The following is a 42272-nucleotide window of genomic DNA, read 5'->3' on the forward strand; positions in this document are numbered from 1 at the left end:
TGAACAGCGACCCGCTCGCCTCGTCCGTCCCGCGCATCATCACCCCCACCGTTGTCGTGCAAAGGGTGAAACATGTTCCTAACTCCGGGTCGAGGGCTGACTTCTTCAGCAGCCTGCTAAGGCTGGCTGATCGCCACCCGCGCCCACGGCCCGGCCCATGCGGCGGCGGCGGCGCTGGCCGGGGCGCGGGCGGTGCCGGCGCGGCTGGGGCTGCCAGGCTAGGGCGCACCCAGCGGGCCGGGGCGCACCTCCTCGGACAACAGCACATTCGCCTCGACCTGACCCACGCCGGGCAAGGTCATGATCCGCCGCCGCAGCACCCGTTCGAAATCCGCCAGGTCGCGCGCCACCACCCGCAGGCGGTAATCGAACAGCCCCAGCACGTGCTGCACCACCTGCACCTCGGGAATCGCCGTCACCGCCCGCTCGAAATCCTCCAGGCTGACGCGGCCCTTGGTGGCCAGCTTGATGCCCAGAAACACCGTCACCCCAAAGCCCAGCGCGGCACGGTCCACCGCCACCCGCTGGCCGCGGATGGCGCCGGTCTCCTCCAGCCGGCGGATGCGCCGCCAGGCCGCGGGCTGGCTGATCCCCAGCGCGCGGCCCATCGCCCCGGCGCCGCGGGTGGCATCCTGCGCCAGCAGCCGCAGCAGCGCGCGGTCGGTATCGTCCAGGTCGATCATACCGGCAGGGCTCCGTCATCCTTGATCGTGGCCACCAGCATCAGCGCCTCGATATCGGCGATATGCGGCAAGGTCAGGATGCGGCGGCGATAGACCTCCTGATAATGGGCCATGTCGCGCGCAATCACGTTCAGCCGCACATCGACCCGGCCCAGAAAGGTTTCGATCCCGATCACCTCGGGCACCTCGCGGGCGCCTTCGATGAATTCGTCGAAGGCGCGCGGGTTGGTCTTGTCCAGCGTGAAGCGCAGGCTCACCTCCACCTCATAGCCCAGGGCGCGCCAGTCGATCACGGCATGGGCCGGGCCGATCACCCCGGCCGCGCGCAGCCTGTCCAGCCGGCGCCAGCAGGTGGCCGCGGTCACCCCGGCGCGTTCGGCCAGGTCGGCGGTGGCCAGCCCCGGCTCGGCCAGCAACTGCCGGATCAGCCGGCGGTCGGTATCGTCGATCTGAATGGCCATTCCGTGATCTGCCTGTTTCGGGAATATCTTTCGCACGAAATCCGCAACATGGTCAAACTTTGCACGGCGTTTGCGGCGAAACCCCCTATGCTGCGCCCCAGTGTAACCGAAAGGAACGACCCATGCGCGTTTACTACGACCGCGATTGCGATGTGAACCTCATCAAGGACAAGAAGGTGGCCATCCTCGGCTACGGGTCGCAAGGCCACGCCCATGCGCTGAACCTGCGCGATTCGGGCGCCAGGAACGTGGTCGTCGCGCTGCGCCCCGGTTCGCCCAGCGCGAAAAAGGCCGAAGCCGAGGGCCTGAAGGTCATGGGCATCGCCGAAGCGGCCGCCTGGTGCGACCTCATCATGTTCACCATGCCCGACGAACTGCAGGCCGCGACCTACAAGCAGTATGTCCACGACAACCTGCGCGAAGGCAGCGCCATCGCCTTTGCCCACGGCCTGAACGTGCATTTCGGCCTGATCGAGCCCAAGAAGGGCGTCGATGTCATCATGATGGCGCCCAAGGGCCCCGGCCACACCGTGCGCGGCGAATACCTCAAGGGCGGCGGCGTGCCCTGCCTCGTGGCGGTGCACAACGACGCCACCGGCCGCGCGCTGGAAACCGCGCTGTCCTACTGCTCGGCCATCGGCGGCGGCCGCTCGGGCATCATCGAGACCAACTTCCGCGAGGAATGCGAAACCGACCTGTTCGGCGAACAGGCCGTGCTGTGCGGCGGCCTGGTCGAGCTGATCCGCATGGGCTTCGAAACCCTGGTCGAAGCCGGCTACGAGCCGGAAATGGCCTATTTCGAATGCCTGCACGAGGTGAAGCTGATCGTGGACCTGATCTACGAAGGCGGCATCGCCAACATGAACTACTCGATCTCGAACACCGCCGAGTATGGCGAATATGTCTCGGGCCCGCGCATCCTGCCCTATGACGAAACCAAGGCCCGCATGAAGGCCGTGCTGCGCGACATCCAGACCGGCAAGTTCGTGCGCGACTTCATGCAGGAAAACGCCGTCGGCCAGCCCTTCTTCAAGGCGACCCGCCGCATCAACGACGAACACCAGATCGAAAAGGTCGGCGAAAAGCTGCGCGCCATGATGCCCTGGATTTCCAAGGGCAAGATGGTGGACCGTTCGCGCAACTGATCCGCGCCGAGGTTCGGCCGGTTGCAAGGGGCGCCTTCCGGGGCGCCCCTTTTCGCTGCGCTCAGCCCAGATGGCGCGCAAACCAGGCCAGCGTGCGCTCCCACGCCAGCGCCGCGGCGGCGGCATCGTAACGCGGCGTGGTGTCGTTGTGGAACCCGTGGTTGGTGCCGGGGTAGATGTGCGCCTCGAACGGCACGCCGGCGGCCTGCAACGCGGCCTCGAAGGCCGGCCAGGTTTCGTTGATGCGGGTGTCCAGCTCGGCAAAGTGCCACAGCATCGGCGCCTTGATGCGCGCGGCCTCCTCGGGCCGGGGCTGGCGGCCATAGAACGGCACCGCGCAGGCCAGGTCGGCAAAGGCCACCGCCGCAGCCCCCGCCACGCCGCCGCCATAGCAGAACCCGGTGATGCCGACGCGGCCCGTCGTGGCCTCGTGCGCGGCCAGGAACTCCACCGCGGCGAAAAAGTCGTTCATCAGCTTTTCCGGGTCCACGCCGGCCTGCAACTCGCGGCCGCGGTCGTCGTTGCCCGGATAACCGCCGACCGAAGACAACCCGTCCGGCGCCAGCGCCACATAGCCCGCCTTGGCCACGCGCCGCGCCACGTCGCGGATATAGGGGTTCAGGCCGCGGTTCTCGTGCACCACCACCACGCCGCCGCGCCTGTCCGCGACCCCGGCGGGGCGCACCAGATAGCCGGTCACCTGCCCATGCCCTTGCGGCGAGGGGTAGGCGATGTCTTCGCCCACGATCCCGGCATCGTCGGGCGCCACCTGGTTGGCCAGCGCGTAATCGGGCGACATCGCGGCCAGCACCGCCGCCGCCGTCATGCCGGCCCCGACATGCGCCGCCGCGCGATCCAGGAATTCCCGCCGCGAGATGCGGCCGTGGGCGTAAAAGTCGTAAAGCTCCAGAAGTTCGGGCGCAAAGTCCCGGGCGGTCAGGCGGGTCATCGGGCGTCTCCTTGCTGCGTCAGGCCTCAAGGGTAGCGCGATTTGCCCCGCCCGGGCGCCGCCCGCCCCTCACAAGGCCGAGAGCGTTGGCCGCCCGGGCCTGTCAGCGTCGCGCGCTCAGTTGCGTGCGCAGGTGCTCGATCTCGGTGCGGGCGTTGCGCAGCCCGTCCATCGCGGCGCGCAACTCGGCCTCGGTCTGCGAAATGCGGTTGGCCAGCTCGGCCTCGCGCTGCTGCAAATAGGTGATCGCCTCGTCCCGGGTTTCCTCGGCCTCGTGCAGCGCCTGCGCCAGCCGTTCCAGCTCGCCGGTATCGGCGCCGGGCACGCGGGTAAAGCGGTGCATCAGCCAATAGGCAAACCAGCCAAGCGCGAAGGCGACGAACAGGATGATCGCCATGCCGAAAATCAGTTCGGTGCGGTTCATGGGGCGTCTCCTAGGGGCGGCGCTGCGGGCGCAGGCCGGGCAGGGTGGTATCCTCCTGCCAGTCGGGGGCCGGTTCGGCAGCAGGTTCGGGTGCGGCAGGGGCGGGAGCGGCGGCGTCGGGTGCGGCAGGGTCGGGAGCGGCGGCGTCGGGCGCGGCAGGGTCGGGTGCGGCGGCGGGCGACGGCGCCGGATCGGGCGTCGCTGCAGGGGCCGGCCCGCTTGCGGTTTCGGGGGCGGCGGTGCCCGGCGTCTCGGTCGCGGCGGCGGGCGGTTCGGCGGGCAAGGCGGCGGCCGGGTCGGCGGCCTCGGCCTCGGCTTCGGCCACGGCCGCATCGGCCGCAGCTTCGGCGGCTTCGGCCTCGGCCTCGGCGGCGGCCAGCGCCTGGCGCACCAGCGCGGCCGGGTCGGGGCCGCGCGCCGCCGGGGCGGGGGGCTGCGGAGTTGCCGGCGGCGCGGCCGCGGCGGAAACCTCGGGCGGCACCGTTTCGGCCACGCCCGAATCGCTGACAGGCGGCACATCGGCGGTTTCGGGCAGCGGGTTGCCGGCTTCGTCCACCGTCAGGTCGCCGGCCTCGCCCATCGGTTCGCCATCCTCGGGTTCCAGCAGCAGCGCCGGGTCGTCCTCGGGGACCGGCGCCGGGGTCAGCACGGCTTCGCCATCGTCTTCGGGCTCGGTCCCGGCCGGCTCCAGCCCCGGCAAGCTCGCCGGCTCGGGCGCGATCAGGCGGAACGCGATGCGGCGGTTGGCGACGCGGCCTTCCTCGGTGGCGTTGTCGGCGATGGGTTCGGCCGCGCCATAGCCCTTGGCCGACATCGCCGAGGTATCCACCCCGCGGGCATCCAGCGCCGTCAGCACTGCCTCGGCGCGCTGCTGGCTGAGCGCGAGGTTGGTTTCCGCCCGCCCTTGCGAATCGGTGTGCCCGCCGATTTCCAGCGGGGTTTCCACGCAATCGGCCAGCGCCTTGGCCAGCTCGTCGATGATCGCCGCCGCCTCGGGCTGGATATCGGCCTTGCCCGGGGCAAAGCCGATCTGGCGCCGTTCCAGCACCGCGCTGGCCTGGGCCAGGCATTCTTCCGGGCCGGGCAGGCCGCGCGCCGGGTCCAGCCGTTCGTCATAGGTCACGTCCACGGTGAAATCGGCGCCTTGCCCCAGCCGCTCCGACAGCTGGCGCGCGATTTCGGCCCGCGCGCCCTGGTTGCCGGTGACCCCGCGCAACTGCACGCGCTCGGGCTCCACCAGCACGCTGCCCGAGTTCAGTTCCGCCAGCGCCGACAGCCCGGCCAGCACCCGCAGGCCCCAGCCGGGCGGAAGGCCCTCGTCCAGCCGGGCGGCGACATAGACGTTGGCGGCGCCGAACCGCGCCCTTGCCAGCGCCTCGGCGGCGGCGCGCATGCGTTCGTCCGCCAGCCGGCCGCGCAACTGCACCATGCCTTCGGGCGACAGAGTGGCGGTGAACTGCGCCGGGCCTTGCACGCCTTCGGCCTGCGGGCGCGGCAGCAGCGTGGCCTTCAGCGAGAACACATCGGGCAGGCGCGCGGTCAACTCGCCCACCACGCGGTCGAAATCGGCCTGCGCCACGCTGTTGGCCGCGATCAGAGACACATCGACATCCGAGATCGTCACCGTGCCGGCGCCCAGCTCGGCCAGGGCGCGGATGGCCACCTCGGCCGCCTCGGCCCAGCGCGGCGAAGGCGAGCCCAGCCCCAGCGTGCAAGGCGGGGTGCCCGGCACCCCCGCCACCCGGGCCGCCGCCAGAATCCGGTTGCGCGCCCGGTCGCTGTCGGCCGCGCAGGCATCGAAGCGCGGGCCCTCCTCGTCGATGACGAATCGCAGCGTGAAGGGGGCAATCACCGGCCGCGGCGCCGAGATGCGCAGATCGACCGGCAACCCCGGCGGCAAGGCGCGGCCCAGATCGGCCTCGAACCGGCGCTTCTGCGCCGGGCTGTCGGAAATGGCCGTCACCGTCACCCGGTCGGCGGCGATCGAGATCTTGGAGCGCGGCAGCAGCCGCAGCGCCACGATGCCGAAGTCCGTGGCCTCGACCCAGCCGGCCGGAATGGCGAAATCGGCGGTTTCCAGCATGTTGGCCAAGGCGCCTTCGGCGGCGACCTCGCCTGCGGCGGCGACCAGCGTTTCGGTGTTCCAGTTTTCGGGCACCAGCCCGATCATCGACACCCCGTCGTCGTTACGCAGCAATTCCAGCGAGAACCGCGGCGCGGTCAGCGCCTGCGCCGGGGTCACCTCCATCGCGTCGATCACGCGGCTTGCCCCCACCACCCGCCCGGCGACGGTGGTGGCGCGAAAGCGCGCGGCCTCGGTCGGGGCGGTGCCGGTCAGCGTGACGATCAGCCCGTCGGCCTGCGCGCTGGCCCATTTCAGGTCGCTGGCCAGCAAGGCGCGGGTCACGTGCCGCGCGCTGCGCGCCTGCAAGGCGTCGCTCACGACCACCGCCATCCCCCAGGACAACAGCGCCGCCACGACAAAGGCGGCCAGGGTCAGCAGGGCAGGGGTCGGGCGCATCGGCTATTCCGCATCAGGCATCGCCTTGTCCTATGCGCCCTGCACGGGGCGATCAATCACACCAGCGCCGCACCGGCAAGAAACAGCGCAACCAGCAGCCCCGCATCGCGGTTGGTGCGAAACAGACGCATGCAGGTATCGGGGTTGTCGATATCCAGCTGCGCCAGCTGCCAGCCCAGATGCGCGCCAAAGGCCCAGATGCCCGCCAGCGCCAGCAACACCGCCGTCCAGCCGGCATCGGCTGCCAGCAGCGCCCCCAGCGCCGCCGCCATCAGCCCCAGCACCGCCAGAGCCATGAAGCCGCGCAGCCAGGCCCGCGTGGCGGTGCCGAACAGCCGCGCGGTGGATTTCACCCCGATCAGCGCGTCGTCCTCCTTGTCCTGATGGGCATAGATCGTGTCGTAGAACAGCGTCCAGGCAATGCCCGCGCCCCATAGCACCACCGCCGGCCAGGCCAGCCGCCCGTCATGCGCGGCCCAGGCCAGCAGCGCGCCCCAGTTGAACGCCAACCCCAGGAACACCTGCGGCCACCAGGTGAACCGCTTGGCAAAGGGATACACGGCCACCAGCGCCAGCGACCCCACCCCCAGCGCGATCGCCAGCGGCGGAAAGGTCAGCAGGATGCCAAAGGCGACCAGCGCCTGCACCACCATCCACACCACCGCGCCGCGCACCGTCACCTGCCCCGAGGGAATCGGCCGCGACCGCGTGCGCGCCACCTGCGCATCGAAATCGCGGTCGGTGATGTCGTTCCAGGTGCAGCCTGCGCCGCGCATCAGAAAGGCCCCGATGGCGCAACCGGCGGCCACCCACAGATCCCACCAGGTCGGCCGGTCGGCCGCCGCCGCCAGCGCCACCCCCCACCAGCACGGCAGCAGCAGCAGCCAGGTGCCGATCGGGCGGTCCGCCCGGCTCAGCCGCAGCCAGGGCCGCGCCGCCGGCGGTGCCCAGCGATCCACCCAGTTGCCGCGCACGGCATCGGCGACCATGCCGGCAGGCTCTGGCATTCGCGGCGCGTCGGACATAGGTTCGGCCTCATGACAGCACGGGTTCGCCTTCATCTAGACCAGCCGCTTGCCCCGGGGCAACCGCTGACGCTCGACCGCGACCAGGCCAACTACCTGTTCGCCGTGATGCGCCTTGGCCCGGGCGACAGCGTGCTGGTGTTCAACGGCCGCGATGGCGAATGGCGCGCCGAGGTGACCGAGGCCGGCAAGCGCGGCGGCGCGCTGCGGGCCACCGAACCGACGCGCCCGCCGCGCCTGCCGCCCGACCTGTGGCTGCTGTTCGCCCCGATCAAGAAGGCGCGCACCGACTTCATCGTGGAAAAGGCCACCGAACTGGGCGCCGCCCGCATCCTGCCGGTGCAGACCGATTTCACCAACGCCGAACGTATCCGGCAAGACCGCCTGCAGGCCCACGCGGTCGAGGCGACCGAACAATGCGGCGGCACCGTCGTGCCCGAGGTGGCCGACCTGCAAGCGCTCGCGCGCCTGCTGGCCGCCTGGCCGGCGGATCGCCACCTGTTGTGGTGCGACGAAAGCCGCGCCGGCCCGGCCGCGCCGCTGGCCAGCCTGCCGCGCGGGCCCTGGGCGGTGCTGATCGGCCCCGAAGGCGGCTTTTCCCCGGCCGAACAGGCCCGGCTGCGCGCCATGCCGCAGGTGCACCCGGTCAGCCTCGGCCCGCGCATCCTGCGCGCCGATACCGCCGCCGTCGCCGCCCTGACGCTCTGGCAGGCCGCGCTGGGAGACTGGGCATGACCGCCGCCGCCCGCACCGCGCTGCAAGGCTGGCTGACATGAGCCTGATCCGCCCCGAACTTGCCGCCCGCCTGCACCGCGCGCGCGAGGCGATCGGCGCCGCCTTGGCCATCGCCGCCGGGCTTTGGCTGGCCACCCGCGGCGGCTGGTTGCTGGGCGGCCTGGGGGCTGCGGTGATGGCGGTGGGGGCGGGCCTGCTCTGGGCCGCGCTGCAACGGCTGCGCTTTGCCCCCCGCGACCGCGGCCCCGGCGTGGTCGAGGTGATCGAAGGCCAGATCGGCTGGTTCGGCCCCGGCATCGGCGGCTTCGTCTCGCTCGCAGACCTGGCCGAGGTCGGGCTCGTCACCGTGCAGGGGCTCCGGGTCTGGCGCCTGCGCCAGTCCGACGGTCACCTGCTGCTGGTGCCCGTCAATGCCGAAGGCGCGGGCCGCATCTACGACGCGCTCACCGCGCTGCCCGGCATCGACGGCACGCGCCTGCTGGCCGCGCTCGACAACCCGGCCGACACGCCGCTGATCTGGCGGCGCGACCCCGCCCCGGTGATCCGTCTCGCCCGACCTTGACTTGTCGCCGATCTGGCGCCACCTCTGCCCACCGGAACCAACCAGATCGGAGAACGCCATGTCCATTCCCCAGTCCGGCGGCGGCCCGATCGAACACCCGTCGCAACTGGCCGAATACCTCGCCTCGGGCTGCAAGCCCGCCGACCGCTGGCGCATCGGCACCGAGCACGAGAAGTTCGGCTGGCTCACCGCCACCCGCGCGCCCGTGCCCTACGAAGGCCCCGCCTCGATCCGCGCCTTGCTCGAAGGCCTGCGCGACCGCTTCGGCTGGTCCGAGGTGCGCGAGGCCGGCGCCCTGATCGGCCTGACGCGCAACGGCGCCAACATCAGCCTCGAACCCGGCGGCCAGTTCGAGCTTTCGGGCGCCCCGCTGGAAACCATCCACCAGACCGCGGCCGAACTCGACACCCACCTGGCCGAAACCGCCGCCGTGGCCGACCCGCTGGGCATCCGCTTCATGGGCATCGGCGCTGCCCCCGAATGGCGGCACGAGGACATGGACCGCATGCCCAAGGGCCGCTACCGCCTGATGACCGACTACATGGGCCGCGTCGGCACCCACGGCACCCAGATGATGTATCGCACCTGCACCGTGCAGGTGAACCTCGACTTCGCCTCCGAGGCCGACATGGTCCGCAAGATGCGCGTCGCCCTCGCGCTGCAACCCGTGGCGACCGCGCTCTTCGCCTCCTCGCCCTTCTTCGAAGGCCGCCCCAACGGCCACCGCAGCTGGCGCAGCCGCATCTGGCGCGGGCTCGACGATGCGCGCACCGGGATGCTGCCCTTCGCCTTCGACGACGGCTTCGGCTTCGAGGCCTATGCGAACTGGGTGCTCGACGTGCCGATGTATTTCGTCTACCGCAACGGCAGCTACATCGACGCGCGCGGCCAGTCGTTCCGCGATTTCCTGGCCGGCCGCCTGCCGGCGCTGCCCGGCGAAATCCCCACCCTGTCGGACTGGGCCGACCACCTCACCACCGTCTTCCCCGAAGCGCGCCTCAAGAAATACATCGAGATGCGCGGCGCCGATGCGGGCAGCCGCGCCCACCTCAACGCGCTGCCCGCCTTCTGGACCGGGCTGATGTACGACTCCGCCGCCCTCGATGCCGCCTGGGATCTGGTCAAGGGCTGGAGCGCCGAAACCCGCGAGGGCCTGCGCATCGCCGCTTCGGAACGCGCCCTGCAAGGCGAGGCGGCCGGGGTCCGCCTGCTCGACATCGCGCGCGAGGCTCTGGCCCTGTCGCGCGCGGGCCTTGCCGCCCGCGCCCGGCAGGATGCGCAAGGCCGCGACGAGACGCATTTCCTCGACGTGCTCGACGCCCACGCCGCCAGCGGCCGCACCCAGGCCGACGACCTGCTGGACCGTTTCAAGGACGATCTGCCCGGGATCTACGCGGCAACCAGCCTCTGATCTTCACCTTGCGAAAATATCCTCGGGTGGGGTCCGGGGAGGGTGGAAAACCCTCCCCGGGGCCGGCTCCGGGCTCAACCGGCCGTCCGGTCCGCCCAACCGGCAAAGATGCGCTCCAGCACCACCACCACATAGAACAGCGCGATCCCCAGCACTGCCAGCGCCAGCAACACCGCGAACATCAGCGGATAGTCGGCGTTGATCTTGCCGCTGTCGAACAGCGCCCCCAACCCGCGGCCATGCGGCTCGACGATCTCCATCAGGTTGGTCCCGATGAAGGCCAGCGTCACCGCCACCTTCAGCGCCCCGAAGAACTCGGGCAAGGTCTTGGGCAACGCGATCTTCCGGAAGATCGTCAGCGGGCTGGCCCCCAGCGCCCGCAGGATGTCGCGGTATTCCGGTTCCAGCGTCGAAAGCCCGATCGACACCGACACCGCGATCGGAAAGAACGAGATCATGAAGGCGATCAGCACCGTGTTGAAATCGTGCTGACCCACGAAGATCAGCGCGATCACCGGCACCACCGTCGCCTTCGGGATGGCGTTGAACCCGACCAGCACCGGATACAGCGCATCGCGCAACAGCCGCGAAAACCCCATCAGCATGCCCAGCACCGTGCCGAAGGCCACCGCCAGCATCAGCCCGGCCACCGTGCGCCACAGCGTATCCCACCCCATCGTCAGGAACAGGTGCCGGAACTTCCAGAACGCCGGCCACAGGTCGCTGGGGGCTGCCATCTTGTAGGTCGGCCAGCCCTTGTACCACACCAGCCATTCCCAGAACCCCAGGATCACGGCAAAGGCGACCAGCGGCGGCGCGATCTTGCGCAGGGTCTCCATCAGTGGATCGCCTCCGGGTTGCGGCCTTGCGCAATCTCGATCTGGTCGCGCAAGGTGGCCAGCTTTTCCACCGCGTCGGGCTCGTACAGCATCGACAGCGGCCGCGGTGCCGGCATGTCGATCTTCATGCGGTATTGCACCCGGGCCGGGCGGTCGGACAGCACGATCACCTCGTCGGCCAGATACACGCTTTCGCGCAGGTCATGGGTAATCAGCAACGCGGTGAACGGCTCCTCGGCGCGCAGCCGGTGCATCAGTTGCCACAGGTCTTCGCGGGTAAAGGCATCCAGCGCGCCAAAGGGCTCGTCCATGATCAGCACCTCGGGCTTGTGCACGATCGACCGGCACAGGCTCGCGCGCTGGCGCATCCCGCCCGAAAGCTGGCTGGGCCGCTTGCCTTCGAACTTCGACAGGCCCACCAGCGCCAGCAACTCGCGCGCCCGCGCCTCGCGCTTTGCCGGCGGCATGCGCGGCGCCACGATTTCCAGCGGCAGCATCACGTTTTCCAGAATCGTGCGCCACTCCAGCAGCACCGGGTTCTGGAACGCCATCCCCACGGTCTTGCGCGGGCTTTTCACCCGTTCGCCATGCAGCCAGACCTCGCCGGTGTCGGGCTTCATCAGCCCGGCAATCAGCCGCGTCAGCGTCGATTTCCCGCAGCCCGACGGCCCGACCACCGCGCAGAACCGCCCTTCGGGAATCGACAGCGTCAGATCGTCCAGCACCGGCAAGGGGCCGGCCTTGGTCCGGTAGGCGTGGGTCACGCCCTTGATTTCCACCAGATCGCCCATGCAAGCCCTCGCCCGTCAAAGGCCCTTTCCCGAGGCGGGAAGGGGCAAAGCCGCACCGGAGCGGCTCAGTTCACCGTCAGGCTGCCATCGGTGGGCAGGTAGGCATCGGTGAAATACAGATCGGGCGTCGGCGCGTTCCTGAACTCGTAGATCTCCTTCAGCTGCTCGATGGACCGGGCGAATCGCGCCGGGTCCACCTTGCCCATGCCGTTCGCCTTGACCGCATCGGTCATCACGTTCTGGGTCAGCGCGATGTTGAACCGCTCGGTTTCCAGCGCCACATCCGATGCCGGGGTGCGGGTAATCATCTGCGCCACCGCCTTTTCCGGCTCGGCCGCGGCATCCTTCCAGCCCTTGGCCAGCGCGCGGATGAAGCCCGTCACCGCCGCGGGGTTGGCCTTGGCGAAGTCGGTATTGGCGATCACCGCGTTGCCGTAATATTCCACCCCGTTGTCGGCCATCAGGAACACGCTGATATCGTCGGCCGGCACGCCCAGGCGCACGAGGTTCAGATAGACCGAGAACGAAAACCCGGTCACCGCCGCCACCTTGCCTTCGGCCAGCATCGGCTCGCGCGTGGGAAAGCCCACGGGTTCCACCGTGATCTTGCTCATGTCCAGCCCCGTGGCCTTGGCAAAGGCCGGGAACTGCGACCAGGCGCCATCGGGCGGCGGCGCGCCCAGCACCTTGCCCTCTATGTCCTTGATTTCGTTGATCCCCAGCGACTTGCGCCCCACCATCGCCGCCGGCGGCTTGTCATAGACGATCATCACCGCCGTCACCGGCGCGCCCGGATTCTGGTCCAGGAACTTGGCGATGGAATTCATGTCGGCAAAGCCCATCTGAAAGGCGCCGGTCGCCACCTTCGGAATCGCATCGAGCGACCCCTGGCCGGCCTGAATCTCCACCTTCAGCCCTTCGGCGGCAAAATGGCCGTTGTCGATGGCGGCGAAATAGGGGGCGGCCGGGCCCTCGAACTTCCAGTCGAGCGCAAAGTTGATCGCCGTTTCGGCATGGGCGGCACCGGCCAGCACCAGGCTGGCGGCAAGGGAAAAGGCACGGGTGAACATGCGGCAAACCTCCTGTGGAACCTTGGGCACAGGCTGGCACGCCCGCGAACCCGTTGGCAAAACGCCGATGCCCGCTCTGCGGCAGGCTTGCTGCGACAGGCTAGTTTGCAGGCGGCCTCGCGGCAAATGCCCGAAAATCAAGCAGGTGTTTCAGGAAATGCTTGAGAATCGCAAAGGGCCGCCCAGGCGGGGCGGCCCTCGCAGCACCGATACCGGCGCTCAGACGAAGAATTGCGCGCCGTTGGCGCTGATGGTCGAGCCGTTGATGAAGCCCGCGTCGTCCGCCACCAGGAAGGTCACGCAGCGCGCGATTTCCGCAGGTTCGCCCAGACGGCCCGCCGGGATGCCGGCGATGATGCTTTCGCGCACCTTTTCCGGCACCGCCATCACCATTTCCGTGGCGATATAGCCCGGGCAGACCGCGTTGGCGGTGATGCCGAAGCGCGCGCCTTCCTGCGCGAGGCTTTTCACGATGCCCAGGTCGCCGGCCTTGGTGGCGGCATAGTTCACCTGGCCGAACTGGCCCTTCTGCCCGTTGATCGAGGAAATCACCACCACGCGGCCGAACTTGCGGTCGCGCATGCCGGGCCAGACGGGGTGCACGGTGTTGAACACGCCGGTCAGGTTGGTGTCGATCACCTGCTTCCACTGGTCGGGGGTCATCTTGTGGAACGGCGCGTCGCGGGTGATGCCGGCGTTGGCGATCACGATGTCGATCGGGCCCAGCTCGGCCTCGACCTGCGCGATGCCGGCTTTCGAGGCATCGTAATCCGCCACGTTCCACTTGTAGGTCTTGATCCCGGTCTCGGCAGTGAACTTCGCGGCCGCCTCGTCGTTGCCGGCATAGTTGGCGGCCACGGTATAGCCTGCGGCTTTCAGCGCGGTGGAAATGGCAGCGCCGATTCCGCGCGAACCGCCGGTGACAAGAGCGACTTTGGACATGGTTCCTCCTCCAGAGGGCTTGTATTCGAAACTTGATTATCTGTTAAGGTTCGGGCGCGCAAGAATATTGCGCGCCCGTTTTCGCTAACGCAGAAAGATTTCGCTGCGGCTCAGCGTTCCAGGCACATGGCCACGCCCATGCCGCCGCCGATGCACAGCGTGGCCAGGCCCTTTTTCGCGTCGCGGCGGGCCATCTCGAACAACAGCGTGTTCAGGATGCGCGCGCCGCTGGCGCCGATCGGGTGGCCGATGGCGATGGCGCCGCCGTTCACGTTCACCACCTCGGGGTTCCAGCCCATGTCCTTGTTCACCGCGCAGGCCTGGGCGGCAAAGGCCTCGTTCGCCTCCACCAGGTCGAGGTCGGCGGCGTTCCAGCCGGCCTTCTGCAGCGCCTTGCGGCTGGCGTGGATGGGGCCCACGCCCATGATCGCCGGGTCGAGCCCTGCGGTCGCGTAGCTGGCGATGCGCGCCAGAACCTTCAGCCCGCGCTTGGCGGCTTCTTCCTCGCTCATCAGCAGCACGGCGGCGGCGCCGTCGTTGATGCCGCTGGCGTTGCCCGCCGTCACCGAGCCGTCCTTGGTAAAGGCCGGGCGCAGCTTCGCCATGCTGTCCAGCGTGGCGCCGTGGCGGATGTATTCGTCGCTGTCCATCACCACGTCGCCCTTGCGGGTCTTCAGGGTGACGGGCACGATTTCATCCTTGAACTTGCCGGCCTTCTGGGCGGCTTCGGCCTTGTTCTGGCTGGCCAGGGCGAACGCATCCTGCTGCTCGCGGCTGATCTGCCACTGCTGGGCGACGTTTTCCGCCGTCTGGCCCATGTGATAGCCGTTGAAGGCATCCCACAGCCCGTCGCGGATCATGCTGTCGATGAAGTTCAGGTCGCCCATCTTCTGCCCGGCGCGCAGATGCGCGACATGGGGGGACAGCGACATGTTTTCCTGCCCGCCAGCGGCCACGATGGCGGCATCGCCCAGCCGGATGTGCTGGGCCGCCAGCGCCACCGCGCGCAGGCCCGAACCGCAGACCTGGTTGATGCTCCAGGCCGCGCTTTCCTTGGGCAGGCCGGCCTTGATATGCGCCTGGCGGGCCGGGTTCTGGCCCTGGCCGGCGGTCAGCACCTGGCCCAGGATGGTTTCCGAAACCTCGGCCTTGTCCACGCCGGCGCGGGCGCAGATCGCGTCCAGCACCACGGCGCCCAGGTCATGCGCGGGCGTGTTGGCGAAGGCGCCGTTGAAGCTGCCGACAGCCGTGCGTGCGGCCGATACGATCACCACGTTGGTCATGGGGGCTCCTCTCCCTTGGGCAACAGGATGCGGCGCGTTCGTGCCGCTCTGCAGCATGGGGTAAGCGCCCGAGGGGTGTCTTGCAAGCCATTTGCGCTAACGCGGGCGCGCCCTTACAGCCGGGCCGCGCGTTTTGCCACCGGGAACCAGTTGGGCTGCACCATCGGCGCCCCGAAGTGATAACCTTGCAGACAGTCCACGCCGTTCGCCGCCAGCCAGTCGGCATCGGCCTGGCATTCGACCGATTCCGCCACCACCAGCATGTCGAAATGCTTGCCGATCGAGGTCAGCGCCCGGGTCAGCACCTGGTTGTCGGGGTTCGAGGCGACGTTGCGCACGAACTGCCCGTCGATCTTGATGACCTCGAAGAAGAAGTCGCGGAAGTAGCGGAACGCCGTGTAGCCCGCGCCGAAATCGTCCAGCGCGAAGGAGATGCCTTCGCCGTGCAGCTCGTCCATGAAGGCGGTCACCACATCGGGCATCAGCATGGCCGAGCTTTCGGTGATTTCCAGAATCAGCCGTTCGCCCACCGTGCCGTCGCGCCGCAAGCCTTCGCGCAGGATCTTCATCCAGCGCGAATAGCCGATGGAGCGGGCCGACATGTTCACCGCCAACCGCAGGTCGGGCACCGCGGCCAGCGCGGCCAGGCCGTGGCGCAAGGCCGCGCAGTCGATCAGCCGGCCGGTTTCGCGGGTTTCCACCGCCCCCATGAACTCGCGCGCCGGAATCACCCGGCCGGTCGGGTCCATCACCCGGATCATGCCTTCGTGAAACGCCACCCGGCTCTGGTCCGCGGCCAGCACCACCGGCTGATAGGCCAGCATGGTGCGCCCGTCGCGCAGCGCCTGATCGACCATCGCCAGTGTGTTGCGGTCGCGCTCGGCCACCGCGGCGGTCAGCGGGTCGGGGGGGGCTTGCAGCAAGGCCCGGTCCTGTGCGTCGTCCATCGGCATGCTCCGTTCCGAATCGTCAGCCATCATGCTGCCGCAGCCATGAACGAAAGGTTAAGTTTCCCATTTTGTTCCAATTGTGCTAATTAGCCGGAGCCTTGACAAGTCATTGGAAAAGATACGAAATGTCAGAACGCTGCCCGTGGTGCGGGTCCGATCCGCTGTATGTCGCCTACCACGATACCGAATGGGGCCTGCCGCAGACCGATGGCCGGGCGCTGTGGGAAACGCTGTGCCTCGAATCGTTTCAGGCCGGGTTGTCCTGGCTGACCATCCTGCGCAAGCGCCCTGGCTTTCGCGCGGCCTTCGCCGGGTTCGATCCCGCAGCCGTTGCGCGCTGGGGCCCGGCCGAGGTGGCGCGCCTGCTGGCCGACCCGGGCATCGTGCGCCATCGCGGCAAGATCGAGGCGACCATCGCCAACGCCCGCGCCTATCTTGCGCTCGAGGAAAGCCGGGGCTTTGCGCCGTTCGTCTGGGGCTTCGTCGATGGCGCGCCGTTGCAGAACCGCCCTGCGACGCCGGCCCATGTGCCCGCGCAAACCCCCGCCTCGCAGGCCCTGAGCCGGGCGCTCGCGCAGGCGGGATTCCGGTTTTTCGGGCCGACGACGGCCTATGCCTTCATGCAGGCGGCGGGGTTGGTGAACGACCACCTGGCGGGCTGCCCGGCGGGCGCGCCCGCCGCCGCGCGGGGCGGGCCGCAGCGCCTCAGCCGATCAGGCGCTTGAACCAGCCCTTCTTCGGCGCCTCGCCCTCGGCGGCTTCGCCCCCTTCAGCTTCGGGCGCGGCTTCGGCGGGGCCTTCCACCGCCTCCTGGAAGCGCGCAAAGAAATCGTCCGCCATCTTGCGGGCGAAACCGTCGATGATCCGGCTGCCCAGCTGCGCCAGCTTGCCGCCGATCTGGGCATCGACCTCGTAGGTCAGCAGCGTGCCGGCCGCGCTCGGGGTCAGGCGGATGCGCGCCGCCCCCTTGGCAAAGCCGGCCGCCCCGCCCTTGCCCTCGCCCGAGATCGTGCAGCTTTCGCCTTCGACGATGTCCGAAAGCTTCACCAGCCCGGTGAACCGCGCCTTGACCGGCCCGACCTTCTGGACCACCGCGGCCTCGAACCCCTCGGCGGCGGTGCCGGTCAGTTCCTCGCAGCCCGGCACGCAGGCTTTCAGCACCTCCGGGTCGAACAGCGCCGCCCAGACCACCGAAGGCGGTGCGGCAATGTCGCGGGTGTCGTTCATCTGCATCGGTCGGTCCCCCTCGCTTCGGACGCCTGCAGCATAGGCACCCTTCGCGGCCGCGAAAAGGCGGCTTTCGTCTGTCAGACCTTGGTCGCAGGGGCAGGGCGTTTTCCTGCCGGCCGGGCGCTGCTATGCTGGGCGCACCCGCCCGAAGGCTCCGCCATGCAGACCGCGCCCCTTGCCCTGATCGTCGACGACCACCCGCTGTTCTGCGATGCGCTGGCGCTGACCTTGCGCACGGTGGCGGGCTTTGCCGGGGTGGAATCGGTGCACCGGCTCGATGCGGCGCTGGCGCGGCTGGATGCGGGGCTTCGGCCCGATGTGGTGGTGCTCGACCTCGACCTGCCCGACGTCGACGGCATGGACGGCATCCTGCGCCTGCGCGCCGCGCTGGATGCGCCGGTGATGGTGGTTTCCTCGATGGCCGACGACCGGCTGGTGGCGGCGGCGCTGGCGGCGGGGGCGGCGGGTTTCGTGCCCAAGCATTCGGGGCGCGAGGCGTTTCGCGCCGCCTTCCAGGCGATGGCGCGCGGCGAACGCTGGTTGCCCGAAGGCTACGTGCCCCCCGCCCCCGGCAGCGCCTCGGCCGGGCAGGAGGCGGTGGCTCGGCTGGCGCAGCTGACCCGCCAGCAGGCGCGCATCCTGGAACTGATCTGCCAGGGCATGCTGAACAAGCAGATCGCCTACGACCTGTCGATCGCCGAAACCACCGTCAAGGCCCATGTCACCGCCATCATGCGCAAGCTGGGCGTGCAAAGCCGCACCCAGGCGGTGCTGATCGCGCAGCAGGCCCGCTTTTCCAGCCTGGTGCCCGAAGGCTGACCGCACCCGCCGGCAAGGAAAAGGGCAGGCCGCCGGCCTGCCCCCCCACTCGTCACCCGACACTCGCTACAAAACCATGGGGCCGCGCCCCACCGTTACCGGAACCGCCGGATCTGCCCCGCCCGCAACCGCGTCAGATAGCTTTCCAGCTCGCGCCGGACAACGGGCATCAGCAGATACAGCCCGACGATGTTGACCACCGCCATCGCAAAGATCGCCGCATCCGAAAAGTCGATCACCGGGTCCAGGCTGGCCGCCGCGCCGATCACCACAAAGGTGCAGAACATCGCCTTGAACGTCATCTCCTGCCGCGGCCCTTCGCCGAACAGATAGGTCCAGGCCTTGAGCCCATAGTAGGACCAGCTTATCATGGTGGAAAAGGCGAACAGCACCACCGCCACCACCAGCACATGGGGAAACCACCACAGCGCCGACCCGAACGCGGCCGAGGTCAGCCCCACGCCCGACGCCCCGCTTGCCGTGGCCACCCGGCCGCCTTCGGTCAGCAGGTAAAGCCCGGTTTCCGGGTCGGTCAGCAGCTGCCCGGTGATGAGGATCACCAGCGCCGTCATGGTGCAGATCACCACCGTGTCGATGAAGGGTTCCAGCAGCGCCACGAAGCCTTCGGTGATCGGCTCCTTCGTGCGCACCGCCGAATGGGCGATGGCGGCCGACCCCACGCCCGCCTCGTTGGAAAACGCCGCCCGGCGAAAGCCCTGGATCAACGCCCCGACCATGCCGCCGACCACGCCGTTGCCGGTGAAGGCGCCTTCGAGGATCTGCCCGAAGGCCCAGCCGATCCTGTCGGCATTCAGCCCGATGATGACCAGCGCGGTGCCGACATACAGCACCGCCATGAACGGCACGATCTTTTCGGTCACCCGGGCGATCGACTTGATGCCGCCCACGATCACCGCAAAGACGAGGGCGGCAAACACCAGCCCGGTGACCCAGCCCGGATAGGCGCCCAGCACCCCGGACAGCTGCTGATGCGCCTGGTTGGCCTGGAACATGTTGCCCCCGCCCAGCGACCCCAGCACGCAGAAGACGGCGAACAGCACCGCCAGAACCCGCCCGCCCGGCAGGCCGCGTTCGGCAAAGCCCTTGGGGATGTAATACATCGGCCCGCCCGAAACCGTGCCGTCGGGGTATTCGTTGCGGTATTTCACGCCCAGCGTGCATTCGGTGAACTTCGACGCCATGCCCAGAAGCCCGGCGACGATCATCCAGAACGTCGCCCCCGCGCCGCCGATGCCGACTGCCACCGCCACGCCGGCGATGTTGCCCAGGCCCACCGTGCCCGACAGCGCCGTTGCCAGCGCCTGGAAATGGCTGACCTCGCCGGCATCCTTCGGGTCGGAATACCTGCCCGCCACCAGATGCAGCGCATGGCGCCAGACCCGGAACTGGATGAAGCCGAAATAGACCGTAAAGATGCAGGCCGCCGCCACCAGCCACACCACGATCCAGGCCACGCCGGTGCCGGGGATCGGGGCAAAGATGAAATCGACGAACCATCCGGTTGCCGCGGCAAAGGCCGCGTTCACCGCCGCGTCGATGCCTTGCGCCGCCGCAACCTGCGGCAGGCCGGCCAGCGCGCCGGCAAGGGCCGCGGTGCGGGGGAAAAGCGTGCGCATGGGGGCCTCCGGGGGTGCGGGTCAGGGAACGATGGTCACCGGCACGGGCGACACCTGCGCCAGCGTGCCGGCCACCGACCCGAACAGCCGGTTGGTCAGCCCGGCCTCGCCGGTGCGGCCGGCGACGATCTGCGCCGCGCCGCGCTCGCGCGCGATGTCCAGCAGCGTCTCCACCACCTTGCCATAGCGGATCTCGGTTTCCACCTCGGTGCCGGTTGCGCGCAGGGCCTCGGTCAGCGGGTCCAGAATGGCGGTGCGGGCGCGCGCCAGTTCCTCGCTGCGCCGCTTGTGCCGCTCGGCGATCTCCTCCTTGGTCAGAAAGCTGTAGGGCGACCAGTCCAGCACATGCGCCACCACGATCCCGGCCCCGGTCGCCCGGGCCAGCGCCACGGCGAAATCCACCGCCCGGCGCCCGGCCGGGCTGCCGTCATAGGCCACGACATAGCATCCCGTCATGCCTGCCTCCTGTTTCTGCCGCATCCTGCGGCCTTGTCCGTCCTGCCCCGAGGCTACGCCGGAACGCCCGAAAGATGCGCCGAAATCCTGGGGCCGAACGCAAGAAACTTCGAAAATCTTCCGGCAGAAACCCGGTTTTTGCGAAGAAATATTCGAAATTAACCGATTCCGATATCGAAGCTTGCCCGCGCGCCCGCAAGCGCCGCCGCCCTTGCGGCGCCGCCTGCGGTTGCTAGACTGCCCGCGGCAACGAAGGGAGGCGGGGCCGATGCTGGTGCAGATCGCCGATGCCGCGGCCGACGACCCGGCCGCCGCCGACCGGCTGGCGGCGGCGCTGCTGCCCGGCCCTTCGCTGGCGCTGGTGGTGCTGTTCGTGGCGCCGCAGGCCTCGGCCGCGGCGGTGCTGGCGGGGGTGCAGGCGCGGCTCGGGGCCGGCGTGCCGGTGGTGGGTTGCACCACCGCTGGCGAAATCGCCGGCGGCTATGCCGAAGGCCGCATCGTCGCCGTCGGCCTGCCGGCCGCGCATTTCGCCGCCGAAACCCTGCTGATCCCCGATCTGGGCGCGCTCGCCCCCGATCCGCTGATCGGCGGCCTGATCCGCGCGCGCGGCGCGCTGGCCCGCGCCCGCCCTGAATGGGACCACGAATTCGCCTTTCTCATGGTCGACGGGCTTTCGGCCAAGGAAGACGCGCTCACCGCCGCGCTGGCCGCGGGCCTCGGCCCGGTGCCGCTGTTCGGCGGGTCGGCTGCCGACGGCACCCGATTCCGCGAAACCCTGGTGCTGCACGGCGGGCGCGCCTTGCGCCATGCGGCGGTGGTGGCGCTGCTGCGCACCGATTGCCCGGTGCGCGTGTTCAAGACCGACCACCTGCACCCCACCGCCACCCGCATGGTCGTGACCGAGGCCGACCCCGCCCGCCGCATCGTGCGGCGCATCAATGCCGAACCGGCGGCGCTGGAATACGCCCGGCTCGTGGGCAAGGATCCGGCGCAGCTGTCGCCCTTTACCTTTGCCGCCCATCCGGTGGTGGTGCGCATCGGCGGGCGCCACCACGTGCGTGCCATCCGCCAGGTGGAACCGAACGGCGACCTCGTGTTCTACTCCGCCATCGACGAAGGGCTGGTGCTGACCCTCGCCGAACCGGCCGACATGGTGGCTCACCTCTCGGCCGAACTGTCGGCGCTGGCCGCCCCCGTGCCGCCGGCCGCCATCCTCGCCTGCGACTGCGTGCTGCGCCGGATGGAGGCGCAGGAAAAGCAGATCTCCGGCCGGTTGTCCGACCTGTTGCGCGCCCATAACGTCGTGGGCTTTTCCACCTATGGCGAACAGTTCAACGCCATGCACGTGAACCAGACCCTGACCGGCGTCGCCATCTACCCGCCGCCCGCCCCGGCATGACCCGCCCGCCATGACCCACGGCCTCATCAACCCCGCCGACCCGCCCGAGCGCCAGCGCGAAAAGCTGCTGACCATCCTCGATGTGCTCATGCGCCGCGTGGAACAGACCACCGACGCCAGCGGCGCCGCCTATGCCCAGTTCGAACGCGCCGCCATGCTCGAAGACCAGGTGCGCGACCGCACCCGCGACCTCGAACGCGCGCTCGACCTGTTGCACCAGTCCAACGCCCAGCTGGCCGGCGCCATGCGCGCCGCCGACGCCGCCCGCCGCACCCTCGCCGACGCCATCGAGACCGTGCAGGAAGGCTTTGCCCTTTTCGATCCTTCCGACGTGCTGGTCATGTGCAATTCCCGCTTCGGCATGCAGATGTCCGACATCCGGCCCCATCTGCGCCCGGGCCTGAGCTTTCAGGACTATGTCGGCCATGTCAGCCGCTCGCGCCACCTCAGCCTGCCGCGCGGCCAGACGCCCGAGGACTGGGCCATCGCCCGCCTGCGCCGCCACCGCGACCGCCACGTCATCTTCAACGTCCAGCTCGACGGCGACCGCTGGGTGCAGGTTTCCGAACACCGCACCCGCGATGGCGGCACGGTGATCCTGCAGACCGACGTCACCGGCATCATCCGCACCGAACGGCTGGAGCGCGGCAAGCTGCTGGACGACCAGGCCCGCATCGTGCGCGCCACGCTCGATCACATCAGCCAGGGCGTCTGCATCTTCGACCCCGAGGCCCGGCTGCTGGGCTGGAACGACCGCGCGGCACAACTGCTGGCGATTCCGCTGGCGCGCTTCCGCCTTGGGCTCGGCTTCGACGATCTGGTCGCACGCCTGCAAGCCGACCTCGGCCCGACCGGCGCCGCCGCGCTGGCCGCCTTGCGCGACTGGCTGCGCCAGCCCGCCCCCCGCGCCCCCCTGCGGTTCGCGCTGCAGCACGGCGCCGGCGGCCCGATGCTCGATGCCTTTGCCCAAGGCATGCCCGACGGCGGTTTCGTGGTGTCCTTCACCGATGTCACCGCCGAACGCCAGGCCATCGCCGCCCTTTCCCGCGCCAACGAAACGCTCGAAGCCCGCGTCGCCGCCCGCACGCTGGAACTCGAAGATGCCCTGTCCCGGGCCGAACGCGCCAATGCCGCGCGCTCGCGCTTCGTGGCGGCCGCCAGCCACGACCTGCTGCAACCCCTGTCGGCGGCGCGGCTGTTCCTGGCCTCGGCCGGAGACGAACCCTTGCCCCCCCGCGCGCGCGACGCGCTGGTCAAGGCGGGGGCGGCCCTCGACAGCGTGGAAACCATTCTCGAGGCGCTGCTCGACATTTCCCGGCTGGAAAGCGGCCGGGCGGCGGTGACGATGGCGCCGGTGGCGCTGGGCCCGCTGCTGGCGCGGCTGGCCGACGAATGCGCCCCCCTCGCCGCGGAAAAGGGCCTGCGCCTGCGCCTGCGCCCGACGGCGGCGGTGGTGCTGTCGGATGCCGCCTACCTGCGGCGCATCCTGCAGAACCTGATCGGCAACGCCGTGCGCTATACCGAAACGGGCGGCGTTCTGGTGGGGGTGCGCCGCAGCGGCGCGCATGCGGTGCGCGTCGAGATCGTCGATACCGGCCCCGGCATCCCCGAGGAGGAACAGGAAAACATCTTCCGCGAATTTCACCGCCTGAACGCCCGCGCCTCGGCCTCCGAAGGGCTCGGGCTGGGGCTGGCCATCGTGGAACGCGCGGCCGGGCTTCTGGGCCACCCCTTGCACCTCGACAGCCGGGTCGGGCGCGGCACGCGCTTCTGCCTGCGGCTGGGCCTGGCCGAGGCGCTGGCCGACCCGCGCCCCGCCGCCGCCTTGCCCCCGCTTGCCCCGCCGCCGGCGCCTGCGCGCGATCTGGTGGCGCTGCTGGTCGAACCCGACGCGGGCCTGCGCGCCGCGCTTTCGCACCTGCTCGAAGGCCGCGGCATGGCGGTGCTGGAAAGCGACAGCGCCGAGGCGGCGGCCGCCCTGCTGGCCGAACTGGGCATCCTGCCCGATTTCGTGCTCATGGATGCGCCCGGCAACGGCCAGGCCGCGCTGGCCGGCTGGCAGGCGCTGCGCCCGGCGCTGGGGGCGCTGCCGGCGCTGCTCTTGTCGCCCGACCGCGGGCCTTCGTTCCGCGCCGCCGCCGCCGCGGCCGGGGCAGGGGTGCTGGCCAAACCGCTGGATCCGGCCGCGCTCGACCGCTTTCTGGCCCGCCTGGGCGCCAGGGCCTGATCCGCGCCCGCGCGCCCCCTCGGCCCGGCATCGCCCCGCGACGCACCGGCCGCGCGGCACGCCCCTGCGGCGCGTCGAACGCAGGCGCGGGCGGCAAAGGCATCGTCCGGCACAGCATCGGCATCCTTCGCCGCCTCAAGGCGCCCCCCACCCCGGCCCCGCGCCAGCGCCGCCCCTCCGGCACATGCAAAAACGCAACGGCCCCGGCCGCCCACGCGCGCGCCGCGTGCCCCGGGCAACCCCGGCCCACCGTCCTGCACCGCGGCCCGAGCGGATGGCCCGCAGCGCCTGACCCGCCGCCCGAATATCCCCCTGCGCCCCGCAGGCCCCCGCCGCCGCCCCCGCAGCACCCCGCAAAGGGCCCCTTGCGCCGCGCCCGCCCTCTCCCGCCCCCTTTTGCAAGGGGCACCCCCCCCGCCGCCGCCACCCGGGCTTCGCCCGCCAAAGCGTCACGCCTCCACCCCCTGCCGCACCAACGCGCCGCCCCCCCTTTCACCTTGCCGCAAATATCCCGGGGGCCCGGGGGCAGCGCCCCCGGACGCCCGGCGCCCCGGCCGCCGGCAAGGCTCGACCCGCCCCGGCCGCCGGAAGGCACCGCAACACCCGCAGTCGGACGCCGGTTTGCGGCCGCGCAACCCGGTCGGCACCCGGCATGTGCCAGTCAGGCGGCGATCCCTCGCCGCGCTCGGGGGCGCCCCGGCGAAAGCCGCGTCTCGGCAATGCCCCCAGTCCCGGCCGCGCGGTGGGTCCAAGGCGGCGCTGGTCCCGGCCTTGAGCCCCCCGCCGCACCAACGCGTTGCCCCCCTTTCACCTTGCCAGAAATATCCCGGGGGCCCGGGGGCAGCGCCCCCGGCCGCCCCGGCCGCTCGCAGGTCGGGCGGCGGCTGTGCCATCGGCGCGGAATCTTTCCCGAGTCTCCATCGACCCGACAAATCGACCCGACAAGCCGAGCGCCCGCCACACCCCCCGGGCCGCGGTCACGGCCGAACCTGGCCCCCGTGGCGCCGCGCAAGCCGGCCGAACGCCGCCCGGTGTCGCGCGCAAAAGCCCCCCTCATGCAAGAGGCACCGGAATGGCCTGCCACCCCGCCCTTGCCCGCCGCCCGAAGATCGACATCCGGTCCAGCGATCCCCACGCCCCCTGGCCGCGCGGCACGAACCCGACCGATGGCCTCCGGCGCCCGCTGCTGCCCGGGGGGCCGACCTGCGCCAGAACTCCCGGCGCGACCTCGGCCGCATCGCCCGGCCGAGGAACGACCGCCCCCCGCAAGACCTCGGGCCGGAAGACCCCGGCTCTGGCCCCGGCCTGCGACCTTCCAGCCGCGGGTGCCGCCCGGTCGCAGATGCGCATCCTCCCGAACCAACCGCGCCCCCCGAGGCCCGGAGCGTGGGGCGATGGCGCGGCGGGGGCCTCATCCGGCCCGTGCAGCGCTGGCGGCGACCCTCGACACGCACCGCCGGGGCGCGCGCGAGGGCAAGAGATCGGCCGGTCGGCAAAGACCGCTTCGACGAAAGCCGGCACGAGGGCGGATGCGGGCCGGCCCGGGCCTCGGGCTGCTGCTCGCCGGCGGGCCGGCACGCCCATGTCCGGCACGGTTCGCGGCCAACCTCGGCGCAGGCCCGGGCCGGGCGGCGCAGGCCGGCGCTTCGTCCGGCACCCCCGGATCGCAGTCTTCCGGCCACCGGACCAGCCCGCCGCGACACGCCTTTCCGATCCCCCCGGGCCCGCCGGCGCCACGTGCCGCCCCCCCGCCACGGCGTCACACCGCCCCCCTCCGCACGCCGGCGCACTGCCCCCCTTTCACCTTGCCGCAAATATCCCGGGGGCCCGGGGGCAGCGCCCCCGGCCACCAGCCGCCCCGGACGCCCGCGAGGCTCAACCCGCCTCGGCCGCTCGCCGGCCGGACGCCGGCCGTGCCATCGTCGCGGAACGCTCCACCAACCCGACAAGGCGGGCGCCCGCCACGCCCCCGGGGCAGCGGGCACGGCCGAACCGTCGTCCCCGTGGCGCCGCGCAAGCCGGCCGAACACCGGCCCGGCTTGGCGCGCAAAAGCCTCCCTCACGCCCGAGGCAGCGGGATGGCCTGCCACCCCGCCCTTGCCCGCCGCCCGAAGATCGACATCCGGTCCTGCGCTCCCCGTGGCCCCTGGCCGCAAGGTCCGAACGCAACCCCCAAGGGCCTTCGGCGCCCGCTCATGCCCAAACAGGCCGACCTGCGCCAGAACTCCCGGCGCGACCTCGGCCGCATCGCCCGGCGGGCGCTCGACCGCCCCCCGCAAGACCTCGGGCCGGAAAACCCCGGCTCGCGCCCTGGCCTGCGGCCTTGCAGCGGCAAGGCGAGAATGTGTTGACGATTCGTGAAAACGGCCACGCAAGCCCCTGATTTCATTGAGTCGAAAACTTGTCCCTCGCAGGGACATCCCGCGGGGGCAGGGTCAGGACCATATCCCGGTGCCGGATCCCTGCGTCCAGATACTCCGGCCCCACCGCCTGAAACCCCAGCCGCTCGTAAAAGCCCAGCGCATGGGTCTGCGCCCCCAGCTTGACCCGCTCCACCCCCGGCTCGGCCGCCAGCCGCGCCACACCCGCCCGCACCAGCGCCGCCCCCAGCCCGGTGCCGCGCAGCGGGGCCAGCACGCAGACCCGCCCGATCTTGCCGGTGCTGCCCTGCACCAGAAGCCGCGCGCTGCCGGCCGGCTGCCCGCCCACCCGCGCCAGCAGATGCACCGCAACCTCGTCCAGGTCGTCGATCTCGTCCGCCTCGGGCACGCCCTGTTCCTCGATGAACACGATGCGCCGCAAGGCGCGGCAGGCGGCGATGTCGCGGGTTTCCTCGATGGCCCAGCTCATGCGAACCACGCCCGCAGGATGCGGCCATAAATCGCCTTCAACTGGTGGATATGGGCGATTTCCACGTTTTCGTCGACCTTGTGCATGGTCTGCCCCACCAGCCCGAATTCCACCACCGGGCAGTGGTCCTTGATGAACCGCGCGTCCGAGGTTCCGCCCGAGGTGGACAGCTCGGGCACCCTATTGGTTTCCGCCTGCACCGCCCGCGCCACCAGATCCGACAGCGGCCCCGGCGGCGTCAGGAAACTTTCGCCCGAGACCGAGATCTCCAGCTCCATCCCCACCCCGGTTTCAGCCTCCACCCGCGCCGCCTCGGCCCGCAACCAGTCCGAAAGGCTGGCCCCCGTGTGCCGGTCGTTGAAGCGGATGTTCACCGTGGCCCGCGCCGCGGCCGGAATCACGTTGCTGGCGGGGTTGCCGGTGTCGATCGTGGTGATGGCCAGGGTCGAGGCATCGAAGTGGTCGGTGCCGCGGTCCAGTTCCTGCGCCGCCAGCCGGTCCAGCAGGCGCACCAGCGCGGTCAGCGGGTTCCTGGCCCGGTGCGGATAGGCCGCGTGCCCTTGCACCCCGCGGGCGCGGATATGGGCGGTCATCGACCCGCGCCGGCCGATCTTCATCATCTGCCCCATCTCGTCGGGGCAGGTCGGCTCGCCCACCAGGCACACGCTCATCGCCTCGCCTTGCGCGGCCATCCAGTCGAGCAGCGCCAGGGTGCCGTCGCGGCCCACGCCTTCCTCGTCGCCGGTGATGGTCAGGATCACCGCCCCGTCCGGCGGCGTCGCGCGCACGAAATCCACAGCCGCGGCGGCAAAGGCGGCGACGCCCGACTTCATGTCGGCCGCCCCCCGGCCCCAGATGCGCCCGTCTCGGATATCGCCGCCGAAGGGGTCGCAGGACCAGTCCGCCGGGTTGCCCACCGGCACTACATCGGTGTGGCCGTTGAACCCGAAGCTGCGCGGGTGCCCGCGCGCGCCCCAGCGGGCGAACAGGTTGGGGACGCCCGCGCGGTCCACCCGGGTGCAGGCAAAGCCCGCCTCCGACAGCAACCGTTCCAGCAGCACCAGCGCGCCGCCCTCGGCCGGGGTGACCGAGGGGCAGCGGATCAGCGCGGCGGTCAGCGCGACGGGGTCCACGGGTTCGGGCACGAGAGACGCGGGCGACAGGGCGGAGGGCGGCAGGGGGGCAGGCATGGCGGGCCTTTCGGGCAGAGGCAGGGCTTGGGCAAACTGGTAGCCGCAGGCCCCGCCCGGTGCAACCGGGCCTGTGGCGCCGCTACCACCCTTGGCGCGGCTCGTGGCGGCGGGCAGGTGACAGCTGCCCCCCGGCGCGGCAAGGTGGTGGCCGACGGGCGCGATGGGGCGTGCCCCGCGCGGTGAAGGGTAACGGGTGGCAGGCAGCGGTGCAGCAGGGCCGGCAGGGGCGACCGGCTGGATGGTCGGCGATGGCGCCGCGCTTCCCGCCTGGGCGGCGCAGCCCCTGCGCGCGGGCGTGCTGGCCCTGTCGCTAAGCGGTCTGCCCGACGAACCGGCGGTGCTGCTGGATGCCGAGGCCGGCGGCGCGGATGCGCCGGCGGCGGCGCAAGGCCGGCTGTGGCCGCCCGACCCGGACGAGGCGGCGGCGGCCTTGCCTGCCAGCCTGTCGGTGCTGGCGGGCCGGGCGGCCGGGGTGGTGGTGCGGCTGCGGCTGGGCGACCAGGTGATCCGCCATGTGCTGCCCGGGCCGATCCCGGCCGCCGCCGGGCCGGTGGTGCTGCGTCTGGGCTGGGCGGCCGGTTCGCCCGGGCGCTGGTGGCTGACGCTGGAGGATGCGGGCGGCGCGCCGCTGCGGCCGGGGGCGGCCGGGCCGGGGGCGGCGGTGTGGCCGGCCGCGCTGGCGCAGGCGGTGTGCGGCGCGGGGCCCGCGGCGGCGCGCCACCGCCACGCGGCGCTGGGGGCCTGCGCCTTGCGCCGGGCACAGCCGGGCCCCGCGCCCGAGGCGCTGGCACAAGGCGTGGCGGTGGCCGCGCAGGCGCTGGTGCCGCTGCCGGGCGGCGGGTTGCGGCCGCTCGGGGCATTGCGCCCGGGCGATCGGGTGCTGGATGCCGACGACCGGCCGCGATGGCTGGCGGCGCTGCGGCTGTTCCGGGTGCCGGCGGGCTTTGCCTTCAGCCCCGTGCGGTTGCGGGCCGGGCGCCTGCCGCTGCGCCAGGACATGCTGGCGGGGCCGCGCGTGCCGCTGGCCTTTGCCGGCGAGGATGTGTTGCGCCTGTTCGGGCAACCGCGGGTGCTGGTGCCCGCCGGCCACCTGCCCGAGCCGGTGCAGCGCCGCGCCTGGCCTGCGGGTTCTGCCGACATGCTGCTGGCCGCGCCCGTGCTGGACCAGCCGGCGGTGCTGCGCATCGGCGGGCTGGCGGTGGCCTGCCCGGGCCCCGAAGGCGCCACCGTTGCCGCCCCGCTTCTGGGGCCGGCCGAAACCGCGGCCTTGCTGGCCGATGGCGGCGACATGCGCCTGCATGCCGGCGCGGGCTGAGCGCCCGGCCGCCCCCGTCAGTCGAAATAGGGGGTCAGCACCGCCACCACGACCGAGTTTTCCTGCAAGGCGCGGTCCATCAGCGCGGCTTCGTCGGGTTCGATCGTCTCGCCGCTGGCCTCGCGTTCGGCGCGGGTGCCGTGGCCTGTCACCTCCAGCACGGAAAGGTCGGCCTGCTGCAGGATCGCCACGGTTTCGCGCACCGCCTCGGCCTCGTCCACGCCCGAGGCATAGCACAGAAGGCCCGCGCCGGTGGCGCCCTCGGGCAGGCCGTCGCCGGGCTTGCGCCCCACCTCGACCAGCAGGGTGTGCACCTGTTGCGGGCGCTTGGGCTTGGGGGCGTCGGTCATGGCGGGCTCCGGGTCTGAACCCGCCCGCCTTAGCAACGCCGGCGCGGCGGGGCAAGCGGCGGGCTTGCCAGCCGCGCGCGGCGGTGCCACGGTGCAGGCCCGCCGCTTGCCCCGGAGCCCGCCGCCATGCGCCGCCGCCTGTTCGCCCTGATGCTGTCGCTGCTGCCGCTGGCGGGGTGCATCGATGCCGACCTGACCTTGGATTTCCAGGGCGAGCAGGCGGTGGAGACGGTGCTGGACCTGCGGATCGGGCGCGAGCTGTTCGACCTGGCCGGCAAGTCGCCCGAGGAGATGTGCAAGGGCGGCACAGCCACGGTCGGGGTCGAAGCCGTGACCTGCGTGCAGCGGCGCACCACCCCGCTGGACGAATTCATCGCCGAGGCCGAGCGGCGCGCCGGGGCCGACCCGGCCGACCGGCTGCGCAATGCCGCGCGGGTCGAGCGGCTGGACGACCGCCGCCTGCGCGTGACGCTGGACTTCGCCGGGATGACGGATGCCGCCGGCCCCGAGGCCGCGCAGGCGCGGCAGGTGGCCGGGCTGATGCGCGCGGCCTTGGCCGGGCACAGCCTGGTGTTCCGCATCCGCGCGCCGAGGATCGAGGCCACCACCGGCACCCTGTCGGCCGATGGCAAGGCGGCGGAAATGGTGGTGCCGCTGGCTGCGCTGATGTCCGACAGCGCGCCGCAGCCCTTTGTCACCACGCTGGCGCTGAAATCCTGCTGGTTCGGGCTGTTCTGCTTCTGACGGTGGTCAGCCCAGACGCAGGCGCGGGGCGGGGCTGCGGTCGCCGACCCGGCCGATGACGGCGGCGTCGGCAAAGCCGTGGCGGGCAAAGGTGGCCAGCACCGCATCGGCCGCGTCGGGCGCGCAGGACACCAGCAGCCCGCCGGAGGTCTGCGGATCGGTCAGCAAGGCGCGGGCCACGGGGGCAAAGCCCGGGGGCAGCGCGATTTCATCGCCATAGCTGGCCCAGTTGCGGCCCGAGGCGCCGGTGATGTGGCCGGCCTCGGCCAGCGCGGTCACGCCCTCGAGCAGCGGCACGGCGGCCCAGTCGAGATGCAGGTCCGCACCCGCCCCGCGCGCCATTTCCAGCGCGTGCCCGCCCAGGCCGAAGCCGGTCACATCGGTCAGCGCGTGCACGCCGGGCAGGCGCGCAAGGTCGGGGCCGGGGGTGTTGAGCCGCGTGGTGGTGGCGATCATGCGCGCATAGCCGGCGGGGTCGAGCGCGCCTTTCTTCAGCGCCGCCGACTGGATGCCCACGCCCAGCGGCTTGCCCAGCACCAGCACATCGCCGGGCTGTGCCGCGGCGTTGCGTTTCAGATGCGCAGGGTCCACGAGACCCAGCGCGACGAGGCCATAGATCGGCTCGACCGAGTCGATGGTGTGGCCGCCGGCAACGGGGATACCCGCGGCGGTGCAGGCGGCGGCGCCGCCGGCGAGGATGCTGCCGATGGTCTCCACCGACAGCACGCCGATCGGCATGCCCACCAGCGCCAGCGCGAAGATCGGGGTGCCGCCCATCGCATAGACATCCGAGATGGCGTTGGTTGCGGCGATGCGGCCGAAATCGTGCGGGTCGTCCACGATGGGCATGAAGAAGTCGGTGGTGGCCACCAGGGCCTGCCGGTCGTTCAGCTGCCAGACGGCGGCATCGTCCGAGGTTTCGATCCCGACCAGCAGTTCGGGCGGCATCGGCAGCCCGGCGGTGCCGCGCAGGATGCCCGACAGCACGCCGGGCGCGATCTTGCAGCCGCAGCCGCCGCCGTGGGACAGCGCGGTCAGGCGGGGTTCGGTCGGGGGGGTGTCGGTCATCGGCAGGGTTCCTCGGGCAGGAGGCGGGCGGTTTCGGCGGCGATGGCGGCGGCAAGGGCCGGCAAGGCGTCGGGCGCCAGCGAAGGGGCGGGCAGCGGCGTGACCGGCACGGCCACGCGGGCGCGGTGCTTGCGGTAGCGCGGGTCGTAATGGTGCTGCATCAGCGCGGCTGCCAGCGGCTCGAAGGCGCAGGCCTCGGCCAGCGCCTGCCATTCGGCGATGCGGTCGGCCGGGTGATAGGGGCGCAATCGGTCCAGCGTGGCCAGCAGCCGTCCGGTATCGGCCGCCACGTCGCCATAGGCGCGCGCGAGGTAGGCGGCGCGTTCGGGCAGGGGGGCGGTCAGCTCGATCCGGGGGGCGCGGGTCATGGCGTGCCAGAGCGCGGGCGGCAGCATGCGGTCGCCGACGCGGGCGCTTTCGGCCTCGACCACCACGGGGCGGGAGGGGTCCAGCGCGGCGAGCGCCACGGCGATGCGGGTTTCGAAGGCCTTGGGGCCGGGTTGCGGCCCCATCGCCCCGAACAGCGACCCGCGGTGATTGGCCAGGGATTCGAGATCCAGCACCTGCACGCCCCGGGTGGCCAGATGCGCCAGCAGTTCGGTCTTGGCCGAGCCGGTGTTGCCGTCGAGCAGGACAAGGCGCAAGCTGCCCGGCAGGGTGTCGAGCGCCTCGAGCACCAGCTTGCGCCAGGCCTTGTAGCCGCCGGCAAGGGTTTCCACCCGCCAGCCGATCTGCGCGAGGATCGCGGCGAAGGAACCAGAACGCTGCCCGCCCCGCCAGCAGTAGACCAGCGGCCGCCAGCCGCCGGGCTTGTCGGCCAGCGGCCCTTGAAGGTGGCGGGCGGCGTTCTGCGCCACCAGCGCCGCCCCGAGCTTGCGTGCGGTGAAGGGGTTGACCTGCTTGTAGATCGTGCCGACGCGGGCGCGCTCGGCATCGTCCAGCACCGGCAGGCTGATCGCGCCGGGCAGGTGATCTTCGGCGTATTCCGCAGGGGCGCGCACGTCGATGATGTCATCGAAGCGGTGGGCGGCCAGATCGGCAAGGCGGGTCAGGGTGACGGGCATGGGCCGGGTTCTAGTCCAACGCCGCGCGGGGGGAAAGGGCCTGCGGCGGCGTGGCGCGCGGGGGGCTCTGCCCCCCGTTGCGGGCGGCGCGCCGGGTGGCAAGGTGCCGCCCGCCCCCCGGGATATTTGGGTCAAGGTGAAGCGGGCGCGGAGAGGGCGGTGGCGAGGGCGGTGGCGAGGCGATCGGCCCAGAGCGCGCAGGCGGCGGCGTTGGGGTGGTAGCCGTCGGAAGCCATGAGATCCGGGGTCAGGGGCAGGTCGAGCGGCAGGTGGCACAGGCCCGAGGTGGTGGCGGCAATGCGGGCAAGGCTGGCGTCGTTGCGCGCGGCAAGGGCGCCCAGGGTGGCGCGCAAGGGGTTGGGCAGCAAGGGAAAGCGGCCCATCGGCGGCACCCCGGACCACAGCGTGACGGCGATGCCGAAGCGGGTTTGCAGCAAGGCGTGCAGCGCGGCGATGTCGGATTCCCACCGGGCGCGGGGGCGCATGCGGGTGGTATCGTTGACGCCGAGCGCGATCACCGCCGCGTCGAAGGGTTCGGGCGGCAGCGCGGCGAGGCGGGCGATGATGTCGGCGGTGGTCGCGCCGGTTGCCGCCTCCAGCCGCCAGGCGAGGCGGTGGCGGGCGGCGAGGCGGACGACCAGCTGGCCCGAGAGCGCCTGCGCCTGGTCGGCGCAGCCGACGCCGGCCGCCGAACTGTCGCCGGCGATCAGGAGGCGCAGGGGCGGGCCCGCGCCGGCGCTGCCCGAGCGCGGCCCCGGCGGTTCGGGCAGCCGCTGCGCCCGGGCGCGCACCATCAGCCCCTGCGCGAGCAGCACCGGGGCCAGCGCCAGCCGGGCGGGCAGGGAGGCGAGGTTCAATCGCGCAGAAGCTCGTTGATCGAGGTCTTGGCGCGGGTCTGGGCATCCACCCGCTTCACGATCACCGCGCAATAGAGGTTGAGGCCGTTCTTCGACGGCATCGAGCCGGCCACCACGACCGAACCGGCCGGCACCTCGCCATACATCACGGCGCCGGTTTCGCGGTCCACGATCCTGGTGGACTTGCCGATGAACACGCCCATGCCCAGCACCGAGCCTTCGCGCACGATGCAGCCTTCGACGACCTCGGAGCGGGCGCCGATGAAGCAGTTGTCCTCGATGATGGTGGGGCCGGCCTGCATGGGTTCCAGCACGCCGCCGATGCCGACGCCGCCCGACAGGTGCACGTTCTTGCCGATCTGCGCGCAGCTGCCCACGGTGGCCCAGGTATCGACCATCGTGCCCTCGTCCACATAGGCGCCGAGGTTGACGAAGCTGGGCATCAGCACCACGCCGCGGGCGATGTAGGCCGAGCGGCGCACCACGCAGTTGGGCACCGCGCGGAACCCGGCGGCGCGCCACTGATCGGGGCCCCAGCCCTTGAACTTGCTGTCGACCTTGTCCCACCAGCCGCCGCCCTGGGGGCCGCCCTCGTGCGGCTCCATGTCCTTGATGCGGAAGCCCAGCAGCACGGCCTTTTTCGCCCACTGGTTCACGTGCCAATGCCCGTCCGCCTGCCGTTCGGCCACCCGCAGCGCGCCCTGGTCGAGCGCCTCCAGCGTGGCCTCGATGGCGTCGCGCGCCGCGCCCCGGCTGGCCGGGGTGATGGTGTCGCGCGCCTCCCAGGCGGCTTCGATGGCGGCTTCGAGTGCGGCGTGCGACATGGTTCCCCCGGCTGTGACTGGAAATCTGCGGCCTCAGCCTATAGTGCGGTCGGGCCGCCCACGCAATCACGGAGCCCCGGATGAAGGACGAACCCCGCAGCCACCCGTTCCGCGACAGTGTCGAGGACATCGCCGCCGCACGGCGCATTCCCGATACGCCGCAGACGCGCGCCCCGGCGTATCGGCTGGCCTTTACCGATGCCGAGTTCCTGACCCGCGCCGAGCTGCGCCCGGTGCGGTTGCAGCTGGAGCTGCTGAAGCCGCAGATGGTGATGGACGAACGCGGCATCGAATCCACCATCGTGCTGTTCGGCGGCGCGCGCATTCCCGCCCCAGGGCAAGAGGCGCGCCATCCCGGGCTGGCGGCGCTGGCCCCGCATTACGAGGAGGCGCGGCGTTTCGCCCGGTTGATGACCGAACGGTCGCTGCAAAGCTACGGGCGCGAGAACGTCATCGTCACCGGCGGCGGTCCAGGCGTGATGGAGGCCGGCAACCGCGGCGCGGCGGAAGCGGGCGGGCAGAGCATCGGGTTGAACATCGTGCTGCCGCACGAGCAGGCGCCCAACGCCTATGTCACGCCGGACCTGTGTTTCAACTTTCACTACTTTGCCATCCGCAAGATGCATTTCCTGATGCGCGCCAAGGCGATCTGCGGCTTTCCGGGCGGCTTCGGCACCCTGGACGAGCTGTTCGAGGCGCTGACGCTGATCCAGACCGGGCGGATGCGGCGGGTGCCCTTCCTGCTGTTCGGGCGCGATTTCTGGGAACGGGTCATCAACTGGCAGGCGCTGGCCGATGCCGGCACCATCGCGGCCGAGGATCTGGCGTTGTTCCGTTACGTCGAGACCGCCGAGGAGGCGGTGGCGGCCATCGACGCCTGGCCCAAGCCCTGCTGAACGGGCGGCAGGCGCTCAGGGCGCCTGCACCAGCAGCAGCATGGCGCCCATGCCCCAGAGCGCCAGCTGGAAATGCGTGTTCTGCGCCGCGTCATGGCAGAACCAGTAGCAGAAATGGTTGCCCGCCACCAGAAACGCGCCCCAGAGCGCGGTAAAGCCGAAGGCGGCCAGCAGCCCGACCGCTTGCGCCGGGGCATGCGGCAAGAGCCCGGCCAGGTGGGCGCACAGCGTCGCCACGGCGACCCACAGCGCCAGCACCACCAGCGCCTCGGCCGCGACGATCAGCCGGAACAGGCGGCGCTGTGTGCGCCGGTCGTCGATGGCGCGGTGGGCGACCATGGCCGCGATGGCGGCGTAGTCGCGCTTCATCCGCGCAAGCGACAGCACCTCGGCGGTGAAGGTTTCGTTCAGGTCGGGGTGGACCAGGTTGTCGCGCAGGCCCAGTGTCAGCCAGGCGGCCATCAGCGCCAGCACGCCGGCCTGCACCAGAGGCAGTATCGTTTCCATGCGTCAGCTTTCCCGAAAGGGGCGGCGGCCGGGGCCGCCGCCCGCCATGGCCTCAGGCCAGCCAGTGCAGTTCGGCCGGGCGCATTTCCTGGGCGATGTGGATGCCCGCGCCGCCGAGCCCGGCCTTGGTGTGGTTGTAAAGCGCGCGCCAGTAGGGCTGGATGATGACGCCTTCTTCCTGCATGATCTGTTGGAGCCGCGCCATCACCTCGCGCCGGCGCACCGAATCGGGGATCGCCAGCGCCTTTTGCACCAGGTCGTCGAACTCGGCGTTGGCAAAGCCGCTTTCGTTCCAGTTGGCACCCGAGACATAGGCCAGCGCCAGCGTCTGGATGCCGAGGGGGCGGTGGTTCCAGTTGGTCAGCGAGAAGGGGTATTTCGTCCAGTTGTTCCAGAAGCTGGAGCCCGGGATGACGGTGCGCTTGACCTTGATGCCGGCGTTGCGCAGCTGCCCCGCGATGGCGTCGGCCGTGGCGGCCCAGAACCCGGAATCGAGCGAGGTCAGCTCGAATTCGTAGTCGGCCATGCCGGCCTCTTTCAGCAGGGCGACGGCCGCGACCGGGTCGTGCACCGGCGCCGGCGTGGGCGCATAGTCGGGGTGCACCGGCGACACGTGGTGGTTGTCGGCCGGCGTGCCATAGCCCGAAACCGCAAGTTCCAGCACCTCGGCGTTGTTCACGGCCATCGCCAGCGCGCGGCGCACCCGGACATCGGCATAGGGCACCTTGCCGTTTTCCTCGGCCTGCTGGTTGCAGCGGGCCACGATGGTGGCGGCGGTCGGCACGGTGTGGCGCGTCCAGCCTTCCAGCGCGTCGAAGGCGGCGATATAGTCGCCTTCGGTGCTGAAGACCGCGTCGATTTCATCCGAGGTGGCGGCCGCGAGGAAGGCGGTGGGATCGGTGCCCAGGTCGATGAACTCGATCCGGTCCAGCCAGGCGCCGTTGCCTTCGTTCCACCAGCGATGGGCGGTGTTGCGCACCAGCACAGCGCCCTTGCCCACCTCGTAGCGTTCGGGCAGGTAGGGGCCGGTGCCGACGGGCTCGGTCAGGATCTTGTCCACATCGAAGCTCGGGTGCACGATGGCCGCCGGATAGTCCGAAAAGCCGGCGATCAGCGACACGTCGGGGCGCGAGAGGTTCAGCCGCACGGTGTGGCTGTCGAGCACCTCGATGGCGCCGTCGGCGGCCTGGCTGGTGTCGGGGTTGACCAGTGCCCCGATCTTGAAGCGCATGGCGTTGCCTTCGATGGTTCCATCGCACCAGCGCGCGACGTTGAAGGCCACGTGATCGGCCACGAAATCGTCGCCGTTCGACCATTTCACGCCTTTGCGCAGGTTCAGCGTGTAGGTGCGCGCATCGTCCGAGACATCCCAGCCTTCCAGCAGGACCGGCGTGAAGGTGCCGTCGGAGTTGTAATGCACGAGGTATTCCAGCCAGCCGCGCGTGACCACCGCCAACTGGTTGAAATCGAAGGTGCGCGGGTCGCGCATGCCGGCGATTTCCAGCTGGATGCGGGCGGTGCCGCCCATCTTCGGCGCCGCCTGTGCCGGGGTCGGGGCCGCAAGCCCCAGCATCGCATAGGCGGTTGCGGCCGTCGCGCCATAGGTGGTGGCCAGCGCCAGGAACTCGCGCCGGCTGACCTTGCCGGCGCGGGCGTTCCCCGCATCGGCGACGATGGCGGCCGGCAGGGGGCGCCCGTTGCGTTTCAGGAAGTCCATGTAGTCACCTCTCTGTTTATGCCGGATTGTCCGGTCGTTGGTGGATGGGGGCAGCGTGTCTGCTTGGTCGGCCGCTGCCCGAGCCCGTGCGAGCGCAGCGGATGGGCGGTGCGGAGCGGGGTCATGAGGCGCCTCCCGAAACAGCCAGCGATTCGATGGCCTCGGGCGGCAGATCGCGCACCCCGGACCAGAAGCGCGACTTGCCGGAATTGAGCAAACCCTTGGGATCCAGGCGTTTTTTCCATGCAAGGTGCACGTAGTCGGCCTGTTTCAGGCTGCCTTCGACCCAGAACTGGTGCGCATCCCACACCGTGAAGCCCGCCGCGGCATAGGCGGCGTTGATCGCCTCCAGCGCCTCGGGGCCGCGCCAGCGGATCACCGGAAGATCGAAGGCCACGAGCTTGCCGCCGACGCGGGCGAATTCGTGGTGGCGCCAGACATCCTCGCCCACCGTGTCGCCGATGGCGGCCACGGCCGCGATATCGGTGGCGTCGGGCACGCCGATCTGCTGGTAGGTGACGCCGCGGTCGGATTTCAGCACCTGAAGCGTCGTGTGGTTGTAGGAAAATTCGTAGACATGCGGCAGCCGGGCCGCCGTGCGTTCGGCTTCGGACAGCGCAAGGTGCAGCGCGCCGTCGTGGCGCAAGGCAATGTCGGCCAGTGCGGCGCGCGCAGAGGCGGGCACCATCGCCACCATCAGATGCGCGCCTTGCGGAACATGGCCGGCAAGGCGCGGGAAATAGGCGGCGATCCGGGCATCGACCGTGCTGACCAGCTTGGCCCCCAGGGCCTGATCCTGCGCCACCGCAAGCCCGGCGGCATAGGCCGCGCGGTAATCGGGAAAGCCCGCGATACAGCCCAGCCAGTTGCGCAGCGGCACCGCCCGCACCGTGGCCGAGACGATCGCCCCGTTCAGCCCCCAGGCATGGTGCAGGTGCAGCGCCTCGGCACCTTCGAAACGGTGCAGCCGTGCCGGGCTTTCGACCGACAGCGCCTCCAGCGCGATCAGGTTGCCGTTGTCGCGCAGCATCCCGTGCGCCAGCGAGCCGATGCCCCCCGACCCCCCGGCCACGAAGCCTGCGATGGTGGCGATGTCCTGGGTCGAGGGGAAAACGGCGAGTTCCTGGCCGCCGGCCTCCAGCGCGCGGTTCATTGCCAGCATGTTGGCGCCGCCTTCGGCGCGGATGAAGCCCGGCCCGATCTCCTCGATCCGGTTCAGCGCGGTCATGTCGATGACCATGCCGCCATCCAGCGGCACGGCCTGGCCGTAGTTGCCGGTGCCCCCGCCGCGCAGGGTGACCGGCACGTCGTGGTCGTAGGCGGCGGCCAGGCACCGGGCCAGCTGGTCGCGCGTGGCAGGGCGGGCGACGATTTCGGCGAACTTCGCCTTCAGCGCCTCGTTCAGGATCGGGCTGTACCAGAAGAAATCGCGCGAGCGTTTCCTGACCAGCGAGGGCTCGCGGATGATTTCGGCATCGCCAAGCGCGGCGACGAAGGCGGGGGTCACGGGCATGGGTCGGCCTTGGGCAAGAGCGAGGTGAGAGGAACCGGCGGCGCGCTGCGCGCCAGCAGGTCGGCGGTGGAACGGCCCGGAAAGGCCAGAAGGTCGGCGGCCGGCAGCTCGTCGATGCAGCCCGGCTGAAGGCCGAGTGCCGCGCGCGCCTCGGTGGCGACCAGCGGCAACCAGCGGCCGAACGGCGGGTCGAGCTGGCAGGCCAGCGACGCGATCTGCAGCGACCAGAGCGGGTCGTGCCGCCCGCCGGGCTGAAAGGCATCGGCCACGTTGTCGGTGCCGACCACCACCCGCACGCCGGCCGCGCGCAGTTCGTGCAAGGGCGCAAGCCCGCGGCGGTCGGGGCTGCGGCCCGGGCGGCGGTCCTGCAGGTAAAGGTTGGTCGCGGGCAGCACCGCCACCGCGATGCCGGCCCGGGCCAGCCGGTCGGCGGTGCGCGCCAGGGGCTCGGGCGCAAGGTTTGCAAGGCTACAGGCGTGCCCGCACAGCACCGGGCCTTGAAACCCGGTTTCCAGCGCGGTTTCGGCAATCAGCGACAAGCCGTCCAGCCCGTCGGCCAGCCCTTCGTCCACGTGGAAATCCAGCGCGAGCCCGTGCCGTTCGGCGGCACGAAAGGCGGCGCGCAACCCTTCGCGCCGGTGGGCGTGGTGCAGCACGAAGCCGCCCAGCACGCCGCCTGCGGCGGCGCAGGCCTGCGCCACCCGGTCGGCCAGCCCCGGTTCGGCCAGCAGGTCCACCCCGACCAGCGCGGCCAGTTGCAGCCCCGGCGTGCCGCGCGCCAGCTCCGCCAGCACCGGCCAGGCCCGCGGCGTGGCCGACCAGTCGGGCGGGTGGCCCCAGTCGACGTGGCTGCGCAAGGGGCCGACCCCGGCTGTGCGGTATTCCTCCAGCCCGCGCAGCGCACGGGCGCGGATGTCGTCGGCGCTCCAGTGGGCCTTGTCGGCGGCCTGGGCGGCGATGGCGGCGGCGAGGTCGCCGCCGGTGGCACCGATCCGGTCGATGGTGTGGCACTTGTCGAGGTGGCAATGCACCTCGGTCAGGCGGGGCAGCACCACATGGCCGGCGATCAGGCCCGGGGCCGGGTCCAGCCCGACCAGCCGCCCGGCCCGCAGCACGGGGCGGCCGACCAGGCAATCGCCGTGGCGCAGGCCACCCAGGGCATCGGGTCGTGCCAGCAGGTCCAGCGGAACGGCCACCACGCTCATGGCGCCACCTTGCCGAAATCGGGGGTGCAGAAGGCCGCCAGCGCCCGCGCCAGCCCCCGGGCCGCACTTTCGACCAGCGCCTGCCCCTTGGCGGCGGTGGCGGCGGTGGCATCGCCCATCACGCCGCCCGGGGCAAGGTCGGGCACCAGCCAGCCCGGGCGCAGCGGCCCCGACAGGCCGAAGCCTTCGCCCAGGGGTGCAACCCGGCCGGCCTGCGCCTGGCCCATGTCGACCAGATCGGGCCGCACCGCCAGCATGGCCGAGGTTTCCAGATCGCCGGCGTGCAGGTCGTGGGCCAGCGCCTCGGCCGGCCAGGGCGCGAGGTCGGCAAAGGCGAACCAGCTGGCATGGGCGGTAACCAGCCCATGCGCCGCCCGGATGTCGCGTGCGGCCACCTCCAAGAGCGCGCCGTTGCCGCCATGCCCGTTCAGCAGCACCAGCCGCCGCACCCCCGCCTGCGCCACCGCGGCGGCCATGTCGTGCAACACCGCCAGCAGCGTTGCAGCGGAAAGCGTCAGAACCCCGGGCCATGCGGCGTGTTCGTTGCTTTTGGTCACCGACAGGATCGGCAGCGCCAGAACCGGTGTGCCCGGCGGCAGCAGGCCAAGCGCGCGGTCCAGAACCGCATCGGTCAACAGGGTGTCCACCCCGGTCGGCAAATGGTCGCCATGCTGTTCGGTCGCGCCCAGCGCCAGCACGGCCACCGCATGGGCGGGCAGGGCAGCAAAGGCGGTGCGCGGCAACTCGGCCCAGCGGGCGGGCAGGGGGGCGGGCGCGTTCATGCCGCGGCCCCGAACAGCCGGTCGAGGAACCCGCGGAACCAGGCATCCTGCGCTGCGTCGTGCAAAGCCTGCAGGCGCAACTGTTCCTCGGGGCGCTGCACCTCGGGGCGGGCGTAGAGATGCGCCTTGGACTGTTGCCACCGGGCAAAGCCCGCCGGCGTCACCTCGGCGTGGAACTGCAAGCCGTAAACCCTGTCGCCCCAGCGGAAGGCCTGTTCGGGGTAGGCCGCGCTGCCCGCCAGCCGAATCGCCCCGGGCGGCAGCGTCCAGGTGTGGAAATGCGCCTGCACCACCCACAGCGGGCCGGGCAGGAAATCGCCGGCCCCGGGCGTGGGGTCGATGCGGTAATAGCCGAACTCGTATTCCGGGTCGGCCTTGGGCCCGACAGTGCCGCCCAGATGCTGCGCGATCATCTGCGCGCCCTGGCAGATCCCCAGCAAGGGCAGCCCTGCCGCGATGCAATTGGCGATCCAGCGGTATTCGTCGCGCAGGAACGGATGCAGCGCGGTGTCGTAGGCGTTGAACAACCCGCCATAGATCACCGAACCGACCACATCGGGACCGATTTCCCCCAGCGGCTCGCCTGCAAAGGGGCGCACCGTGCGCAGATCAAACCCGCGCGCTGTCAGATGCGTGACGACACGATCATCCGGCGGATCGTCACCATGACGAACCAAAACCACAATAGCCACCATGCGCCTCCGGTCAGGAAAGCAAGACGATGGCCCTTGTGAATCTGTGCCAGAGATTGTTGTATGATGCTGCTTCAACCTTGCCGGTTTGGCAAGACGGTTTTTTCAGCCAGGTGCAGCCGGATGCAGACACTCGCCCCGCCCAGCCTCGCCCCGCCGTTCGGCGCCTATTCGCATGGCGTGGTGTTTCCGGCCGCAGGGCGGGTGCTGCGCACCTCGGGGCAACTGGCGCTGGCGGCCGACGGCACCATTCCGCCCGATGCCGGCGCCCAGGCCGACCTGTGCTTTGCCGCCATTGCCGCGATTCTGGCCGAAGGCGGCATGAGCCCGGCCCATGTGGTGCATCTGTCGGCCTTCGTCACCGACCGGGCGCACATGCCGGCCTACATGGCCGCGCGCGACCGCTTTCTGACCGGACTCACGCAGCGCCCGGCCTCGACCCTCTTGATCGTGTCGGGCTTCACCCGGCCCGAATTCCTGGTCGAGGTCGAGGCGATGGCGGTGGACCCGCGCGGCTGAGCGGCAGGCTGCGGCGCCGCCGGCTTCAGCGCCGCGGCACGAAGCCCGGGCCTGTGCGCCACAGGCGCCGGCCGGTCTGCGCTTCCCATGCGCGTTCCAGATAGGCAAAGCGCGCTTCCAGCGCCACGGCGATACGGGCGAAATCGTTGGCCTCGATCGCCGTCAGCGTGCTGGCCAGGCTTTCGACGGCCGCTTGCGGCGCCTGACGCACCGCGATCCGGCGCACGGGTTCCCTGCGTCGCGTCAGGGCATCCGTGATCTGCGAAAGCAGCGCGGAATGCGTGGCCCGCCCCAGCGCGGTGTTGAACCGCACCGCCGCCAGCGACAGCGTTTGCGCCACCCGGTCATCGACCGGACGCTGGAAATCCAAAGCGCTGGCCGGGGCGATGACGCGCATTAGCAGGCTGCTGAAGAAGTCAGCCCTCGACCCGGAGTTAGGAACATGATTCACCCTTTGCACGACAACGGTGGGGGTGATGATGCGCGGGACGGACGGGGCGAGCGGGTCGCTGTTCAGCTATGTCGATCTTGAAGAGCGCATCCCCGCCCGGCATCCGCTGCGCAAGATCCGGCAGGTGGTGAACGAGGCGCTGGCCAGTCTCGATGCCGAGTTCGAG

Annotated in this window: 41 protein-coding genes and 1 pseudogene; 13 read left to right on the forward strand and 29 right to left on the reverse strand. The window is 71.0% G+C overall.

The genetic code is table 11. The features are described 5' to 3' along the window. Window positions 1-218 precede the first annotated feature (218 nt). Entirely contained in the window at window positions 219-683 is a 465-nt protein-coding gene (locus ACK4S2_RS09275; RefSeq protein ID WP_409623344.1) for an Lrp/AsnC family transcriptional regulator, read from the reverse strand. Continuing rightward, window positions 680-1144, reverse strand: coding sequence for an Lrp/AsnC family transcriptional regulator (locus tag ACK4S2_RS09280; RefSeq protein ID WP_409623346.1), 465 nt, complete (start codon window positions 1142-1144; stop codon window positions 680-682). The genes ACK4S2_RS09275 and ACK4S2_RS09280 overlap by 4 nt, the downstream gene beginning before the upstream one ends. Before the next feature lie 122 nt (window positions 1145-1266). Here ACK4S2_RS09280 and ilvC point away from each other — a divergent pair, with 122 nt between their 5' ends. Next, window positions 1267-2289 (forward strand): ketol-acid reductoisomerase, encoded by a 1023-nt coding sequence (gene ilvC, locus ACK4S2_RS09285; protein ID WP_409623348.1) that lies wholly within the window; start codon window positions 1267-1269, stop codon window positions 2287-2289. 61 nt (window positions 2290-2350) lie between these two features. On the opposite strand, the gene yghX is transcribed toward ilvC, so the two are convergent. The 4 genes from yghX to ubiA form a co-directional block, all read right to left on the reverse strand. Then, window positions 2351-3238 carry a YghX family hydrolase gene (gene yghX, locus ACK4S2_RS09290; RefSeq protein WP_409623350.1) on the reverse strand — a complete coding sequence of 296 codons (888 nt, stop codon included), beginning with the start codon at window positions 3236-3238 and terminating at the stop codon, window positions 2351-2353. Window positions 3239-3341: 103 nt separating this feature from the next. Continuing rightward, entirely contained in the window at window positions 3342-3662 is a 321-nt protein-coding gene (locus tag ACK4S2_RS09295) for a hypothetical protein (protein ID WP_409623352.1), read from the reverse strand. A 10-nt stretch (window positions 3663-3672) separates the two neighbouring features. Continuing rightward, window positions 3673-6183: an OmpA family protein gene (locus tag ACK4S2_RS09300; RefSeq protein ID WP_409623354.1), complete on the reverse strand. Its 2511-nt coding sequence runs from the start codon at window positions 6181-6183 to the stop codon at window positions 3673-3675. Window positions 6184-6239: 56 nt separating this feature from the next. Next, on the reverse strand, window positions 6240-7208 hold the full coding sequence (ubiA, locus tag ACK4S2_RS09305; RefSeq protein WP_409623356.1) for a 4-hydroxybenzoate octaprenyltransferase: 969 nt from the start codon (window positions 7206-7208) through the stop codon (window positions 6240-6242). 12 nt (window positions 7209-7220) lie between these two features. Between ubiA and ACK4S2_RS09310 the strand changes: the two genes are divergently transcribed. From ACK4S2_RS09310 to ACK4S2_RS09320, 3 genes are read left to right on the forward strand one after another with little or no spacing between them, the layout of a single operon-like run. After that, window positions 7221-7943 carry a 16S rRNA (uracil(1498)-N(3))-methyltransferase gene (locus tag ACK4S2_RS09310; RefSeq protein WP_409623358.1) on the forward strand — a complete coding sequence of 241 codons (723 nt, stop codon included), beginning with the start codon at window positions 7221-7223 and terminating at the stop codon, window positions 7941-7943. 37 nt (window positions 7944-7980) lie between these two features. Beyond that, window positions 7981-8505 carry a hypothetical protein gene (locus ACK4S2_RS09315; protein WP_409623359.1) on the forward strand — a complete coding sequence of 175 codons (525 nt, stop codon included), beginning with the start codon at window positions 7981-7983 and terminating at the stop codon, window positions 8503-8505. Window positions 8506-8563: 58 nt separating this feature from the next. Further along, window positions 8564-9916, forward strand: a complete 1353-nt coding sequence (locus ACK4S2_RS09320; RefSeq protein ID WP_409623361.1) for a glutamate--cysteine ligase — start codon at window positions 8564-8566, stop codon at window positions 9914-9916. Between the two features lie 74 nt (window positions 9917-9990). On the opposite strand, the gene ACK4S2_RS09325 is transcribed toward ACK4S2_RS09320, so the two are convergent. The 6 genes from ACK4S2_RS09325 to ACK4S2_RS09350 all read right to left on the reverse strand — a co-directional run bounded on the left by ACK4S2_RS09325 (window position 9991) and on the right by ACK4S2_RS09350 (window position 15788). After that, window positions 9991-10755, reverse strand: a complete 765-nt coding sequence (locus ACK4S2_RS09325; protein ID WP_409623363.1) for an ABC transporter permease — start codon at window positions 10753-10755, stop codon at window positions 9991-9993. Continuing rightward, window positions 10755-11546, reverse strand: a complete 792-nt coding sequence (locus ACK4S2_RS09330; protein WP_409623365.1) for an ABC transporter ATP-binding protein — start codon at window positions 11544-11546, stop codon at window positions 10755-10757. Before ACK4S2_RS09330 ends, ACK4S2_RS09325 begins: the two co-directional genes overlap by 1 nt. A gap of 65 nt (window positions 11547-11611) precedes the next feature. Continuing rightward, window positions 11612-12616 carry an ABC transporter substrate-binding protein gene (locus tag ACK4S2_RS09335; RefSeq protein ID WP_409623367.1) on the reverse strand — a complete coding sequence of 335 codons (1005 nt, stop codon included), beginning with the start codon at window positions 12614-12616 and terminating at the stop codon, window positions 11612-11614. A 219-nt stretch (window positions 12617-12835) separates the two neighbouring features. Beyond that, a complete protein-coding gene (gene phbB, locus ACK4S2_RS09340; protein ID WP_409623369.1) occupies window positions 12836-13558 on the reverse strand; it encodes an acetoacetyl-CoA reductase in 723 nt (240 codons plus the stop codon). Between the two features lie 110 nt (window positions 13559-13668). After that, a complete protein-coding gene (locus tag ACK4S2_RS09345; RefSeq protein ID WP_409623371.1) occupies window positions 13669-14841 on the reverse strand; it encodes an acetyl-CoA C-acetyltransferase in 1173 nt (390 codons plus the stop codon). Between the two features lie 113 nt (window positions 14842-14954). Continuing rightward, on the reverse strand, window positions 14955-15788 hold the full coding sequence (locus tag ACK4S2_RS09350; RefSeq protein WP_409623373.1) for an EAL domain-containing protein: 834 nt from the start codon (window positions 15786-15788) through the stop codon (window positions 14955-14957). A 128-nt stretch (window positions 15789-15916) separates the two neighbouring features. On the opposite strand from ACK4S2_RS09350, the gene ACK4S2_RS09355 reads away from it, so the two are divergent. Next, the gene (locus tag ACK4S2_RS09355) at window positions 15917-16516 is read left to right on the forward strand and encodes a DNA-3-methyladenine glycosylase I (protein WP_409623375.1); all 600 of its coding nucleotides are present in this window, start codon (window positions 15917-15919) and stop codon (window positions 16514-16516) included. Here the strand turns inward: ACK4S2_RS09355 and ACK4S2_RS09360 are convergent. Then, window positions 16497-17024 carry a CoxG family protein gene (locus ACK4S2_RS09360; protein WP_409623377.1) on the reverse strand — a complete coding sequence of 176 codons (528 nt, stop codon included), beginning with the start codon at window positions 17022-17024 and terminating at the stop codon, window positions 16497-16499. The genes ACK4S2_RS09355 and ACK4S2_RS09360 overlap by 20 nt on opposite strands. A gap of 156 nt (window positions 17025-17180) precedes the next feature. Here ACK4S2_RS09360 and ACK4S2_RS09365 point away from each other — a divergent pair, with 156 nt between their 5' ends. Beyond that, window positions 17181-17840 carry a LuxR C-terminal-related transcriptional regulator gene (locus tag ACK4S2_RS09365; protein WP_409623379.1) on the forward strand — a complete coding sequence of 220 codons (660 nt, stop codon included), beginning with the start codon at window positions 17181-17183 and terminating at the stop codon, window positions 17838-17840. 95 nt (window positions 17841-17935) lie between these two features. On the opposite strand, the gene ACK4S2_RS09370 is transcribed toward ACK4S2_RS09365, so the two are convergent. Then, on the reverse strand, window positions 17936-19477 hold the full coding sequence (locus ACK4S2_RS09370) for an alanine/glycine:cation symporter family protein (protein ID WP_409623381.1): 1542 nt from the start codon (window positions 19475-19477) through the stop codon (window positions 17936-17938). 21 nt (window positions 19478-19498) lie between these two features. Beyond that, on the reverse strand, window positions 19499-19933 hold the full coding sequence (locus ACK4S2_RS09375) for a universal stress protein (RefSeq protein ID WP_409623383.1): 435 nt from the start codon (window positions 19931-19933) through the stop codon (window positions 19499-19501). 268 nt (window positions 19934-20201) lie between these two features. On the opposite strand from ACK4S2_RS09375, the gene ACK4S2_RS09380 reads away from it, so the two are divergent. Next, a complete protein-coding gene (locus ACK4S2_RS09380) occupies window positions 20202-21332 on the forward strand; it encodes an FIST N-terminal domain-containing protein (RefSeq protein ID WP_409623385.1) in 1131 nt (376 codons plus the stop codon). Between the two features lie 10 nt (window positions 21333-21342). Continuing rightward, complete coding sequence (locus ACK4S2_RS09385; RefSeq protein ID WP_409623387.1) at window positions 21343-23559, forward strand: PAS-domain containing protein; 2217 nt, start codon at window positions 21343-21345, stop codon at window positions 23557-23559. 2385 nt (window positions 23560-25944) lie between these two features. Here ACK4S2_RS09385 and ACK4S2_RS09390 read toward each other — a convergent pair. Both ACK4S2_RS09390 and dapE read right to left on the reverse strand, forming a co-directional pair. After that, a complete protein-coding gene (locus tag ACK4S2_RS09390) occupies window positions 25945-26409 on the reverse strand; it encodes a GNAT family N-acetyltransferase (protein ID WP_409623389.1) in 465 nt (154 codons plus the stop codon). After that, on the reverse strand, window positions 26406-27599 hold the full coding sequence (dapE, locus tag ACK4S2_RS09395; RefSeq protein WP_409623391.1) for a succinyl-diaminopimelate desuccinylase: 1194 nt from the start codon (window positions 27597-27599) through the stop codon (window positions 26406-26408). Before dapE ends, ACK4S2_RS09390 begins: the two co-directional genes overlap by 4 nt. Before the next feature lie 196 nt (window positions 27600-27795). Between dapE and ACK4S2_RS09400 the strand changes: the two genes are divergently transcribed. Further along, complete coding sequence (locus ACK4S2_RS09400) at window positions 27796-28917, forward strand: Hint domain-containing protein (protein ID WP_409623393.1); 1122 nt, start codon at window positions 27796-27798, stop codon at window positions 28915-28917. A gap of 17 nt (window positions 28918-28934) precedes the next feature. Here ACK4S2_RS09400 and ACK4S2_RS09405 read toward each other — a convergent pair whose 3' ends face one another. Beyond that, complete coding sequence (locus ACK4S2_RS09405; RefSeq protein ID WP_409623395.1) at window positions 28935-29267, reverse strand: hypothetical protein; 333 nt, start codon at window positions 29265-29267, stop codon at window positions 28935-28937. Window positions 29268-29393: 126 nt separating this feature from the next. Between ACK4S2_RS09405 and ACK4S2_RS09410 the strand changes: the two genes are divergently transcribed. Then, the gene (locus ACK4S2_RS09410; RefSeq protein WP_409623397.1) at window positions 29394-30011 is read left to right on the forward strand and encodes a hypothetical protein; all 618 of its coding nucleotides are present in this window, start codon (window positions 29394-29396) and stop codon (window positions 30009-30011) included. Between the two features lie 6 nt (window positions 30012-30017). Here ACK4S2_RS09410 and selD read toward each other — a convergent pair whose 3' ends face one another. The 4 genes from selD to dapD all read right to left on the reverse strand — a co-directional run bounded on the left by selD (window position 30018) and on the right by dapD (window position 33824). After that, window positions 30018-31079, reverse strand: a complete 1062-nt coding sequence (selD, locus tag ACK4S2_RS09415) for a selenide, water dikinase SelD (protein WP_409623399.1) — start codon at window positions 31077-31079, stop codon at window positions 30018-30020. Continuing rightward, on the reverse strand, window positions 31076-32143 hold the full coding sequence (gene mnmH / locus ACK4S2_RS09420) for a tRNA 2-selenouridine(34) synthase MnmH (protein ID WP_409623401.1): 1068 nt from the start codon (window positions 32141-32143) through the stop codon (window positions 31076-31078). Before mnmH ends, selD begins: the two co-directional genes overlap by 4 nt. Window positions 32144-32274: 131 nt before the next feature. Next, a complete protein-coding gene (locus ACK4S2_RS09425; RefSeq protein ID WP_409623403.1) occupies window positions 32275-33000 on the reverse strand; it encodes an SGNH/GDSL hydrolase family protein in 726 nt (241 codons plus the stop codon). Next, window positions 32997-33824, reverse strand: a complete 828-nt coding sequence (gene dapD / locus ACK4S2_RS09430; RefSeq protein ID WP_409623405.1) for a 2,3,4,5-tetrahydropyridine-2,6-dicarboxylate N-succinyltransferase — start codon at window positions 33822-33824, stop codon at window positions 32997-32999. The genes ACK4S2_RS09425 and dapD overlap by 4 nt, the downstream gene beginning before the upstream one ends. Window positions 33825-33904: 80 nt before the next feature. Here dapD and ACK4S2_RS09435 point away from each other — a divergent pair, with 80 nt between their 5' ends. Then, window positions 33905-34720, forward strand: coding sequence for a TIGR00730 family Rossman fold protein (locus ACK4S2_RS09435; protein WP_409623406.1), 816 nt, complete (start codon window positions 33905-33907; stop codon window positions 34718-34720). Between the two features lie 15 nt (window positions 34721-34735). Here ACK4S2_RS09435 and ACK4S2_RS09440 read toward each other — a convergent pair whose 3' ends face one another. The 6 genes from ACK4S2_RS09440 to ACK4S2_RS09465 all read right to left on the reverse strand — a co-directional run bounded on the left by ACK4S2_RS09440 (window position 34736) and on the right by ACK4S2_RS09465 (window position 41127). Then, complete coding sequence (locus ACK4S2_RS09440; protein ID WP_409623408.1) at window positions 34736-35227, reverse strand: DUF2165 family protein; 492 nt, start codon at window positions 35225-35227, stop codon at window positions 34736-34738. A gap of 52 nt (window positions 35228-35279) precedes the next feature. Next, entirely contained in the window at window positions 35280-36944 is a 1665-nt protein-coding gene (locus ACK4S2_RS09445; RefSeq protein ID WP_409623410.1) for an ABC transporter substrate-binding protein, read from the reverse strand. 121 nt (window positions 36945-37065) lie between these two features. Further along, window positions 37066-38457: an FAD-binding oxidoreductase gene (locus ACK4S2_RS09450; RefSeq protein WP_409623412.1), complete on the reverse strand. Its 1392-nt coding sequence runs from the start codon at window positions 38455-38457 to the stop codon at window positions 37066-37068. Beyond that, window positions 38448-39662 (reverse strand): amidohydrolase family protein, encoded by a 1215-nt coding sequence (locus ACK4S2_RS09455; protein ID WP_409623414.1) that lies wholly within the window; start codon window positions 39660-39662, stop codon window positions 38448-38450. Before ACK4S2_RS09455 ends, ACK4S2_RS09450 begins: the two co-directional genes overlap by 10 nt. Further along, the gene (locus ACK4S2_RS09460) at window positions 39659-40444 is read right to left on the reverse strand and encodes a creatininase family protein (RefSeq protein WP_409623416.1); all 786 of its coding nucleotides are present in this window, start codon (window positions 40442-40444) and stop codon (window positions 39659-39661) included. The genes ACK4S2_RS09455 and ACK4S2_RS09460 overlap by 4 nt, the downstream gene beginning before the upstream one ends. Further along, window positions 40441-41127: a glutamine amidotransferase-related protein gene (locus tag ACK4S2_RS09465; protein WP_409623418.1), complete on the reverse strand. Its 687-nt coding sequence runs from the start codon at window positions 41125-41127 to the stop codon at window positions 40441-40443. The genes ACK4S2_RS09460 and ACK4S2_RS09465 overlap by 4 nt, the downstream gene beginning before the upstream one ends. Window positions 41128-41259: 132 nt before the next feature. On the opposite strand from ACK4S2_RS09465, the gene ACK4S2_RS09470 reads away from it, so the two are divergent. Then, window positions 41260-41655, forward strand: a complete 396-nt coding sequence (locus ACK4S2_RS09470) for a RidA family protein (RefSeq protein WP_409623420.1) — start codon at window positions 41260-41262, stop codon at window positions 41653-41655. Between the two features lie 25 nt (window positions 41656-41680). Here the strand turns inward: ACK4S2_RS09470 and ACK4S2_RS09475 are convergent, their stop codons facing one another. Beyond that, window positions 41681-42052, reverse strand: coding sequence for a hypothetical protein (locus tag ACK4S2_RS09475; RefSeq protein WP_409623422.1), 372 nt, complete (start codon window positions 42050-42052; stop codon window positions 41681-41683). An 82-nt stretch (window positions 42053-42134) separates the two neighbouring features. On the opposite strand from ACK4S2_RS09475, the pseudogene ACK4S2_RS09480 reads away from it, so the two are divergent. Next, a pseudogene (locus tag ACK4S2_RS09480) lies at window positions 42135-42272 on the forward strand (IS5/IS1182 family transposase); the annotation flags it as partial.

The organism is Gemmobacter sp., from assembly GCF_046292685.1.
Taxonomy (GTDB): domain Bacteria; phylum Pseudomonadota; class Alphaproteobacteria; order Rhodobacterales; family Rhodobacteraceae; genus Wagnerdoeblera.

Coding starts and splice junctions, on each gene's coding strand:
- ACK4S2_RS09275 (WP_409623344.1), bottom strand. CDS start 683: ATGATCGACCTGGACGATACCGACCGCGCGCTGCTGCGGCTGCTGGCG.
- ACK4S2_RS09280 (WP_409623346.1), bottom strand. CDS start 1,144: ATGGCCATTCAGATCGACGATACCGACCGCCGGCTGATCCGGCAGTTG.
- ilvC (WP_409623348.1), top strand. CDS start 1,267: ATGCGCGTTTACTACGACCGCGATTGCGATGTGAACCTCATCAAGGAC.
- yghX (WP_409623350.1), bottom strand. CDS start 3,238: ATGACCCGCCTGACCGCCCGGGACTTTGCGCCCGAACTTCTGGAGCTT.
- ACK4S2_RS09295 (WP_409623352.1), bottom strand. CDS start 3,662: ATGAACCGCACCGAACTGATTTTCGGCATGGCGATCATCCTGTTCGTC.
- ACK4S2_RS09300 (WP_409623354.1), bottom strand. CDS start 6,183: ATGCGCCCGACCCCTGCCCTGCTGACCCTGGCCGCCTTTGTCGTGGCG.
- ubiA (WP_409623356.1), bottom strand. CDS start 7,208: ATGTCCGACGCGCCGCGAATGCCAGAGCCTGCCGGCATGGTCGCCGAT.
- ACK4S2_RS09310 (WP_409623358.1), top strand. CDS start 7,221: ATGACAGCACGGGTTCGCCTTCATCTAGACCAGCCGCTTGCCCCGGGG.
- ACK4S2_RS09315 (WP_409623359.1), top strand. CDS start 7,981: ATGAGCCTGATCCGCCCCGAACTTGCCGCCCGCCTGCACCGCGCGCGC.
- ACK4S2_RS09320 (WP_409623361.1), top strand. CDS start 8,564: ATGTCCATTCCCCAGTCCGGCGGCGGCCCGATCGAACACCCGTCGCAA.
- ACK4S2_RS09325 (WP_409623363.1), bottom strand. CDS start 10,755: ATGGAGACCCTGCGCAAGATCGCGCCGCCGCTGGTCGCCTTTGCCGTG.
- ACK4S2_RS09330 (WP_409623365.1), bottom strand. CDS start 11,546: ATGGGCGATCTGGTGGAAATCAAGGGCGTGACCCACGCCTACCGGACC.
- ACK4S2_RS09335 (WP_409623367.1), bottom strand. CDS start 12,616: ATGTTCACCCGTGCCTTTTCCCTTGCCGCCAGCCTGGTGCTGGCCGGT.
- phbB (WP_409623369.1), bottom strand. CDS start 13,558: ATGTCCAAAGTCGCTCTTGTCACCGGCGGTTCGCGCGGAATCGGCGCT.
- ACK4S2_RS09345 (WP_409623371.1), bottom strand. CDS start 14,841: ATGACCAACGTGGTGATCGTATCGGCCGCACGCACGGCTGTCGGCAGC.
- ACK4S2_RS09350 (WP_409623373.1), bottom strand. CDS start 15,788: ATGGACGACGCACAGGACCGGGCCTTGCTGCAAGCCCCCCCCGACCCG.
- ACK4S2_RS09355 (WP_409623375.1), top strand. CDS start 15,917: ATGTCAGAACGCTGCCCGTGGTGCGGGTCCGATCCGCTGTATGTCGCC.
- ACK4S2_RS09360 (WP_409623377.1), bottom strand. CDS start 17,024: ATGCAGATGAACGACACCCGCGACATTGCCGCACCGCCTTCGGTGGTC.
- ACK4S2_RS09365 (WP_409623379.1), top strand. CDS start 17,181: ATGCAGACCGCGCCCCTTGCCCTGATCGTCGACGACCACCCGCTGTTC.
- ACK4S2_RS09370 (WP_409623381.1), bottom strand. CDS start 19,477: ATGCGCACGCTTTTCCCCCGCACCGCGGCCCTTGCCGGCGCGCTGGCC.
- ACK4S2_RS09375 (WP_409623383.1), bottom strand. CDS start 19,933: ATGACGGGATGCTATGTCGTGGCCTATGACGGCAGCCCGGCCGGGCGC.
- ACK4S2_RS09380 (WP_409623385.1), top strand. CDS start 20,202: ATGCTGGTGCAGATCGCCGATGCCGCGGCCGACGACCCGGCCGCCGCC.
- ACK4S2_RS09385 (WP_409623387.1), top strand. CDS start 21,343: ATGACCCACGGCCTCATCAACCCCGCCGACCCGCCCGAGCGCCAGCGC.
- ACK4S2_RS09390 (WP_409623389.1), bottom strand. CDS start 26,409: ATGAGCTGGGCCATCGAGGAAACCCGCGACATCGCCGCCTGCCGCGCC.
- dapE (WP_409623391.1), bottom strand. CDS start 27,599: ATGCCTGCCCCCCTGCCGCCCTCCGCCCTGTCGCCCGCGTCTCTCGTG.
- ACK4S2_RS09405 (WP_409623395.1), bottom strand. CDS start 29,267: ATGACCGACGCCCCCAAGCCCAAGCGCCCGCAACAGGTGCACACCCTG.
- ACK4S2_RS09410 (WP_409623397.1), top strand. CDS start 29,394: ATGCGCCGCCGCCTGTTCGCCCTGATGCTGTCGCTGCTGCCGCTGGCG.
- selD (WP_409623399.1), bottom strand. CDS start 31,079: ATGACCGACACCCCCCCGACCGAACCCCGCCTGACCGCGCTGTCCCAC.
- mnmH (WP_409623401.1), bottom strand. CDS start 32,143: ATGCCCGTCACCCTGACCCGCCTTGCCGATCTGGCCGCCCACCGCTTC.
- dapD (WP_409623405.1), bottom strand. CDS start 33,824: ATGTCGCACGCCGCACTCGAAGCCGCCATCGAAGCCGCCTGGGAGGCG.
- ACK4S2_RS09435 (WP_409623406.1), top strand. CDS start 33,905: ATGAAGGACGAACCCCGCAGCCACCCGTTCCGCGACAGTGTCGAGGAC.
- ACK4S2_RS09440 (WP_409623408.1), bottom strand. CDS start 35,227: ATGGAAACGATACTGCCTCTGGTGCAGGCCGGCGTGCTGGCGCTGATG.
- ACK4S2_RS09445 (WP_409623410.1), bottom strand. CDS start 36,944: ATGGACTTCCTGAAACGCAACGGGCGCCCCCTGCCGGCCGCCATCGTC.
- ACK4S2_RS09450 (WP_409623412.1), bottom strand. CDS start 38,457: ATGCCCGTGACCCCCGCCTTCGTCGCCGCGCTTGGCGATGCCGAAATC.
- ACK4S2_RS09455 (WP_409623414.1), bottom strand. CDS start 39,662: ATGAGCGTGGTGGCCGTTCCGCTGGACCTGCTGGCACGACCCGATGCC.
- ACK4S2_RS09460 (WP_409623416.1), bottom strand. CDS start 40,444: ATGAACGCGCCCGCCCCCCTGCCCGCCCGCTGGGCCGAGTTGCCGCGC.
- ACK4S2_RS09470 (WP_409623420.1), top strand. CDS start 41,260: ATGCAGACACTCGCCCCGCCCAGCCTCGCCCCGCCGTTCGGCGCCTAT.
- ACK4S2_RS09475 (WP_409623422.1), bottom strand. CDS start 42,052: ATGCGCGTCATCGCCCCGGCCAGCGCTTTGGATTTCCAGCGTCCGGTC.